Source organism: Streptococcus sp. AS14 (genome assembly GCF_000286495.1).
GTDB classification, from domain to species: Bacteria; Bacillota; Bacilli; order Lactobacillales; family Streptococcaceae; genus Streptococcus; species Streptococcus sanguinis_P.
On sequence record NZ_ALKI01000018.1, the window covers coordinates 288,358 to 345,396 of the forward strand.

At 43.6% G+C, this 57,039-nt stretch carries 60 protein-coding genes and 2 pseudogenes (2 of these 62 cut by a window edge); 5 read left to right on the forward strand and 57 right to left on the reverse strand.

Translation table 11 applies throughout. The features are described 5' to 3' along the window. The 3 genes and pseudogenes from HMPREF1150_RS00710 to HMPREF1150_RS00705 all read right to left on the reverse strand — a co-directional run. On the reverse strand, positions 1-314 hold the 5' portion of the coding sequence (locus HMPREF1150_RS00710) for a Type 1 glutamine amidotransferase-like domain-containing protein (protein ID WP_009660418.1). 313 nt of this gene lie to the left of the window's left edge; only the first 314 of its 627 coding nucleotides appear in the window; it begins with the start codon at positions 312-314; the stop codon falls past the left edge of the window. Positions 315-325: 11 nt separating this feature from the next. Then, positions 326-594: pseudogene (locus tag HMPREF1150_RS0111350) on the reverse strand (methyltransferase domain-containing protein); the annotation flags it as partial. A gap of 46 nt (positions 595-640) precedes the next feature. Then, positions 641-1,222 (reverse strand): GrpB family protein, encoded by a 582-nt coding sequence (locus tag HMPREF1150_RS00705; RefSeq protein ID WP_009660463.1) that lies wholly within the window; start codon positions 1,220-1,222, stop codon positions 641-643. Between the two features lie 193 nt (positions 1,223-1,415). On the opposite strand from HMPREF1150_RS00705, the gene HMPREF1150_RS00700 reads away from it, so the two are divergent. Further along, entirely contained in the window at positions 1,416-2,177 is a 762-nt protein-coding gene (locus tag HMPREF1150_RS00700; protein WP_009660280.1) for a DNA/RNA non-specific endonuclease, read from the forward strand. A 76-nt stretch (positions 2,178-2,253) separates the two neighbouring features. On the opposite strand, the gene HMPREF1150_RS00695 is transcribed toward HMPREF1150_RS00700, so the two are convergent. The 19 genes and pseudogenes from HMPREF1150_RS00695 to udk all read right to left on the reverse strand — a co-directional run bounded on the left by HMPREF1150_RS00695 (position 2,254) and on the right by udk (position 17,860). Then, on the reverse strand, positions 2,254-2,991 hold the full coding sequence (locus HMPREF1150_RS00695; protein ID WP_009660265.1) for a DUF3307 domain-containing protein: 738 nt from the start codon (positions 2,989-2,991) through the stop codon (positions 2,254-2,256). Beyond that, on the reverse strand, positions 2,988-3,653 hold the full coding sequence (locus HMPREF1150_RS00690; protein WP_009660354.1) for a SatD family protein: 666 nt from the start codon (positions 3,651-3,653) through the stop codon (positions 2,988-2,990). Before HMPREF1150_RS00690 ends, HMPREF1150_RS00695 begins: the two co-directional genes overlap by 4 nt. Positions 3,654-3,744: 91 nt before the next feature. Beyond that, positions 3,745-4,062, reverse strand: a complete 318-nt coding sequence (locus HMPREF1150_RS00685) for a TfoX/Sxy family protein (RefSeq protein ID WP_009660369.1) — start codon at positions 4,060-4,062, stop codon at positions 3,745-3,747. A gap of 150 nt (positions 4,063-4,212) precedes the next feature. After that, positions 4,213-5,733, reverse strand: coding sequence for an ABC transporter permease/substrate-binding protein (locus HMPREF1150_RS00680; RefSeq protein ID WP_009660469.1), 1,521 nt, complete (start codon positions 5,731-5,733; stop codon positions 4,213-4,215). Beyond that, positions 5,726-6,454 (reverse strand): ABC transporter ATP-binding protein, encoded by a 729-nt coding sequence (locus HMPREF1150_RS00675; protein ID WP_009660271.1) that lies wholly within the window; start codon positions 6,452-6,454, stop codon positions 5,726-5,728. Before HMPREF1150_RS00675 ends, HMPREF1150_RS00680 begins: the two co-directional genes overlap by 8 nt. 14 nt (positions 6,455-6,468) lie before the next feature. Next, a pseudogene (locus HMPREF1150_RS12090) lies at positions 6,469-6,549 on the reverse strand (polyketide cyclase); the annotation flags it as partial. 152 nt (positions 6,550-6,701) lie between these two features. Next, a complete protein-coding gene (locus HMPREF1150_RS00670; protein WP_009660353.1) occupies positions 6,702-7,481 on the reverse strand; it encodes an L-threonylcarbamoyladenylate synthase in 780 nt (259 codons plus the stop codon). Between the two features lie 99 nt (positions 7,482-7,580). Next, positions 7,581-8,171 (reverse strand): 3-isopropylmalate dehydratase small subunit, encoded by a 591-nt coding sequence (gene leuD / locus HMPREF1150_RS00665; protein WP_002895722.1) that lies wholly within the window; start codon positions 8,169-8,171, stop codon positions 7,581-7,583. 9 nt (positions 8,172-8,180) lie between these two features. Then, entirely contained in the window at positions 8,181-9,563 is a 1,383-nt protein-coding gene (gene leuC, locus HMPREF1150_RS00660) for a 3-isopropylmalate dehydratase large subunit (protein WP_009660306.1), read from the reverse strand. A 1-nt stretch (position 9,564) separates the two neighbouring features. After that, entirely contained in the window at positions 9,565-9,831 is a 267-nt protein-coding gene (locus HMPREF1150_RS00655; protein WP_002913655.1) for a DUF1294 domain-containing protein, read from the reverse strand. Then, on the reverse strand, positions 9,828-10,865 hold the full coding sequence (gene leuB, locus HMPREF1150_RS00650) for a 3-isopropylmalate dehydrogenase (RefSeq protein WP_009660482.1): 1,038 nt from the start codon (positions 10,863-10,865) through the stop codon (positions 9,828-9,830). Before leuB ends, HMPREF1150_RS00655 begins: the two co-directional genes overlap by 4 nt. Before the next feature lie 12 nt (positions 10,866-10,877). After that, positions 10,878-12,446, reverse strand: a complete 1,569-nt coding sequence (locus HMPREF1150_RS00645) for a 2-isopropylmalate synthase (RefSeq protein ID WP_032905798.1) — start codon at positions 12,444-12,446, stop codon at positions 10,878-10,880. Positions 12,447-12,965: 519 nt separating this feature from the next. Next, positions 12,966-13,277: a hypothetical protein gene (locus HMPREF1150_RS00640; protein WP_009660319.1), complete on the reverse strand. Its 312-nt coding sequence runs from the start codon at positions 13,275-13,277 to the stop codon at positions 12,966-12,968. A gap of 11 nt (positions 13,278-13,288) precedes the next feature. Beyond that, positions 13,289-13,603 (reverse strand): hypothetical protein, encoded by a 315-nt coding sequence (locus tag HMPREF1150_RS00635; RefSeq protein ID WP_009660286.1) that lies wholly within the window; start codon positions 13,601-13,603, stop codon positions 13,289-13,291. Beyond that, on the reverse strand, positions 13,584-15,299 hold the full coding sequence (locus tag HMPREF1150_RS00630; RefSeq protein ID WP_032905769.1) for a cutinase family protein: 1,716 nt from the start codon (positions 15,297-15,299) through the stop codon (positions 13,584-13,586). Before HMPREF1150_RS00630 ends, HMPREF1150_RS00635 begins: the two co-directional genes overlap by 20 nt. Further along, positions 15,292-15,726 (reverse strand): hypothetical protein, encoded by a 435-nt coding sequence (locus tag HMPREF1150_RS00625; RefSeq protein WP_002909948.1) that lies wholly within the window; start codon positions 15,724-15,726, stop codon positions 15,292-15,294. The genes HMPREF1150_RS00630 and HMPREF1150_RS00625 overlap by 8 nt, the downstream gene beginning before the upstream one ends. A 139-nt stretch (positions 15,727-15,865) precedes the next feature. Then, a complete protein-coding gene (locus HMPREF1150_RS00620; protein ID WP_009660452.1) occupies positions 15,866-16,306 on the reverse strand; it encodes a hypothetical protein in 441 nt (146 codons plus the stop codon). A gap of 85 nt (positions 16,307-16,391) precedes the next feature. Next, positions 16,392-17,060: a YoaK family protein gene (locus HMPREF1150_RS00615; RefSeq protein ID WP_009660317.1), complete on the reverse strand. Its 669-nt coding sequence runs from the start codon at positions 17,058-17,060 to the stop codon at positions 16,392-16,394. Between the two features lie 164 nt (positions 17,061-17,224). Next, positions 17,225-17,860 (reverse strand): uridine kinase, encoded by a 636-nt coding sequence (gene udk, locus HMPREF1150_RS00610; RefSeq protein ID WP_009660533.1) that lies wholly within the window; start codon positions 17,858-17,860, stop codon positions 17,225-17,227. Positions 17,861-17,969: 109 nt separating this feature from the next. Between udk and HMPREF1150_RS00605 the strand changes: the two genes are divergently transcribed. Further along, complete coding sequence (locus HMPREF1150_RS00605) at positions 17,970-18,950, forward strand: Gfo/Idh/MocA family protein (RefSeq protein ID WP_009660402.1); 981 nt, start codon at positions 17,970-17,972, stop codon at positions 18,948-18,950. Next, the gene (locus HMPREF1150_RS00600) at positions 18,940-20,031 is read left to right on the forward strand and encodes a DEAD/DEAH box helicase (RefSeq protein ID WP_032905771.1); all 1,092 of its coding nucleotides are present in this window, start codon (positions 18,940-18,942) and stop codon (positions 20,029-20,031) included. Before HMPREF1150_RS00605 ends, HMPREF1150_RS00600 begins: the two co-directional genes overlap by 11 nt. A gap of 92 nt (positions 20,032-20,123) precedes the next feature. Here the strand turns inward: HMPREF1150_RS00600 and HMPREF1150_RS00595 are convergent, their stop codons facing one another. The 33 genes from HMPREF1150_RS00595 to HMPREF1150_RS00450 all read right to left on the reverse strand — a co-directional run bounded on the left by HMPREF1150_RS00595 (position 20,124) and on the right by HMPREF1150_RS00450 (position 54,075). Next, positions 20,124-21,521 carry a polysaccharide deacetylase family protein gene (locus tag HMPREF1150_RS00595; RefSeq protein WP_009660425.1) on the reverse strand — a complete coding sequence of 466 codons (1,398 nt, stop codon included), beginning with the start codon at positions 21,519-21,521 and terminating at the stop codon, positions 20,124-20,126. A 61-nt stretch (positions 21,522-21,582) separates the two neighbouring features. Then, a complete protein-coding gene (locus tag HMPREF1150_RS00590; protein ID WP_002895748.1) occupies positions 21,583-21,969 on the reverse strand; it encodes a VOC family protein in 387 nt (128 codons plus the stop codon). Positions 21,970-22,129: 160 nt separating this feature from the next. Then, positions 22,130-23,521, reverse strand: coding sequence for a cell wall metabolism sensor histidine kinase WalK (locus HMPREF1150_RS00585; protein WP_002904314.1), 1,392 nt, complete (start codon positions 23,519-23,521; stop codon positions 22,130-22,132). After that, positions 23,511-24,185, reverse strand: a complete 675-nt coding sequence (locus HMPREF1150_RS00580) for a response regulator transcription factor (protein WP_002897753.1) — start codon at positions 24,183-24,185, stop codon at positions 23,511-23,513. Before HMPREF1150_RS00580 ends, HMPREF1150_RS00585 begins: the two co-directional genes overlap by 11 nt. Positions 24,186-24,289: 104 nt before the next feature. Then, the gene (locus HMPREF1150_RS00575; RefSeq protein WP_002909956.1) at positions 24,290-24,772 is read right to left on the reverse strand and encodes a hypothetical protein; all 483 of its coding nucleotides are present in this window, start codon (positions 24,770-24,772) and stop codon (positions 24,290-24,292) included. 180 nt (positions 24,773-24,952) lie between these two features. Continuing rightward, on the reverse strand, positions 24,953-25,768 hold the full coding sequence (locus HMPREF1150_RS00570; protein ID WP_032905773.1) for an SDR family oxidoreductase: 816 nt from the start codon (positions 25,766-25,768) through the stop codon (positions 24,953-24,955). Between the two features lie 3 nt (positions 25,769-25,771). After that, entirely contained in the window at positions 25,772-26,098 is a 327-nt protein-coding gene (locus tag HMPREF1150_RS0111355) for a multidrug efflux SMR transporter (protein WP_002904310.1), read from the reverse strand. Positions 26,099-26,153: 55 nt separating this feature from the next. Next, a complete protein-coding gene (locus HMPREF1150_RS00565; RefSeq protein WP_002904309.1) occupies positions 26,154-26,438 on the reverse strand; it encodes a helix-turn-helix domain-containing protein in 285 nt (94 codons plus the stop codon). Between the two features lie 267 nt (positions 26,439-26,705). Then, complete coding sequence (locus tag HMPREF1150_RS00560) at positions 26,706-30,908, reverse strand: GbpC/Spa domain-containing protein (RefSeq protein WP_032905775.1); 4,203 nt, start codon at positions 30,906-30,908, stop codon at positions 26,706-26,708. Between the two features lie 151 nt (positions 30,909-31,059). Continuing rightward, complete coding sequence (locus tag HMPREF1150_RS00555) at positions 31,060-33,600, reverse strand: M1 family metallopeptidase (RefSeq protein ID WP_009660451.1); 2,541 nt, start codon at positions 33,598-33,600, stop codon at positions 31,060-31,062. 152 nt (positions 33,601-33,752) lie between these two features. Next, positions 33,753-34,406, reverse strand: a complete 654-nt coding sequence (phoU, locus tag HMPREF1150_RS00550) for a phosphate signaling complex protein PhoU (protein WP_009660310.1) — start codon at positions 34,404-34,406, stop codon at positions 33,753-33,755. Between the two features lie 14 nt (positions 34,407-34,420). Next, positions 34,421-35,179, reverse strand: coding sequence for a phosphate ABC transporter ATP-binding protein PstB (pstB, locus tag HMPREF1150_RS00545; protein WP_009660526.1), 759 nt, complete (start codon positions 35,177-35,179; stop codon positions 34,421-34,423). A 75-nt stretch (positions 35,180-35,254) separates the two neighbouring features. Continuing rightward, on the reverse strand, positions 35,255-36,058 hold the full coding sequence (gene pstB, locus HMPREF1150_RS00540) for a phosphate ABC transporter ATP-binding protein PstB (RefSeq protein WP_002900574.1): 804 nt from the start codon (positions 36,056-36,058) through the stop codon (positions 35,255-35,257). 10 nt (positions 36,059-36,068) lie between these two features. Continuing rightward, the gene (gene pstA / locus HMPREF1150_RS00535; protein ID WP_002895770.1) at positions 36,069-36,953 is read right to left on the reverse strand and encodes a phosphate ABC transporter permease PstA; all 885 of its coding nucleotides are present in this window, start codon (positions 36,951-36,953) and stop codon (positions 36,069-36,071) included. Beyond that, positions 36,943-37,860 carry a phosphate ABC transporter permease subunit PstC gene (gene pstC / locus HMPREF1150_RS00530; RefSeq protein ID WP_002895771.1) on the reverse strand — a complete coding sequence of 306 codons (918 nt, stop codon included), beginning with the start codon at positions 37,858-37,860 and terminating at the stop codon, positions 36,943-36,945. Before pstC ends, pstA begins: the two co-directional genes overlap by 11 nt. Continuing rightward, complete coding sequence (locus HMPREF1150_RS00525; RefSeq protein ID WP_009660503.1) at positions 37,857-38,738, reverse strand: phosphate ABC transporter substrate-binding protein PstS family protein; 882 nt, start codon at positions 38,736-38,738, stop codon at positions 37,857-37,859. Before HMPREF1150_RS00525 ends, pstC begins: the two co-directional genes overlap by 4 nt. 131 nt (positions 38,739-38,869) lie before the next feature. Then, the gene (locus HMPREF1150_RS00520) at positions 38,870-40,174 is read right to left on the reverse strand and encodes an RsmF rRNA methyltransferase first C-terminal domain-containing protein (RefSeq protein ID WP_009660456.1); all 1,305 of its coding nucleotides are present in this window, start codon (positions 40,172-40,174) and stop codon (positions 38,870-38,872) included. After that, positions 40,175-40,945 carry an inositol monophosphatase family protein gene (locus HMPREF1150_RS00515; protein ID WP_009660381.1) on the reverse strand — a complete coding sequence of 257 codons (771 nt, stop codon included), beginning with the start codon at positions 40,943-40,945 and terminating at the stop codon, positions 40,175-40,177. Next, entirely contained in the window at positions 40,935-41,213 is a 279-nt protein-coding gene (locus tag HMPREF1150_RS0111360; protein WP_032905777.1) for a UPF0223 family protein, read from the reverse strand. Before HMPREF1150_RS0111360 ends, HMPREF1150_RS00515 begins: the two co-directional genes overlap by 11 nt. A gap of 2 nt (positions 41,214-41,215) precedes the next feature. After that, positions 41,216-41,617 carry a Spx/MgsR family RNA polymerase-binding regulatory protein gene (locus HMPREF1150_RS0111365; RefSeq protein WP_002906786.1) on the reverse strand — a complete coding sequence of 134 codons (402 nt, stop codon included), beginning with the start codon at positions 41,615-41,617 and terminating at the stop codon, positions 41,216-41,218. A gap of 111 nt (positions 41,618-41,728) precedes the next feature. Further along, entirely contained in the window at positions 41,729-42,658 is a 930-nt protein-coding gene (locus HMPREF1150_RS00510) for a bifunctional riboflavin kinase/FAD synthetase (RefSeq protein WP_312022642.1), read from the reverse strand. Between the two features lie 247 nt (positions 42,659-42,905). Further along, positions 42,906-43,784, reverse strand: a complete 879-nt coding sequence (gene truB, locus HMPREF1150_RS00505) for a tRNA pseudouridine(55) synthase TruB (RefSeq protein WP_009660484.1) — start codon at positions 43,782-43,784, stop codon at positions 42,906-42,908. A 3-nt stretch (positions 43,785-43,787) separates the two neighbouring features. Further along, the gene (locus HMPREF1150_RS00500; RefSeq protein WP_009660363.1) at positions 43,788-44,591 is read right to left on the reverse strand and encodes an alpha/beta fold hydrolase; all 804 of its coding nucleotides are present in this window, start codon (positions 44,589-44,591) and stop codon (positions 43,788-43,790) included. A 30-nt stretch (positions 44,592-44,621) separates the two neighbouring features. Continuing rightward, positions 44,622-45,065, reverse strand: a complete 444-nt coding sequence (locus tag HMPREF1150_RS00495) for a GNAT family N-acetyltransferase (RefSeq protein ID WP_009660288.1) — start codon at positions 45,063-45,065, stop codon at positions 44,622-44,624. 9 nt (positions 45,066-45,074) lie between these two features. After that, a complete protein-coding gene (locus HMPREF1150_RS00490) occupies positions 45,075-46,346 on the reverse strand; it encodes a DUF2130 domain-containing protein (protein WP_009660478.1) in 1,272 nt (423 codons plus the stop codon). A gap of 30 nt (positions 46,347-46,376) precedes the next feature. Further along, positions 46,377-46,799 carry a hypothetical protein gene (locus tag HMPREF1150_RS00485; RefSeq protein ID WP_009660401.1) on the reverse strand — a complete coding sequence of 141 codons (423 nt, stop codon included), beginning with the start codon at positions 46,797-46,799 and terminating at the stop codon, positions 46,377-46,379. Between the two features lie 96 nt (positions 46,800-46,895). Next, the gene (locus HMPREF1150_RS00480; protein WP_009660481.1) at positions 46,896-48,641 is read right to left on the reverse strand and encodes an ABC transporter ATP-binding protein; all 1,746 of its coding nucleotides are present in this window, start codon (positions 48,639-48,641) and stop codon (positions 46,896-46,898) included. After that, positions 48,634-50,400: an ABC transporter ATP-binding protein gene (locus tag HMPREF1150_RS00475; protein WP_009660279.1), complete on the reverse strand. Its 1,767-nt coding sequence runs from the start codon at positions 50,398-50,400 to the stop codon at positions 48,634-48,636. The genes HMPREF1150_RS00480 and HMPREF1150_RS00475 overlap by 8 nt, the downstream gene beginning before the upstream one ends. Before the next feature lie 18 nt (positions 50,401-50,418). Further along, the gene (locus tag HMPREF1150_RS00470) at positions 50,419-51,030 is read right to left on the reverse strand and encodes a TetR/AcrR family transcriptional regulator (RefSeq protein ID WP_009660516.1); all 612 of its coding nucleotides are present in this window, start codon (positions 51,028-51,030) and stop codon (positions 50,419-50,421) included. Positions 51,031-51,205: 175 nt separating this feature from the next. Beyond that, positions 51,206-51,622, reverse strand: a complete 417-nt coding sequence (locus HMPREF1150_RS00465) for a GNAT family N-acetyltransferase (protein ID WP_009660374.1) — start codon at positions 51,620-51,622, stop codon at positions 51,206-51,208. A gap of 49 nt (positions 51,623-51,671) precedes the next feature. Continuing rightward, positions 51,672-52,337, reverse strand: a complete 666-nt coding sequence (locus HMPREF1150_RS00460; RefSeq protein WP_009660407.1) for an ABC transporter ATP-binding protein — start codon at positions 52,335-52,337, stop codon at positions 51,672-51,674. Then, positions 52,338-53,399, reverse strand: coding sequence for an ABC transporter permease (locus HMPREF1150_RS00455; RefSeq protein ID WP_009660509.1), 1,062 nt, complete (start codon positions 53,397-53,399; stop codon positions 52,338-52,340). A 67-nt stretch (positions 53,400-53,466) separates the two neighbouring features. Next, positions 53,467-54,075: a TetR/AcrR family transcriptional regulator gene (locus HMPREF1150_RS00450; RefSeq protein WP_009660291.1), complete on the reverse strand. Its 609-nt coding sequence runs from the start codon at positions 54,073-54,075 to the stop codon at positions 53,467-53,469. 109 nt (positions 54,076-54,184) lie between these two features. On the opposite strand from HMPREF1150_RS00450, the gene HMPREF1150_RS00445 reads away from it, so the two are divergent. Further along, entirely contained in the window at positions 54,185-54,907 is a 723-nt protein-coding gene (locus tag HMPREF1150_RS00445; RefSeq protein WP_009660267.1) for a hypothetical protein, read from the forward strand. A gap of 95 nt (positions 54,908-55,002) precedes the next feature. Here HMPREF1150_RS00445 and HMPREF1150_RS00440 read toward each other — a convergent pair whose 3' ends face one another. After that, positions 55,003-56,040 carry an alcohol dehydrogenase catalytic domain-containing protein gene (locus HMPREF1150_RS00440; RefSeq protein WP_009660344.1) on the reverse strand — a complete coding sequence of 346 codons (1,038 nt, stop codon included), beginning with the start codon at positions 56,038-56,040 and terminating at the stop codon, positions 55,003-55,005. A 180-nt stretch (positions 56,041-56,220) separates the two neighbouring features. Beyond that, positions 56,221-56,691: an SP_0198 family lipoprotein gene (locus HMPREF1150_RS00435; RefSeq protein ID WP_009660292.1), complete on the reverse strand. Its 471-nt coding sequence runs from the start codon at positions 56,689-56,691 to the stop codon at positions 56,221-56,223. A gap of 234 nt (positions 56,692-56,925) precedes the next feature. Between HMPREF1150_RS00435 and HMPREF1150_RS00430 the strand changes: the two genes are divergently transcribed. After that, positions 56,926-57,039 carry the 5' portion of a GNAT family N-acetyltransferase gene (locus HMPREF1150_RS00430; protein ID WP_009660372.1) on the forward strand. Its footprint extends 354 nt past the window's final position, so the window shows 114 of its 468 coding nt (coding positions 1-114); it begins with the start codon at positions 56,926-56,928; the stop codon falls past the right edge of the window.

Here is a 57,039-nt window from a genome sequence, read left to right on the forward strand (position 1 = left end):
AAGGATAGAAGCTGCTTTTTCTTAAGTTCTTGCAGAAGGTAAAAAGTATTGCCACCAGAGACATGGAGAAGCTTGCTTTGGAAAATTTTGGCCTGAGCTGTCTCTCTGTCACAAGCTGAAATATCCAAGACCTCTACTTGAAATCCCAAATCTGCAAAGGTCTGCAGGGCTTCGTCAATATAACCCCTGTACTCTTCTACATTTCCAGCCGTCGGGATAAAAAGCACATGTTTGCCCAATTGCTTTTCGGACGCATATTGTCTGAACAAGTCCTTGACTCCTGCAAAATATGAACATAAAAATAATTGTTTCATAGGATACCTCCTTATTTTTTCATGATTTTATAAAGAATCCATTGGCCCTTTTTTGACTATCAATGAGATATAAATCCAAGTCTGTCAAATAGTTTTCAACTTTTTCTTGCTTTCTAAAGTCTGGTTGCTAATAAGCTAATTTGCTCCATTCACATGCCAGTAAGATGATTCCATCTGGCTTAAGTATCCGCTTAAGTTCTAGGAACGCCTGAGTTAGGTTTGACCAATGAAAATGGATCTGAAATGCTGTAATCAAATCAAATTCTTTGATTGGTATATTAGGTAAAGAAATGCCAGAATAACCAGAAAGCCAATAATTGGATAAATCATCTGTCTCCCCTCTCGTATCTTCCGCCATAAATCTCTTTAGCTTCCTCTGTATAGTTCTTGATAAAATCCGTTTTCGCCTCTGTATAGGCATCACGGTTGTGCTCATATTGCTTCCACAAGGACAGCTTGAGCCTCTCATAGTCTTTAGCTACAGCAGGGTGCTCCTGTAAATAGTCTCTAAAGTAAAGTTCATCATGATCGCCTTCATAGCGCAAATGCAGATGGAAAACCCGCTCAGCAAAACCACTCGGTGTGTAGCCTTTATTAAATGACATCCGCCCTTGACTTTCTGACATAAGCAGATAACCATTTTGCAGCAGCAAGTCTCTCATTACTACCATATCTGCCGCTTTAGGAATTTCCAATAAGATATCCACTATAGGCTTGGCCCAGATGGTCTCTACCGATGTTGAGCCAATATGGCTAAGACGAACGATCTGATGTTCTGGCAAAAAACTCAAGAGCTGAAGCCGCTCCTCATCATACCAGTCTTTCCACTCATCCTGATGCTCTCTTAAAAAAATCGGAAAAAGCTGCCACAGCTTCTCTAGTGACATTTCCTCTAAAGATGGACTCATAAGCACCTCCTTAGGTAATTTATACAAGCGTCTTCTCTAGTTATGATTATAGGAAAAATACACATCCTAGTCAAACCTCGCACTTATTGAACAAATATTTATTTTTGTAATATTTTTGAAAAGTTTTAGTTGTCAAACAATCTATTTTTTAGTAGAATGATGTCGGAGATATATTATTTAAAAGGAGTTCTTTATGAAAAAGTTTAGGTTTGGCACTTGGCTTGTCCTGTCAGCCGGCTCTTTGTTGTTACTTTCACAGGCTCTTCCTGCAGAGAATGTCGCTGCGAATCAGAAGAACCAGATTAAGGTCCAGCTGCTCAACCATAGCGATGAAACAGCTATCGGCACTCTGGAGTTGAATGGGGAGTATCAGCTAAAGCTTGGGAAAAAGGACAAATACGGTCGGGCTACTGCTGCTCATGTCCAAATGCAGGAGCAACACAAAGCCAAAAAGAAAAAGGAGACCAAGGTCACTTACAATCCCATCGGTTGGCACAATTACAAATTCTACTACGGAAATGGAGATGATCGGGCTTGGCTCATGAATCGCGCTCATCTGATTGGCTTCACTTTCAGCGGCCTCAATAACGAAGGGAAAAACCTCGTTCCAATGACCGCTTGGCTCAACTCTGGCAGTTTCCAAGGACTGGACGACAATAACCCAGATAGCATGCTCTATTATGAACATCGCTTGGAGCGCTGGTTAGAGGAAAATCCAGATTATTGGCTGGATTACAAGGTTACTCCGATTTACACGGACAATGAGCTTCTTCCTCGCAAGATTGATCTCCAGTATGTCGGGCTTGACTCAGAAGGCAACGTTGTCAGCATCCAGCTAGGGGGCAAGGAAACCATAGATGAAGACGGAATGTCTCATGTCCTCTTGGACAATGTTTCTCCAAATGCAGAGATTGACTACCAAACAGGCACTGCTGTCAATACCATGATTGAGTAGAATTACAGATAAAAACACAAAAACAGACCATCATTTGTGCTTAGCATAATAATGATGATCTGTTTTTTATTTATTTTTACCAATACAGACAGCCATAAACCAGCAGGACTGCAATCATACTGAAAAGCGAACCAATCAGGTAGTATTCAGCAAAGGACTGGCTTTCTGAAATCTTATTATAGCGGGCGATAGACTTAGCAGTAAAGACTAGCCCAATTGCAGTAAACTGCCCGAAAATAAGAGAAAGTCCCATAATCAAGCGCTCCAAAATCCCAATCATAGCACCAGCCCCAGCAATAGTCTCTCCGCTGTCTTCCCCCGCCTGATACTTGCTGAAGAAGAGTTTAAAGAGGATATTAACCGGCTTACCAGTAAGTGCGAAGAAAAAGAGAGCCTGCAGCATGAGGTAGCGCTCAGACAGCCAATTAGGTGCTGAAATTTGCTGCTGTCCTAAGAGAAAATAAAGAGCAAAAATGCTAATCAAATGCAAGATCTGATCCAGTAAAAAGGCTGACTTTTGAGCATGATGCCGGACAATCGATGAATTCAGCCTATTCTTCAAGAAGTCAATAAGCGCATGACTGAACCAGACCAAGGCGAAATATAGCAGATAATTAGGTAAGATAAGCCCCAAGAGCAACAAGGGCAGCAGAACAATTCCCAAATGGAGAATTAAGAAATTCATCCTCCGGCTTTTAAGGTCGGCCAATTTCTGACTTTGAAGCTGAAAATCAGCTAGTACATGAGCCAGCAAAGTCAAAACAAGAATCGGATTCTGCATGAAAAATTCTGAAAATCCCATAAAATTTGTCATTCTTCAGCCTCCTTTGCTGCCTGTAAAATCATTCTCATAGCTAAACGGCGATTTCTCAGATAGATCTTCAGTCCAGACGACTTGAGCCGCTTACTAAGCGCACTGGGACTAATCTGTAACAGCTCTGCTATTTCTCCATGAGAAAAATTCTCGTCATAGATATATTCCATAAGCATCCGCTCCAGAACCTCTCTCTGACTGGTGTTCCACTTGCTCTGGATAAATGAAGTAGCTGCCAGCACCGTATTGACCGCCTGACTGATCTCTTCATCTCCCAAGGATACAGCTATACGGCTGCTGCCGTAGTCGTTCTTCTCATGAATAACATCAATGGCCGCGCGTGCCCTCCAGTAAGCCGGACCGTCCGCACCAATACTCTGCTCCCGATTGATGTCCGTCACAATCTCCCCCAGACCAAGTCCAAAGCGAATTGGGTGAGGAAAGCCCAAGGCAATCTGATCAAGAAGCTGCATAATCTCCGGATTAGGCCGCAACAAAGCCTGAAACTCATCTCCAGTCGTCACCGTGAAAGGTGACACCAGATAATCCCGATAATCCTGATTTAGCACCGCCATCATGTCCTGCAGGTCCTTCTGTGCCTGCTTGCGATTTTTCAGCTGTTTGGATTCTATTAAATCTCCAATAAGAGCAATATAAAGCATACCAAACCTCCTTTAAGTCCATTATAAAGAAAAATTTTAAAAATGTCTATTTGAATGGCAACTTTTTAGAATATCCATTGAAAAGGAAAAACTATTTTTTCTTTTTTGGTGCTGGTAAGGCAGGATAGGCAGCTTCAATCAGATTACAGAGAAAGGCAGCATCTTCTACTTCTTTTATATGAAGCATTGGCTTTGCGCCTGGATAAGGAGACTCATAAACTGGATTTTCAAAAAAGTCCAGGGCTGGCTGGACTGACTTAAGCAACAAACGATTGTCATAAATCCCGCCAAATAAGCGCCCCCGATAATAAAGCAAATACTCTCCCATCATCTTGCGAAAGCTAATTTCTTGGCCTAAGCCCTGCAGCTGCTTCAGGATAAAATCCAAATATTCTTGACTAGATGCCATCGGAACACCTCCATGAATTGATACTTTATTATACCAAAAATGGATGAAGATTTCCTGACTAAGAGATAAACTCATCTCCTTCAATTCGTAGTCTGTCTATCCTCAAGTAAGTAAAAAAGCTAGACCTTACAAGTCTAACTCTTTTACTTTTTATTTTTTTAGAAGTCCTTCCTTGACCAGATAATCACGCGCAACAGCTTCCGCTTTTTTGCCTTCAATGCCAACTTGATAATTCATCTGGCTCATCTGACTTTCCGTAATTTTACCAGCCAGCTTATTGAGAATACCTTCCAAGTCAGGGTGTTTTTCTAACAATTCAGCCTTCAGGAGAGGTGCCCCTTGATAAGGAGGGAAAAGATGTTTATCGTCTTCTAAAACTTGTAAATCATAACGCGCAAGTTCTGCGTCAGTCGAATAGGCATCCGTGATTTGAATATCACCCGACTGGATAGCTTGGTAGCGAAGGGCTGGTTCCATGGTTGACACATTGAGATTCAGTCCATAGACAGATTGAAGTCCCTTGTTCCCATCTTCACGGTCGTTAAATTCCAAGGTGAACCCTGCCTTGAGCTTATCTTGGACTGCTTTAAGATCAGAGATGGTTTTAAGATTGTATTCTTTAGCAACACTCTTAGGTACTGCGATGGCATATGTATTTTGATAAGCCATGTGATTTAGCAAGACTAGATTGTCCTGTTTTTTGATTCCATCACGTGCTGCTTCAAAAACTTCTTCAGCATCATTGCTGACCTTTGGAGCAGGCTGCAAGAGAGTTCCAGTAATCGTACCGGTAAACTCAGGATAGATATCAATATCGCCTTTCTTTAAAGCTTGATAAAGGAAGTCTGTCTTCCCAAAATTAGGCTTGACTGTCACAGTCATATCCGTATTTTCCTCGATGAGGAGTTTATACATATTCATAAGAATTTCTGGCTCTGGACCCAATTTCCCAGCTATAACCATATGATCCTTCTCCTGCTTGGGAAGCAGACTCGGTGTATAAGAAGCGCCTAGTCCGAGTATTAAGACAGCAAAAGCTGTAAATACCGTCCGAAGCTTAGCCTTTTCCATCCATTTAAGAAGACTGTTAAAAAGGATAGCCAAAACTGCAGATGAAATAGCTCCAATCAAGATTAGACTGGCATTGCGACGGTCAATTCCTAGAAGGATAAAGGAACCTAGTCCACCAGCTCCGACAAGGGCTGCCAGAGTTGCTGTCCCGATAATCATAACCGTTGCCGTCCGAACTCCTGACACGATGACGGGCATAGCTAGAGGCAGTTCAAACTTTTTGAGCCGCTCCCACTTGGTCATCCCAAAGGCGATTCCAGCTTCCTCTAAACTAGGATCAATCCCATTCAAAGCAGTAACAGTATTTTCTAAAATCGGGAAAATAGCGTAAATCACCAGAGCAGTCAGTGCCGGCAGTGTGCCAATCCCCATGAAGGGGATAAAGAGTCCCAGCAAGGCCATTGAAGGAATGGTTTGAAAGATTCCTGCAATTTGCAGCACCCAGTTGGCTGCCTTTTTGTGACTATGAAGATAGATAGCGAGCGGAATGGTCAGGAAGATGGCCACTAGTAAGGTCAGAAGAGACAGTTGGAGATGTTGCCCTAAGGCTGACAACCATTCGCCAAAGCGCTCCTGAAAGGTAGAAAACAAATTAGCCATGTTGAACACCTCCAAACAAATCTGCTACGAAGCTGGTTGCAGGTGCAGATAAAATTTCCTCAGGTGTCGCCACTTGACGAATCTCTCCTTCCTGCAGAACAGCAATCCGATTCCCCAATTTCAAGGCCTCGTCCGTATCATGAGTCACAAAGATTGTCGTCATCCCAAACTGGTCATGGATACTCTTGGTCAAGCTCTGCAATTGCTTTCGCGAGATAGCATCAAGAGCAGAAAAAGGCTCGTCCATCAGCAGGATTTTGGGTTGGGCGATAATGGCACGGACAATACCCACCCGCTGCTGCTCACCACCAGACAGCTCACTCGGCATACGCTGAGCATAGTCTTCCGCCGGTAAACCTACTAGCTCCAGCAATTCATCTGTCTTCTGCTGAATCTCTGCCTCGCTCCAACCTTTCATCTCAGGAATGAGAGCAATATTTTCAGCCACCGTTAGGTTTGGAAAGAGGGCAATCGCTTGTAAGACGTAGCCTGTAGAAAGGCGCAGCTCTCGCTCATCATAGTCTTTGATGCGCTTGCCATCCATGTAAATATCGCCATCCGTAGGTTCTAAAAGGCGGTTAATCATCTTGAGCATGGTTGTCTTACCGGACCCAGAAGGACCCACTAAAACCATAAATTCCCCATCCTCAATCTGTAAGTTGACATCTCTCAAGACATCCTTCTCTGTATAGCCTAGCGCTACATTTTTATATTCAATCATTCTTTGTCCTCAATTTAAAACTTCCCTCGATTCGTCAAGTCTTCTACCTTAGGCATGACTTCTTTATTGTCCCAATGCTCTACAATCAATCCATTATCATCCAAAACGAACGGTTCCATTGTAACATTTGTGATTTCAACTATCAAGAATTTTGTTCTATTTCGAAATAATTTTAAACTTAAAGTTCCAAACTAAAAAGCCCAGTGTAAAGAGGAAATCCCTCTCTCGCACTGAGCTTCTTTTTATCTTAGTAATATTCACCCTGACGGTAATCCCATGAGTTGAAAGTATCGGACAGGTGCATCATGATTTTGTCGATGTCCAAGCCTTTGCGGATAACCACTGGTGCTGGTGAGATGGAACGTTGGCCACCTTGTTCTGGAATCAGTTTTCCATCCTTGTCCACCATGGAGACCATAACACCTTGCTCGTAGCGAGTTTCAATGGTCTTGTCTGGCTGGATAGAGGCTACATAGTCATCTGCTTCAATGACCAAATCAACAGCATTTTCGATGCGCTCGCCAATTCCTTCAACCTTGCCGCGGTTTCCTTTACCGGATGGGTTAGCTGAGGATGCATAGACCATCTTGCCTTCTTCCCAAAGCTTAGCTGCCAGCTGCTCGCCCGCCTTACCAAACTTAATAACAAAACAGCTAGTGCCACGAACATCTGTCATCAGCTCTTCCCGACCGTCGCCAAATGCCTTGAGCTTTTCAAAAGCTTCTGGCTTCCATGGTAGGATACAGCCCAAGAGAATGTCTTCATCCCAATGCTTTTGATAAAAAGCTTCAATTTCCGGATTTAGCTGAGCCAAAGCACGGAGCTCATCCATACTGCCACAGAGGACAACACCTGGCTTATTACGGTTACGAGCCTTAGCTTCGAACTTACGCTCCAAGCCAGCTTTATCGCTAGTCATGATGATGTAACCCACCTTGGTCGGGCAAACGATACAGCCGCCGTCGCCTTTCAAGATGTCATAACCTTCTTGTGAAAGCTGTCCGCTCCATTGAATGTGTTTTGTCATAAGTTTCTTCCTTTTCTATTAAATTAAGATTTATTTTACCATATATTTTTATCGGAGACAAGATTTTTTCAGAATTTTCTCAATATAGCAAAAATATGGTTACTGCCAATAAGATGGACGATTTTTTTCATATTCTGCAATCAAATCCTCATACTGCAGCGTAATGCCGATGTCATCCAGTCCGTTGAGGAGCTTGTGCTTCCATTCACCATCAATGTCAAAGGAGAATTCCCCCACCGGCGAAAAAATCTTCTGCTGCTCCAAATCCACCGTCACTTCATCCGTCGGCTTCAGATTAGCCAATGCTTGCCGGACTTCCAGTGGCTGGACGATAGGCAGCATACCGTTGTTAAGCTCGTTGTTGTAGTGAATATCTCCGAAAGATCCGGCAATGACTACCTTAAAGCCATAGTCAGCCAAGGCCCAGGCGGCATGCTCCCGAGAGGAACCGGCTCCGAAATTGTCACCTGTAATCAGAATAGTCGCCTTACGGTACTCCGGTCTATTAAAGACAAAATCAGGATCTTCCGTGTACTGGTTGTCCAGATATCGCCATGCGTACATGAGGTACTTGCCAAAACCTTTTTTATCAATCAACTTGAGAAACTGCTTGGGCAAAATTTGGTCTGTATCGATATTATCGTTCATGAGGGGAACCGTTGTCCCCGTATAGATTGTAAATTTTTCCATAAAACTTCCTTACTGGACCTCCGGTAGCTGGCGGACGTCTACGAAGTGCCCGGCAATGGCTGCCGCTGCTGCCATGGCAGGACTGCAAAGATGGGTTTTAGCGCCAAATCCCTGACGATCCTCAAAGTTCCGATTGCTGGTTGAGGCACAGTGAACTCCATCTGGCACCTTGTCTGGATTCATTCCCAGGCACATGGAACAACCCGGATCGCGCCACTCAAAGCCTGCATCCATGAAAATTTTATCCAGTCCCATCTTTTCAGCAGCCCGCTTGACCGGACGAGAGCCTGGCACGACGATAGCTGTTAGATTGGGAGCAATATGCTTGCCAGCGACAAACTTAGCTGCCAGCTGCAAGTCACTGAGTCTGGCATTGGTGCAAGAGCCGATAAAGATATAACCCAGCTCAATATCTTCTGCTTTCTTACCAGGGGAGAGGTCCATGTAATTGTAGGCCCGCTCATCGTTCATATCACGGATTTCAGGGAAAGCCGAGCCGAACTCTACTCCCATAGAAGGATTGGTTCCCCAAGTCACCATAGGTGCCAGCTCGGAGACATCAATCTCAATGACCTTATCATAGACGGCATCAGGATCACTGACTAGAGTCTTCCAATCAGCCACCGCCGCCTCAAAGTCCTTAGGAGCGCCCGGCCGCCCTTGAACATAATCATAAGTCTTCTGGTCGGGGTTCATAATGCCCATCTTAGAGCCAAACTCAATGGACATATTGCAGATGGTCATGCGCTCTTCCATGGTCAGATGGTCAATCGCATCACCAGCATACTCGACCACATGACCGACACCTGCAGCCACACCATATCGGGCAATCAGAGCGAGGATAAAGTCCTTGGAATAGACACCTTTAGGTGGCACTCCGGTAAATTTGACCAACATTTTCTTAGGCTTGACCTGCCAAATGGTCTGCGTGGCAAAAACGTGCTCCACCTCTGAAGTACCGATTCCAAAAGCAATGGCACCAAAAGCACCGTGAGTGGCCGTGTGACTGTCACCGCAGACGATAAATTTACCTGGCTGAGTCTTGCCCGTTTCCGGTCCAACCATGTGAACAATACCTTGCAACTCCGATCCGTGAGCCGCGTGTTCAATGCCAAAATCCTTGACATTCTCAGAAAGTTTATCAATCTGAGCCTTGGAAATCACATCCCGAATATCATAGATATTGACCGTAGGAACATTATGATCAAAGGTTCCAAAGGTTAAATCCGGCCGTCTAACTTTGCGCCCTGCATCTCGAAGACCTTGAAAAGCCTGAGGGCTGGTTACTTCATGAATATAATGCTGATCCACATACATAAGCTGGGGCTGGCCTTCTTCACCTGTTATCAGATGCCTTTCCCACAGCTTATCAAAAATCGATTTTCCAGCCATACTAGCTTCTCCATATGTAATATAAAATTCCGATTTCCACTATTATTCCGCAAATCCAAGCCAGCCAGAAATACCATTTTCTGGTCTTGTGGTGAAAGAGTCGACCGCCTAATAAAGCGCCCAAACCTCCGGCTGCCAATGCTGACAAGAGCAAAGTCTTCTCTGGAATGCGGTAGTGATTTTTCTTAGCCTTACGCTTATCCCAGCCATAAAGCAGGAAAACGATAAGGTTCCAAAGTAGGCAAATACCTGTTAATATCCATTTCATAAATTATTAATAATTGACTCCGTCATTTGAGCTGTCCCTGACTGACCACCCAAATCTCGGGTTAAGATACCCTGAGCCAAAGTCTTCTCCACCGCTGCTTCAATCGCTTCTGCAGCTTCAACCTCTGCAAAACTATCCCGCAGCATCATGGATACAGAAAGTATCATGCTGATAGGGTTGGCAATGCCCTGCCCCGCAATATCTGGAGCCGAACCATGGATGGGCTCGTAAAGACTTGGTCCAGATGCCGAATGACTGGCCGATGGCATAACTCCCAGCGTCCCTGACAAGACACTGGACTCGTCGGATAGAATATCTCCAAAAAGATTTTCCGTTACCACAACATCAAACTTAGCAGGATTGGTAATCATGAGCATCGCAGCGCTGTCCACCAGCTGGTGCTCCAAGGTCACATCTGGATAATCCTTGGCCACCTCATCTGCTACTCTGCGCCAGAGTTTGGATGTTGCTAGTACATTTTGCTTGTCAATACTGGTCACGCGCTTTCTGCGACCACGCGCAATGTCAAAAGCCTTACGGACAATTCGCTCCACCTCTTCGTAGCTGTAGTCATTGATATCACGCGCAGATCTGTCCTCCAAAATATGCTCGCCAAAGTAAATCCCACCAGTCAGCTCACGCACGACCACGAAATCCACACCAGCAATTCTTTCAGCTTTCAAAGGCGACAAATGCTTAAGAGCATCGAAAATCTTAACTGGACGGATATTGGCATAGAGTTCAAGCTCCTTCCGCAGAGCAAGCAATCCTTGCTCCGGTCGAACTGGGGCATTATCATACTGGGGACTGCCGATAGCTGCTAGGAGAATAGCATCCGCCTCCTTGGCCGCTTCTAGAGTTGACTGAGGGAGAGGATGACCTTCCGCATCAATACCAGCACCCCCAAAAGCTTTCTCCGTGATATGATAAGCAAAACCGAACTTGTCCGCAACAGCAGCCAGTACTTGGAGACCAGCTTCCATGATTTCTGGACCGATACCGTCACCCGCCAGAGCTACAATTTCTTTTGTCATAGTCGCTTCCTTCTAATTACTTGCAGGCAGATCGCGGTAGGATACCTGGTGGCCGATTTCACCCGCATTTTCCTTTTGCACAAAGGTGTTGGCATGGATATAGGCAATGGCGCTGGCCTTAAGAACATCAAAGTCAATACCAGAGGAGTTGAAAATTGTATCTGTATCCGTATTTTCAACAGCTACCAAGACGCGAGCCTGAGAGTCAATACCATCCGTCACCGCCTCGATGTTATAAGATAAAAGCTGAACAGACTGGTTAAAGAATTGGTCAATGGCATTAAAGATAGCTTCAACGCTTCCTTTACCTTCTGCCACACAGCTAACCGTCTCGCCGTCACCATTAACCAGCTGCACATCCGCTGTGATGGTATGGTCGTCATTGGTCGTCAACTGCAGATCATCAAAGTGGAAGCCTTCAGGATTTTCGACAGTCGTTCCGGCAATCAGAGCCCGAATGTCAGCGTCTGTGACTTCATTTTTCTTATCAGCCAAGACCTTAAACTTAGCAAAGAGATCATTAATTTCAGATTCTGCAAAGTCCAGAGCCAATTCTTTGAGTTTTTCGACAAAGGCATGGCGGCCAGACAGCTTGCCAAGCGGTAGTGAATTGCTCTTGACTCCAACCAGCTCAGGTGTGATGATTTCATAGGTCAGTGGATTCTTAAGAACGCCATCCTGATGGATACCGGACTCATGAGAGAAGGCATTGCCACCAACGACTGCCTTGTTCTTAGGCACTGGAATACCTGAGAAGCGGGATACCAGCTCAGAAGTGTTAATAGTTTCATTAAGGACGACATCCGACTCAACCTGATAGTAGTCCTGACGAATTTCTAAGGCAACTGCTACTTCTTCCAATGCTACATTTCCAGCCCGCTCACCGATTCCATTGATAGTTCCCTGAACACGACCAGCACCGTGCTTGATAGCCGTCAAAGTATTGGCTGTTGCCATACCAAGGTCATCATGACAATGAACACCAAATACCACCTTATGATCAGAAGTCACATTTGCCACTAGGTAGTCGAAAATATTTGCAAACTCTTCCGGAGTAGTAAAGCCGACTGTATCTGGAATATTGATATAAGTCGCACCTGCATCAACCGCTGTTTGTACCACCTGAAAAAGGAAATCTAGCTCTGTTCTTGTTGCATCCTCTGGTGAAAACTCGACTATATCGAACTTGGAGCGCGCGTAGGAGACATGCTCTTTCACAGCTTCTAAAATCTCTTCCTTGGACTTTTTCAGCTTGAACTCTCTGTGAATAGGACTGGTCGCAATGAAGACATGAATCTGTGGATGCTTGGCATCCTTGAGCGCCTCGTAGCAGGCATCAATGTCAGATTTAACCGAACGCGCCAGACCAGTGACGGAAGCTTTAGTGATGACTTTAGCAATCTCCTGCACCGCCGCAAAAGAATCTGGACTCGCAGCAGGGAAACCGGCTTCAATGACTGAAATCCCCCACTTCTCTAACTGCTTGGCAATAGCCACCTTTTCCTTGATAGAGAAATTCACTCCTGGTGTCTGCTCGCCATCCCGGAGGCTGGTATCAAAAAACTCAACTTTGCGTGTCATAGACAACTCCTTTTCTAAGATACATAGACCATTTAGGAAAAACTCTTCCCCAACTTCTAGGTCGTGTTCAATGACTGAGACGGTATGAGACAAATTGATTTCAGAAAAATCAAGATGCATTCCCACTCCCGTCGCTCCTTTAGAAACCATTTCTTCCTCATCAGAGCTTGAGGTAAGATAGGTGAAATAAAAAACATCTCACTTGAGGAACAAGCGAGATGTTGATTTACTCCCGCTTGGTAAGCCAAACAGGACTAATGCTTTTGCACTAGCCCGAGTAACGCAACAACAAAGCAAAGTTTGAAGATTGGGTTGACTTCATGTTTGACTAACTCCTTTTTGAGATGGTTTCTTATTGTTTAGTATTTTAACACAGTATCATAAACCTGTCAAGAAAAAGTCGATATTTTCTGAAAATTTTTAATATGCTGGATTATTTTTGAGGAGATTAGCAAAAATAAGAGAAAGAAAAAGAAGCAGGGTAAGTCTCACTTCTTCCAATTTTCTTAGTATTTTGATTCATTTACTCACTTCATCCAGCTTATTCTGAAAGCGTCTGTTCTCCTGATAGCGAGCTTCTAGAACATCGTCTATGCGCCTTTTGTATTGCTGATGGTATTGATCCAGATTATCCTCTATTTGAAAAATATAAGGTTGAACCGCTGTCAAAGGAACCTCTCTACATGCATAAGAAATCGCATCTAAGAGTTTGTTCGTCTCTCTGTCAAACTTATAGTAGTATGTATCTAAGTCTGTCTCTGCTCGATCAAACTCACGCATTTTTAGAGCATGTTCATCTTCCAGTTCCTGAAGCTTCTTTTTATTCAGCATTGCCTCACCTCCTAACCCTTAATCGGGCTATCCAAAGAAGGCATCTGCATCGTCTGAGTTAGATGAGTTTCAGCAGCTTGCGCTGCCTTACCTTCAAATCCACCCTGAATGTTTTTAACATAGTTAGTAGAAGCATAATTTTTCATATCCAAAGCCGCCGCCTGTAGCTGAGTTGCTAACTCCGCTCCTTTAGCAAGAATAAGCTGCTCTTTGGCTGCTATCAAAGCCTTGATAGCTTGCCGCTCCTGCTCTTTCATCTTTTCTTTAAACTGTTTTGCCAACTCCGCTTTAGTTATGAGGGCATCATCATTTACTATCAGAACCATTCTTACCCCTCCATGTTCCTTTTACATCTGCCAAGAGATTATTGAAATCCTCAGCTTGCTGAGTATCGACTGCTGCAAAATCTCCACTAGCTCTAACCAAAGTCATTCCCAACTGTTCAATCTCTGTCATAAAGCCTTTTGCAGATGTCTCTGTGTTGCTTTCAATCGTATCATCCCAAAAACGAGAAACATTAAAATCAGCCAATAAACTCGCTACCTCTGTACCACTCAGATAGGTCACCATTCCCATCGCCTCTGTACTCGTATCCTTTACTGTATTTTGGACAAATTCTTTGGCATCCGACAATAAGGTTTGGACATGCTTAACTTTATCTTCCATTTCAAAGATAGCCAGCTGTGCTGCAGTCTGAAGGAGACGAGCACGAACCAAAATTCTATCTTCTCCTGTAAGATTGCCATTTCCCAACTGTTCCTGATAGCGAGTAATAGCTTCACGATCCCAAGCCATAGATTCCAAGCGAGCAACCCTAATAATTTCCTTGTATTCTGTCTCAAATTGATGATAGAAGGCATACCCCAAAACAGCCCTATCAGGAAGATCTCCTTTCATTAGAGAATTGAATATATTTGAAGCGGTTTCTTCATCAACTCCCAGTTTTCGAAGAGCATCCAGAGTTTTAGCAATTAGACGAGCTAGCTTTTCACCCGCTCTCAGCAGTTCTGGATGATAATCAGCAGAAGCGGTCAAAAAAGAACCTTTACCGTCTCCCTGAAAAACACCAAAATCATGGGCACTCTCAGAATCGAAACTCTGGGTATAGTATAAGGGAACCACAATATTAACTTTACCAACAGGTCCACCTTCACCTCTTACATGATATTGCTCACCGTCCTCAGGTAAATGAGCAATTGTATATTCTCTATTAAGCATACTCACCATGTCAAAGGGATTGACATAATATTCAATTTTTTTACCTATGGCTTTGATTTGATCGGGAGTTAATCCCATTTTTAAAAGGCTTTTGGTAGTATCCGGACCATCAAAGAGGACCACTCTTCCAATCTTATCTAAATCATTACTGCTCAATCCAGCTATTCCTTGAACCGTCACCATGGTCCCTAGCGAATGTGCTGAAAGATCCATTGTTGCATTAGGCGCTTTCTCTCTCATTTCTTGGATACGAGTTTTCATGGCCTCGGTTGCCAAAGGAGCTTGTGGAATATGGATGTGATTAAACGCAAACTGAGCGTCATTATCTATCCAATCATTCAAATTTAGTGCTTTGATGCCCCGCTCAAGTATCTTATCTAAGTTAAAACCATCGCTACCTCGAATAGCCATATAAGTTTTCTTGGTATCTTTTCCCAACGTCGGCGTATCCGTTAAAAAATAAGAATTAAAGCCCGCTTTTTCGTCAGTCATTAACCCCTTTTGATAGCTGTCTACAATACGTGGCTCACGTCTCATACCGTTCGTATCAGGTACTGGTACGGTGGTAATTTTATTGACATCGTGCAAATCAGAATCAGGTTGTAAATAGACCCTGCCATCATAAGGAAGATTCTTACCTCCAGGGGTGATTTCTTCATCATAAATTACTTCTTTTGAGAAATCAAATACTTTTACTTTGGTTGAGTTATTTTTAGGTGGAAAATTATTAGGACGACCAGTATAAGCCGACTGCGCTAAATCTCCATAAAAATTATCAAAAGTTTTTAAATTACTATTACTCATAAATATCCCATACATTGCCTTTCAAGACTCTTATCGGTTGCATTTCAGAAATTCTCTTAATATCAGGAATACTGTTTCTATTATGTTCTAGCGGGAAACCCAGAGTAAATTCAGAATCTTCAATATTATTAATTCTTCCGCTTAAAGTTAGTATATTCCCCCCACCTTGAGGAGTTCCGTTACCTATATCCTCAATTGTCAAACTACCCCAGTCAAACTGAACACTTTTAACTTTAGGATTTCTGGATTTAACAAATTCAGCCATTTCTTCTTCATGCTTTTTTAAATAAGCTAGCTGTTTCTCTTTTGGACTTCTCAAATCGAAAGTCTCATCTGTGAATAAACTTTTGTTTTGAACTGTCATAATCGTCCCTCCTATGACTAGAGTGGTTGCTATCGCAAGAATAGCTAATCTATTTTTTTTCATTATTTATCCTCCAAAGTAAAGAGAAGTTACTATTATTATATCATGAATGCATTAAAAAATAATTTTGAAAAGTATTCCGTAAAATATGAAATTTACAAACTGCGCTAAATTTGCGTAGAAATTATGAAAGTTTTTTAAATTACTCTTCGCCAAATCCTCTTCCTCCTACACGAAGCGGACTCCCACTTCCAATTCCTTCAATAAAATCTTCTTTATTGTTCTTTCCATCTTTTATGTAAACCAAAACACTCCAACTTGAATCTTTGATATGATTAAAACCACCAAAAACTCGAATAACATTACCTTCACCCTGCGGTGTTCCATTTCCTATTTCTTCCCAACGTGTTTCTTCCCAAGCAATTTGAACAGACTCCACTTTAGGATTTAAAGACTTCACAAAATCTTCTATTTCTTTTTTATGCTCCTTCAAATAAGCTAGTTGTTTCTCTCTTGGACTTCTTAAATCGAAAATTCCATCTGTGAATAAACTTTTGTTTTGAACTGTCAGAATCGTCCCTCCTACGACCATAGAAGTGGTTAGCGCTACGATTGATAGAGTAGCCATTTTACTTTTTTTCATCATTTTTTCTTATATTCTACTACTTTCTATGAATTTCACAGTATCACTTCTTAAGTCACTTCGTTTCTAAGAAGAATATACACCCTCATCTCCTCATATATTGAATGCCTCGGAAAAGGAGAAAGGCTGTTAGAATCAGGGAAACAAGCCAGATGGTCTTCAGGAGGTAAAATTGAATCAGATAGGTAGAGATGATGGCTCCAACTACAAAGCTTGCTAATAGGGCTACAAAGAAAAGGCCTTCTTTCAAATCTTTCCCTTTCTTGTTTCGAGCATAGTTGCCAAAAGCTACCATGGTTTTCTTGATATTCCCCGTCATAAAGGAGTTGTTGTAGACAATGCCATCCACCTCGCCAAAAGCGGTCGCAACTAGTCCCATGCAAAAAGCCAGTGGCGGCACGATATAGAGATGAGGCACATTTGCAGGCAAAAATCCAGCAACAGCTGTCGTCAATATCAAAGGAAAAACGCTGGACAGCCTGCGCCAAGAATGTTCAAAATGATGCTGAAAAACAGTCATCAGAAAAATCCCCAGCATAAAGGCCAACATAGTTGCCAATTTCACTTCGATTCCTCTTGTCTCCTGATTGATAAGCTCAACCGAAAGGAAAACGACGTTTCCTGTCTGACCTGCCACCAAGGTCCCTCCCCGCTCAATGAAGGTATAGGCGTCGATAAATCCTGCACAAAAGGTCAAGAGACAGGCAAAAAATTTTGAACGAGAGTGAAACTCTCTTTTTACAAATTGTTTCATAAACCACCTACAAAATAAGGGAGTGACCAGACTACGAAAATCATAGATTTCAGTCCGTCCACTTCCCCTTGCTAGATTATATTTCAAAAATCTTGTAGCTACTGCGATTCACCAGATTCACAAACTTTTGTTTCCTCAAATGACCGAGCAGAAAGCTACGTGTGCTAGCCCTCTCTGGCTTCCTTAAGGATTTTTTCAATCTTGGTCGTAATCAGGTCAATAGCCACCTTGTTTGAAGCTCCCTCTGGAATGATGACATCCGCATAGCGCTTGGTCGGCTCGATGAACTGATGGTACATAGGCTTAACGACACCCAAATACTGTTCGATAACGCTATCCAAACTGCGGCCGCGCTCTTCCATGTCCCGCTTAATACGACGAATAATCCGAACGTCATCATCTGTGTCCACAAAGATCTTAATATCCATCAAATCTCTCAGGCGCTGGTCCTCTAAGACCAAAATCCCCTCAACGATGAACACATCCTGAGGCTCCTGACGATAGGTCTTTTTGCTGCGGGTATGCTCCGTATAGTCGTAAGTAGGAATATCTACTGGTCGACCAGCCAAGAGCTCCTTAATCTGCTCAATCATCAGGTCCGTATCAAAGGCAAAAGGATGGTCATAGTTGGTCTTAACCCGCTCCTCAAAAGTCAGATGCGTCTGATCCTTATAGTAGGAGTCATGCTCAATCATGGCAATTTTTTCGTTTGGAAAATTAGCCAAAATTGCTCGAGAAACGCTGGTCTTTCCGCCTCCGGAACCACCAGTCACACCAATAATAATAGGTCTATTTTGCATTATAAGCTCCATCTCTTGTTATCTTATCTATTTTACCGCAATTCATGTTATAATGAAAGAGCTAAAATAAAAAAAGTACATTCTTAAAAATAGAAAAAAGGAGGTTTTTATGTTCAAACTTGGAATTATCGGAACAGGTTCTATTTCTCATGAGTTCATCAAGGCCGCTCACTCAACAGGCGACTATCAGCTGGCAGCTGTCTACTCTCGGACTCTGGCTTCTGCTGAGCGCTTTGTGCAAAACTATGAAAATACAGCCGTCTATACTGAAATGCTGGACTTTCTGTCGTCTGATCTTGATGTTGTTTATATCGCTAGTCCCAACAGTCTGCATTTCAAGCATGCCAAGGTAGCTATTCTGGCTCGTAAACATGTTATTGTTGAAAAGCCAGCGGTTTCTCGTCCCAAAGAATGGCGGGAATTGGTCAAGCTGGCTAACGAGCATCAAGTCTATCTCTTTGAAGCTGCTCGCAACTATCATGAGCAGACCTTTGATACGATTAGTGATTTCCTTAAGGACAAGACTGTCTTAGGAGCTAACTTTACCTACGCCAAGTATTCTTCAAAAATGCAAGCTCTGCTAGCGGGAGAGCAGCCCAATGTTTTCTCAGCTAAGTTTTCCGGCGGCGCTTTGATGGACTTGGGAGTCTATCCTGTCTATGTAGCTATCAGACTTTTCGGCCATCCGCGCTTCGCTCGCTACAGCGCCCAGCAGCTAGCTAATACGATTGATTTAAATGGATCCGGCTGTCTTATCTATCCAAATTTTCAAGTTCAGATTCAGGCCGGTAAAAATATAAACAGCAATCTGCCTGCGGAAATTTACACGGATCAAGGAACTCTGACTTTAGACGGAATTGAATTTATCAGCTCTGCTATTTTCCAAAGTCTGGACGGTCAAGAGGAGGTACTGCCTATCAAGCGTGCCTCCCATACCATGCTGGAGGAAGCTCAGGCTTTCGCGCGAGTGCTCAAGGGCGGACAGGATGCGGTTTATGAGAAATGGTTGAATGCGGCTACGGCTGTTCACGAAAGCTTATTTGCCATGCGCAAGGACGCTGGCATTAGATTTGAGGTTGATGATGATTAAGGAACAATTTCCCCCGAGCTGGCAAAATCAGCTGGCTCAGCTAGGCTTTGAAGATTTGACGGCTATTCAAGAGAAGATGTTTGATTCTGTTTCTGCAGGCGATACGGTGCTGGGAATCAGTCCGACTGGTACTGGTAAAACTCTGGCCTATCTCTTTCCCAGTCTGCTCAAACTGACACCTAAAAAAGCCCAACAACTCTTGATTTTAGCTCCTAATACTGAGCTGGCTGGACAAATCTTTGAGGTCTGCAAGACTTGGGCGGAGCCTTTAGGGCTGACAGCCCAGCTCCTGCTCTCCGGTTCCAGTCAGAAGCGACAAATCGAGCGCCTTAAGAAAGGTCCAGAAATTATCATCGGAACGCCTGGACGGATTTTTGAGTTGGCCAAGCTCAAGAAAATCAAGATGATGAATGTCGAAACCATTATTTTGGATGAATTTGACCAGCTGCTCAGCGATTCTCAGTATCACTTTGTTGATAAAATCACCCACTATGCGCCTCGTGACCACCAGCTGGTATATATGAGCGCCACCGCTAAGTTCGACCACGACAAGATTGCTGAAAATACTCTAGAAATCAGCATTGCCGACCAAGTTTTGGATAACATCCAGCATTTTTACATGCAAGTCGAAAAACGTGATAAAGTGGAGTTGCTGCGTAAGTTATCCAATGTTGAAGATTTCCGCGGACTGGTCTTTTTCAACGCTCTGTCAGACCTAGGCAGTGCTGAGGAAAAACTCCAATATCATGAAGCCAATGCCGTTTCTCTTGCCAGCGATGTCAACGTTAAGTTCCGCAAGGTGATTTTGGATAAGTTCAAAGAGCATCAGATTACTCTCCTGCTAGCCACTGACCTAGTTGCTCGCGGCATTGATATTGACTCCCTAGAATGCGTCGTCAATTATGAGCTTCCGCGCGATTTAGAAACCTATACCCACCGCTCTGGACGAACCGGCCGCATGGGCAAGGAAGGCTACGTGATTACCTTCATCAGCCATACAGAAGAGCTGAAAACATTGAAAAAATACGCCACCGTCCGAGAAATTGTATTAAAAAATCAAGAGCTTTATGTAACGAGTTAAGCTAAAAAAGCTTTGGAAATCTCATGTTTCCAAAGCTTTTTGCTTTTACTCATTGCCAACAAGAATTTCAAAAAACTAACCCCAAGACCGTCTTAGTCTCTGCCGTAATAAATACGATGCGGCTCTAGCTGGCCTTCCAGCAGCTCATCGACCGTTACCAAAGTATAGCCGTTACTCTTCAGATACTCGAGAACACTTGGCAGAGCGTCAATACTGGTCTGGTGAATATCATGCATGAGGATAATCGAGCCTGGCTGGGTTTTGGCAATCTCTTGCATAATGGCTTTAGTATTGCGTGTCTTCCAGTCTAGACTGTCTACATTCCACATGATAAAGGACTGGTCAACCGAATTTTGAATTGTAGCATTAATAGCTCCATAAGGAGGCCGCGTAATCGTTGGCTTGATGCCTATGACATTGTTAATAGCGGTCTGGGTATCAAGGATTTCTTTTTGGGCTGACTCCAGAGGTAGTTTGGTTAAGACTGGATGGTCCCATGTATGAATCCCAATCTGATGACCTTCATTGTGCACGCGCTTGACAATCGCTTCATTACCAGCAATGTTTTGCCCAACCATAAAGAAGGTCGCCTTGGCACCGTATTTCTTTAGGATATCCAGAGCCTGCGGTGTTGTCTTAGGATCTGGACCGTCATCAAAGGTCAGAGCAACCATTTTCACATGCTTCTTAGCCTCGAAACTCTGATAAGCTGCCAAGTCATCTCCAGTCAGATAGTCCGCATTGATCTGGTCATAGAAGCTAGACAAAGGAACGTCAATGCTAGTTAAGCCTTGCACTTCCTTACTCAGCTTAATAGAAAAATGGCTGTACTCATAACGGAAGGACAACTGACCCAACTCCGTTCCATTGAGGGTGTTGAGAATTTCCGTCTGCACCGCCTCATCGGCCTGTCTAAAGGTCAGCTGGCTGGATATTTCGTTGATGAAGATTTCCTTAGCTGCATCAGGATCCTGAAAGAGCTTATCCAGAGTGAAAGGGCTGCCGTCTGCACCAAGGTAGCTGTCAGCAACTTCCCGCTCTTCTCCTTTACTGATTTTCATCTCTTTGACATGATAGTCCTTGCGATGCACCAGTACTTCTTTGACATCCTTCAGGCTCGTTTCTTTTTCCTCAGCATAGTAGAAGGTCAATTCCTCAATCTTATCGCCCTTCTTCTGATTATCCTTAATCGTCTGGCTATCTGCGTCCATCTGCTCCTTGACGCTTGCCATAACCTGACCATCTAGCAGAGGATAAAAGGCCTCTACATAGTGGCTGCCAATCATCTTGCTCTGCTTTTCAGTATTTTCAGCGTGGAAGGTCTCTTCTTGGGCAATCAGCACACTAACTTTCTCTTGCAGTTCCTTTTCTTGGAAAATAGCATAAATCTTTACAGCACCCAGAAATAAAGCAGCAATAAAAGCTAAACCTAGCAAGCTGAGAACAATGAGTGTTTTCTTACCGTGTTTCTTGTTATTTTGTCTTTTCATACACCTGTCCTAAATGAATAAAATTCATCATTTATCTTGCAAAATTAACTGCAGCTAGATGTTAGAGACTCTTCTCACGAATGACTTCCACCTTGTAGCCATCAGGATCTTTTACAAAATAATAATTAGGCGGGTTGCCAGGAAGACCTTTTGGATCTGTCACTTCATAGCCTTTGGCCTTGTGCTCAGCGTGCAGACCTTCCAAGTCTGGCGTGCTAAGTGCCACATGAGCAAAACCGTCCCCAATCACATAAGGACCATGGTCATAGTTATAGGTCAGTTCAAGCTCATAATCATCACCTTCCAAACCTAGATAAACGATAGTAAACTGATAATCTGGAAAATCCTTGCGACGAAGCTCCTTAAAACCAAAAGCCTCTGCATAAAAAGCAATAGACGCTTCCAAATTCTCCACACGCAAACAAGTATGTAACATTTTTGATGCCATAATTTCACCTCATTCTTTCTTGTTTATTATTATACCCTATTTTAGGCAAAACTTATATTAAATTTTTAAAAAAGTAAATAGGTACCAGATAAAAAGCAAGCCAATAAGGCCTGCTAAGAATTGTTTTTCAAAAAATTTATCAATGAAAATCACTCTCCTGCTATTTAACAGAACGCTTTTTCGTTTCCTTCAATAGCAGTTTAACTTCAAAGACCGTACCTTTTGGTTTGTTGTCCTTGACATAAATAGAGCCCTTGAAAGCATCGACAATCTGCTTGGCCAGAGAAAGCCCCAGACCAAAGCCACCTTTCTGACGGGTCCGAGCCTTGTCCACCCGATAAAAGCGATCAAAAATCTTCTTCTTATCTTCATCGCTGATACCAGGACCATTGTCCGCCACTCGGAAAATAAGGTAACGATCTGTCGAAGTAGCCATGACACTGATTACACCATCATCATCTGTATACTTGATAGCATTATCAAATAGAATAGTCATCAGTTGTTTGAGAAAAATTTGATCGGTCACAATAGGGTGCTTGATCATATTTTCTGAATGAAAGGCTTTTTTATTCTCCCTTGCGATAATACAGTAATTAGCAAAGGTCGTATCAAAAAATTCTGGTTCAACTTCACCATATTGAGGCTTGATGCCATCATCGCGACGGGCCAGGTTGAGCAGATTGGTTGTCAGCAAGCGCATATTCCGTACTTCATCCAAGCTAGAAGCAATATTTTCACTGCTCTGCATAATTGTAGCTTCAGGCTTACGAAAGAGCGTCTCTAAGCGGCTCTGCAATACTGCCAGAGGAGTCCGTAGTTCGTGACTGGCATTTTCCACGAAAGCCTTCTGCTTCTGGATACTTTCCAGCAGAGGCTTGACACTCATCCGAGCCAGATAAATACTGGCAATCAGGGAAATTCCCCAAAAGCTGACCATGACCATGGCAATCAACTGCTCATGCTTGCTGCTGGTCTGCTCAAGCTGGCTGATACTAGTCATGACCACAGCATACTTGATATCAGGATACTCATTTTTAGGATCAATATCAAAGAGATAAGCCCGATAGCTTTCTGTCTGACCAAAGCTATTACCAATCACAATTTCCTTGATTTGATTTAGATAGGACTTGTTAAACTCTAATGAATTAAAGTCCAGAAAACCATCGCTCTTGCTGGTGGAAATATTTTTATAATCATCATCCAAAAGCAGGGCAAAAGTATTAGAGCTGACATTTGGCGTAGTTAGATTGTTAGGCTTAGGCTCTTCATCTGAATCACCATCTGGCTCTTTACTGCTTTTAGGACTTTTAGAATTGACCTTATTACTCGGATCAGACTGCTGACCTGTCGTCCGATAGGCCAAATCAGCTACTGAACTAGGATCATTACTCAGGTTTTTCAGATTTTCATCAACTGACGTATAAAGGCTGGAGCGCATAACCTGAATAATAATCAAGGTCATGGCTGAGAAGATTAATGTAAACAACCCAAAATAGCGAATGAAATAAGAGAAATCATCCGCATAAAAGGTCTTCTTGATTTTATTCAGCATCTTTTAAAATGTAGCCGACACTACGAAGAGTATGTAGGTTTTTCGCAAATGCCGTTCCTTTCAGTTTTTTACGAATCTTTGAAACGTACACTTCGACAACGGAAACAGTGGTATCACTGTCAAAGCCCCACAGACGGTCAAAAATTTGAGTCTTAGGCAAGATTACATTTTGATTTTGCAGGAAATAAACCAAGAGGTCGAACTCTTTACCAAGCAACTCTACGTCTTTACCAGCCTTCGTGGTTGAATTTGTAGATAGGTTGACAGTTACATCACCATAAGAAAGAGTATTCTCGTTGAATTTACCAGCGCGTTTCAAGAGCGCTTGGATCCGCATTTTCAGTTCTTCCAAATAGAAAGGTTTTGTCAGATAGTCGTCAGCTCCGAGCTCAAAGCCATGTCCTTTGTCATCCAAGCTTTCCTTAGCAGTCATGATGAGGACAGGGGTTGTGACTCCTTTTGCTCGGAGATCTTTCAGCACTTGGAAACCATCCTTTTCAGGTAACATGAGATCCAGCAAGATGAGGTCATAAACACCGCTTTCTGCTTCATATAGACCTTCTTCGCCATCAAAAACCTGCATTACATCTGCAAAATCATCCAAAAAATCAAAAACTGAGTTTGACAGTCCAAGGTCATCTTCTACCAATAGAATTTTAATCATTTTTCTTTCCTCCAATAAAACTTTCCAAGATTATGTCTTTTGGTTTTTGTTTTATTTGCTATTCTTATTATATCATGACTTGGGTCAAAATCAGTAAGTTTTTTCTACGACTGCGACGTTTTATTTTCTTTTGTCGACTTATTATTGTTCTTGTCCGATTGTTCATTTGTGTTCGTTGAAGACTTTTTCTTGTTTTTCTTCCCGTTGTCATTTTGCTGAGCAGAAGAATTCTTGCTCTTGTCATTGTCAGACTGCTGGCCGTCTTGAGGCGGCATGCCTTGGTCTTGACCGCTTTGTCCTGGTCCACCATCCTGCGGCGGCATTCCATTACCTGGTCCACCATTTTGACCATTCTGACCAACTTGTGGCGGCATTCCATTTCCTGCATCCTGGCCATTCTGACCCTGCTCCGGTGCTCCAGGCATAGTAGCTGGCTGTTGAATAGCTGATTGCTGATTGTTTGTACCGTGAATAGCTGTCGCAAGACCATAACCGCCCAGAAGTCCGACTGCTAGAGCACCACCCGTCGCAACCGTCAGCCACCATTTAGTGCTTTTTTCTACAACAATCATTTTTTCCATATCCATTTAATATGTTCCTTCTTTCTTTTGTAAATTTTTCTATCTGTTTCTATCAAACAAGAAGCTAATGCAGCTTACAAGTCATCCCATACACATCCTTTCACTTGAATAGCATTATCATATAAATTTTTACTTAAACAGGACTGAATTTTTTCTTAAAAAAGGCTGAAAGATAAGGAAAATGGTTTATGAAAAGTGCTTTTTCAATATACAGCTATATTTATCTAATAAAAGAAAATCAGCTAATCTTGAAGACAGAAGATTGAGTTTAGCAAATAAAGATGCCCCCCGCCCCATCAGGATGACTCTTTGATGAGACTTAATACCTTTTAGCAAAGCTAGGCAAACCTCGTCTGTAGTTGAAATCTTAATCCCCATCTCTTTCCAAACAGGATGGTAAGGCTTTTCTGAGGGTGTATCCGCAGCATTGGGACAAAAATAGGTTAAATACACCTTTTTCCGCTCCTGTTTTAATTCGCGATTCATTGATTCAATAAAAGAAAAAATCCCTGCGCGACTAGCCACATCTACGCTATAGTAAGGGAAAGCGAGCCGCCCATCTGCAAAACCGCCAGAATGCACAATTGTAGCACCTTTTTCATTTGCTAATAAGGGCAGAAAAATCTTGCTAATCAGAATGGCGCCAGATAAATTGATTAACAGTGTCTGCTCTATGTCCTCAAAGGAATGCGCTGACAAAGACTTTCTTACATCAAAACCAGTTGCATTGATAACAATATCTATACATTCCGACCACTCTTGTATCTCTGATACTACATTTTTTAGAGACTCTTCACTTGTAATATCCACTGAGCTTATTGGAATAAAAGACGAAAATTCTTGCACAAACATCGTTAACTTATCTATATCTCTTCCTAAGAGAAATAACCTAGCACCCGCTTGATGAAAAGCCCGTGTATAGACTCTTCCCAAACTACCACTTGCACCAATAATTACAACCTTTTTATTTTTAAAATAATTATCAAACATATAATTCTCCATTCTCTAGTGAGTCTTTTGTGATAAGTTCAATAAAACAAGTCCGACAATAACTAGACTTATCCCTAAAAGGCTTACAGCTGTTACTTTTTCGTGCCAAAGCAGAATAGATAATATCGTTGTCCCTACTAGACCTATTCCAGACCAAATGGCGTAAGCTAGATTTAACTGAATGCCCTTTAAAGATAGAGATAAAAAGAAAAAGCACAAGCCATAAAACATCAAAGCAAGGCAACCGAAAAATAGTTTCGAAAAACCTTGAGATAGTTTTAAAAGACTTGTGGCGGCAATTTCAAATAGAATTGCGAGAGATAAATAAAAATAGTAAAACATTGTTTTCCTCCTAATATTCTAAATAACTAAAAAGTTAGCAGGAAAATCAATAGAACTATCCGAGAGATGAAACAAAGCAAGTCCAAAGTGTACAGGCATTTGTCAAAATCATTGATTTTATGCTCGAATCTTTGGAGATAGATAAAGCTTTTCGACCACATAGCTCATCTAATGAAATCTGGTAAAAATCGGCTAGACGAATAAGACTTGCACTATCTAGAATCGTCTTATTATTTTCCCAGTTCGAGATGGTCTGCCGAGTCGTTCCTAGTGATTCTGCAATCTGAGCTTGACTATAGCCTTTTTGCTCCCGTATAAACTTCAATTGTTTTCCTAACATTATCTTTTCCTCCTCATCATACTTATTTTTTAGTTGTTTGGCTAGATGAAATTCTTTAACATTACTGATTATTGTAGGTAAAAATTCTTTGACATGCCTATTATAACACGATTTACATTCATCTTAAAATACTTGCCTATCTAAAACACTTGATACATCTATCAAACATTTGCCCCAAAAATTCTCAGTAAAAAAGACTGCGACAAAATTGTCTCAGTCTAAATTTATCATGTTCAAAAGCGCTGGATGCAGGAGCTGCTTATTTTTTTATGAGTGTTTCTTAGAAAGACGGAAGCCGGCTGAAGCTAGCAAGGCCGCAAAGCCAAAATAAGTGAGAAGAGAGCTCGAACTGCTTCCAGTTTTAGGCAATTGACCTTGACTGGTTTGGTAGCTGACAGATAGCTGCATGTTGCTTGGTTGCTTGCTTTCAGATCTTGGATGCTGCCAAGTCTGGTTTGAAAGAGGCTCAAATTTTTGCGCTGTTTGAACAGTAATCTCTGCAGGAGGTGTCGAAACACTAACCTGATTGGATTCTATCCAGTATTGATTATTAATCAGCAAGCTGAAATGATTGGTATAGGTTCTGCCTGGATACAAGAGTCGACCGACTGCTGCTGGAGCTAGCGTCTCGGTCGCAGTATTCAAGTCAGCATTGTAGCCTTCAAGCAGACCTGATGCAGCAACAAAAGTCAAGACTCTGGTGCTCGGGTCATAAGAAACTTCATAACCAGGACTTTTCGCTCTAGTCGCTTCTAGATCCAATTCAAAACCTTCTGGCAGACGATCTTCCAATACGAAAGAGTGAATTGGCAAGCGATAAGCAGGCAAAGCATCCGTTACCAGATTAAGGACAGCAAAACTTCCCTGACTAACCTCTTGTTGATGAATATTCTTCTTGGACTCATCCTCCAACTCTTCTCTGACTTTTAACTGGATAAAGAGCTGGTTATAGTGATAAGTTTGAGTCGGCGCTTGCGGACGGCTTGGCAAAGCTTGATAGCTAGGTTCAGCCGGCTTTTGGGGAAGCTCCTTATAGTTTGGTTTGTCAGGCTCCTCTATCAGAGGCAGGTCACTTTCTCTGACAGGTGCCTGGGGTTCAGGCTGAAGAACTGGTTCTTGAGGAAGCTGTGGTTCCTGCAGATAGCTTGGCTCCTGAGGCAGCTCCTCTAAAGCAATTTCTTCTTCATAAACAGGCGGTTTCGGAGCCTCACCCGTGCTTACTTCAGGATCTTTTTGAGGTTTTTCTGGTTCCTTCAAATAAGTTGGGAGCTGAGGTGCCTGTGGCAGTGGATCTTCGACCGGTGCTTGCGGAAGACTCAGCAAGGGCTGCTCCTTCTCATAGGTTGGCTCTTCAACTGTAGTCGGCTCTGTCAATAGAGAAGGGGAGCTAGGTTCTTCTGGCACTTCCTGATAAACTGGCTTTTGAGGTTGAAGCGGCTCAGGCAGATAAATTGGCTCTTGCGGCAGACTTTCCAAATCTCTTTCCGGTAGGACTGCTGGCTCCTCAGGCCGATTTGGAAGAGGAAGAGGTTGAGTTTCTGTCGGCTGTTTAGGAAGTTCTTGATAGGTCGGCTGAACTGGCTCTTCTGGCAAAGGTTGATAGACTGGCTGACTCGGAAGAGGCTGCAAGGCCTTGACTTCCTCATAAGCCGGTTCCTGAGGTTGAGCAACTTCTGTCGGAGCAACAGGCTTGATTGGAACACCTTTGGCTTTAATATCTGAGTTAAATACAAACCAAGCAGAACCCCGATTTCGTGAACCAATATCAAAGGAAATGACATCTCCCTGTGCCTTACCTACGATAGCGCCATACCAGTTATAAGGACTGTTCGGCGAGTCCCATTTGTTATACTCAAAGCGAGAGCCTTCCCGCTCAAAGTTAATAGAAATATCAGCGTGAACACTAGTATCTGGGTGAACATTAATGGCAGAGCCTGTAATAGGAATATATTCACCATTAAAATTCTTAATGTACTCAATTGCAACTTTGTTCGTATTTAAAGATGAGAAGCTGACAAGCGAGCCTGTCATATCAAGCCTTTCTCCTGCCTCATCGAAAAACTCAGCTTGAACATTGACCCGAGAATGGCCATAAAAATCCAAGGTCCAGACAGTCAAGGTCGGATCCTTAACTAAGAAAACTGGAAGCTTATCCTGACTCTTAGATGATTCTTTCAGAGTATAAGTGTAGACAACTTTAGCAATTTTCTTACCTTGAATACTGGAATTTTTGATATTGGTATAAGTAGCTACCAGAGGCACATCTTTTTGTAAAATGACTTTAGTCTGATGTTCTTTCCCTTTTAAAACACTGGTCAAAGCAGTTATTCCTGATTGATCCATTCTCCAAGAACGAACCTCATCAGTCAGCTCATCATTGGTATAGGTTCTAATAGAGGGATCAAGCGTCAAGACAGCCTGGGGCTCAGATTTGAAAACAAAAGGCTGGCTTTCAACCTTACTAAGATAGCCTTCTTCATTTTTCTTCGCTTCAGCTTCCTGCAACTCTCTCTCAAAAGTTACAAGAGCTGCATCATACTTAGTTTTGGCTGTATCATAGGCAGCTTTTGCCTTCTTATATTCTTCCAATAGCTTATCATAGTCAGCTTTCAAGCGGGTATTTTTTCCCTTAATGCTTGCATTTTCCTGCTCAATCACCGCGTTCTGTGCTGCAATAGAAGCAAGGTTTGCCTCATAATCTTCTTTTAGTCTTTGATTTTCTGCTTCAATCCTTGCAAGATTTGCTTGGTAAGTCGCTAAGTCCGCCTGATAAGCAGCTAGTTTATTCTTGTTTTCCGTCTCAATCCGAACAGTCGACTCCTGGTAGGTAAGCAAGGCTTTCTCATATGCTTCCCGACTTTTCTGGTTGCTTTCAGTGATTCGAGCCACATCCTGCTCATATTGGGCTAATTGCCTTTTATAAAGCTCTTGTTTTTCCTGATTTTGCTGACGAATCTGGGCTTTTTCAGCTTCAATGGCAGCATTACGGGCTGTTACTTCTGCTTTTTCTGTCTCATAGGCAGTTTGGCGCTTCTTATTTTCAGCTTGGACACGCTCAAGTTCAGCTTGATAGGCAGTCAAAGCTGCTTGATGATCTCTCGCTTTGGCATCATTGGCCGCCTCGATTTCAGAGCGATTCTTTTGATAAGCAGCTAATTTGCTCTCATAGTCTTTCTCTGTCGCTTGATTTTTTTGACGAATCTCAGCCAATCGCTCTTGATAAGCTGCTAAATCAGCCTGATACTGCTCCTTTAAGGCTGCATTTTTCTTCTGAACAGCTAGATTTTGGGCCTCAATCTCTTTGTTCTGCTCTTGGATTTTAGCCAAGGTTGTCTCATAAGATTGTTTTGCTGCTTGATTGGCTCTTTGAATGCGTTCTACTTCCTGTTGGTAAGCCCTTAAATCTGACTGATACTGTTGCTCTAGCTCAGCATTGTCTTTCTGAACCCGAGCCAATTCTTTCTCATAGTCAGCCATGGCTGCTTGATAAACAGCTTCTTTTTCTGCCTTAACCTGAGCCAGTCTGGAAACTTCAGCTTCATACTGCTTGACTGCTTCCTGATAGGCTTTTTCAGCTGCCTGATTTCGTTCTGCAATGGCTGCATTTTCAGCTTGGGCAGCTTTATTTTGAGCTGAGACCTGAGCAAGCCTTTCTTCATAGCGACGCTTTGCTTCAGCATTCTTCTCTCGAGTAACTTTCAGCTCTGTAGCATAGCTCTCCATAGCAGTTTGGTAGGCAGCTTTCGCGTGAGCATTTTCCTGTAAAATCCGTGAACGCTCCTCTTGATAAGCTGCTAAAGCTGCTTGATAGGAGGCTTCTTTCTCTTGATTGATTTTTACTATACGGCTCAATTCTGCCTGATAAGCCGTCCGTTTCTGCTCATAGTCTGCCTCTAGCTGAGTATTTTCAGCCTGAATGCGACTGGACTCTTGTTCATAGGAAGCCAGAGCCTTGTCATATTGGTCTTTCAGGGCTTGATTGGCAGACTCTTTCTGACTGAGCTCTTTCTCATAGGTCTTCAACTGTTCTTGATAAGCTGCTGTGTTTTCACGTATTTCCTTGATTTGAGTCGCATAATCCGCTAGCGCTGTCTCCCGTTTACTCGCAGCTTCTTCTGGATTTCTAGCTGTTCCTAAATCAACAGTCGGCTCCTGCTTTATCTGAATTCCTGCTTTCTCGGCCTCAGCCAAAGCCTGATCCATTTCCGAATGGGAAACCTCCAAAGGGAGCTTGTCTTGCCCTACTGGCTCTGACTGAGCAGGGGCAGCAGTTGGCTGGGGTGCTTCGGTTGGCGAAAGAGCTGCTTCAGAAAGGGCAGACTGGTCTGCTGCTGAAGATACCTTCTCCTCTGCTTGAACTGATCCGGCCGCTACCATCAAAGCCGCACCCAAAACAGCTCCGCACAAGCCCTTAGAAAGGGGGCTCTTGCGGAAGCCATAGACTATTTTCTTTTCCATTATAAACTCCATTTCTCCTTTAAACAGTTGCCTGTTTATTTTACATACTTTTCTATTTTATCAAAGCAAAGGCATATAAGCAATGTTTAAATACTCAAAATGATAAAGAAAAAGCCTGAAATAGATAATATCTCAGGCTTTCTAGTCATTTTAATCAAATCTATCAGATTGCAGCTCGAATTGCTTTTTCCACTGCTTCTTTCTCACGCTTCACCAATTCAACACGCGCAGCGATTTCTTTGATTCCCATGCTGATGTTTCGGCTAATCGCCATATCGTCCAACTGCGGTTCAAAGAAGTCTTTGTACTCTGCTAATCTCTTCTCTGTCTTGAAGACCACTGCCGGGCTAATGACAAAGCTATCAAAGCTCATGTCGCCACCTAACGCTGCCTTGATCCAGTCCCAATTCTCACGCGCCCAAGTCCACACTGCTTCTTGAGTAAAATCACGGCTGAGGAATCGAGCATACCAAGCTGACAAATCCTGCGGTTTCACAGTAAATTTGTCCTTCCAAGTCGCTAAAAGTTCATCCAAGGTTTCCTGGTTCTTCGTATAAGAAAGGGCTGTAGAAAGAGCATTTTTGAAGCTTCCGTCATTTGAAGCGACATATAGGTCCAGATAAAGCTTAGTCAGCTCCTTGCTTTCATGATGCTTGATTTGGTTGACCAATACCTGCAAGCGAATAGCGGCAGGGAGTTTTTCCAAATTATCACGATAGCGTTCAAAAATCTGGCTAGCTTGAGCTCTAGCTGTCTCATCGTCCGCCTTAATCATATTACCCACAATGAGCTGACGAACCATCTCATCCTCATCGCTTTCACCTTCCTGTTTTTCAAAACCAAGACGGTCGAAATTGCTTTGACTAAGTACTTTCAGCAGGGCTTTGTAATCTTCTTCAGTCTGACTGCCTTCATCCACAAAGCGATTCAAGCCTTCCAGCACTTGGGAAACAGCTGAAACTACCATATAAGAAGTTTCGTTTGCCAGCTTGCTGATGACTGGCAGCAGGTCCGCATAGGAAATCATACCTGACTCTGCCAGAAGTCGACGCTCCTGCACGATTTGCAGTTTACTGATATTGTCCAAAGAACTGAGATTATTCAGAAGAGCATCCAGCAACTCACCTTGATAATCGGTGATATAGTGGGCAGTATTTTCTGTATTAAGACGCAGGGCTCCTTCATTTTGCGCTGCCAAGGCTGCATAATTAGGAATTTCCAGTCTTTCTGTCGTCAGAGTATCAGGAAGTCCTTGCCAGTTGCTATTGAGCGGTACTGGCCAGAGACGGCCCTTGTCTTCGTGCTCTCCAATGAAGAACTGCTTCTGGGTCAAAATCAAGCAGTCATTTTCAACCTTAGTAGTGACAACTGGATAACCCGGTTGTTCCAACCAAGCATCCATAAAGGAAGCTACATCACGGCCAGAAGCTTGAGAAAGAGCATCCCAGAGGTCACGACCGATGGTATTGCCATACTGATGCTTCTCAAAGTAAGCGCCTAGCCCCTTACGAAAGGCATCGTCTCCCAGCCAACGGCGCAGCATGTGCATAAGACGGCTCCCCTTGGCATAGACAATCGCTCCATCAAAAAGAGTATTGATTTCATCAGGATGCTTGACCTCTACATGGACCGACTGAACGCCATCTGTCGCGTCACGCTTGAGGGCATAAGGAGCTCCACTGGTCTGAAAATCTTCAAAAATCTTCCAGCTAGGCTCAATCGCATCAACTGAGACATACTCCATCATATTGGCAAAGCTTTCATTGAGCCAAAGGTCATCCCACCACTTCATGGTCACTAGATTTCCGAACCATTGGTGAGCTAGTTCATGTGCAACAACCAAGGCAACTGTCTGGCGGCTTAAGGCTGTTGAATTTTCATCCACCAGCAGATAAATTTCCCGATAGGTCACCAAGCCCCAGTTTTCCATAGCCCCCGCAGAAAAGTCTGGCAGGGCCACATGAAGTGACTGAGGAATAGGATACTTGACTCCGTAGTATTCTTCGTAAAATTCAATACAGCGAACCGCAATGTCCAAAGCAAACTCTAGATTGCTGGCTGGGTGGGCCTTGGTCGCATAGACTCCTACCAAGGTTCCATTCTTGGTTTTAGCAGTAATTCCTTGCATATCACCAGCAGCAAAAGCCAAGAGATAGGAAGACATACGTGGAGTCGTTTCAAACTTCCAAACGCCAGTTGTTTTGCGGTTTTCAACATCAATTTCCGGCATATTAGACAGGGCCAACTCACCCTCTGCTTGGTCAAATTTCAAAGCCAAATCAAAAGTTGCCTTAGCCTCTGGCTCATCCACACTCGGAAAGGCTTCGCGGGCAAAGTGACTCTCAAACTGCGTAGAGATAATCTCTTTTTTCACACCATCAACCGTGTAGTAAGATGGGTAAATCCCCGTCATATTGTCCGTAATCTGACCAGTATAAGTTATTGTCACCACTACAGCCCCAGCTGCTTCCAGCTCGATATAAAGAGCTTCATTGTCCTTATCAAGAGTGAAAGGACGAGCTTGGCCAGCCACCTCTACAGCTTCAACTGTTAAATCTTTTTGATGTAGGGAAATCTTACTCGTCTTAGCTTCCCCAGTAATGGTCACCTTGCCTGAAAAAGTCTTGTCGGCACGATTCAGTTCCAAAAAGAGATCATAGTGCTCAGGAACAAATGTTTCAATAAAATGTTTAACTGCTTGCATCAGCTTCTCCTCATCTAGCAAACAACGAAGCAAGATTACTCTGCTATCCTTATCCGCTTATAATCTGTTATTATTGTATCATATTTATAAGATTTCGTTGCAGAATAAATGCAAATGAAAAAGACAGGGGAATAACCTGTCTTCTTTTATCATCACAACTCAATAATTTTACCTGTTTCAAAGTAAACAACCCATTCACAGATATTCTTGGCATAGTCGCCGATTCGTTCCAAGTAAGAGATAACTTGGAAGTAGTCGCGGCCAGTCACAATCAGATCTGGATTTTGTTTGATTTCCTCAGTAGCTAGATCGCGAATATCATCAAAGTATTGATTGATTTTCTCATCTAGAGCTGCAACTGCATAGGCTTGGTCTACATTTCCATTGAGGTAGACGTTCAGAGTTTCTTCGACGAAATTCTTAACATCGCGCCCCATCTTGCTGATGGCATCTTCTACGGACTCAATGCGAACTTCTCCCTTCATCCGAACAGTAGCTTTGGCGATAGATACGGCGTGGTCACCCATGCGTTCCAAATCACTGCTGGCTTTCAACACGGTAATAACGGTCCGCAAATCCTGAGACACAGGCTGCTGCAGGGCTATGATTTCTAGAGATTTCTTCTCCAGTTTCACCTCGTATTCATTGACTTCAGCATCGTCTTCAATGACCTGACGAGCCAGTTCACGGTCATGCGTGACAAAGGCACGAACCGTTCGGTTAATCTGCGATAGTACTTCGTTTCCCATCGCGTAGAATTGATTATGAAGTTTTTCTAAATCTTCTTCAAATTGTACTCTAAGCATAAGATTCCTTTCTGTTATCCGAATTTACCAGTAATGTAGTCTTCGGTCTCTTTGTGGGCTGGATTAAGGAACATCTTCTTGGTTTCATTAAATTCAATCAAGTCTCCACCAAGGAAGAAGCCGGTCTTTTCAGAAATCCGAGATGCCTGCTGCATGGAGCGAGTGACCAAAAGCATGGTATATTTGTCTTTCAGACTGTAGAGAGTTTCCTCGATTTTCCCAGCTGAGATTGGATCCAAGGCTGATGTCGGCTCGTCCAAGAGAATGATCTTAGGACTAGTAGCTAGCACGCGAGCCACACAAACCCGTTGCTGCTGACCACCGGAAAGACCGATAGCGGAATCATGCAGACGGTCCTTGACCTCGTCCCAGATAGAAGCACCAATAAGGGAGCGCTCTACTGCTTCGTCCAAAACTGCCTTGTCCTTGACACCATTAATCCGAAGTCCATAGACCACATTTTCATAGATGGTCATAGGGAAAGGATTGGGCTGCTGGAAAACCATGCCGATTTCCTTGCGAAGCTCTACCGTATCTGTCCTCGGACCATAGATATTGTGACTGTTATAAATGACCGTTCCTGTAGTCGTTACTTCTGGATTCAGATCGCCCATTCGGTTGATAGCCTTGAGCAAGGTTGACTTACCTGAGCCTGACGGTCCAATCAAAGCCGTAATCTCATTTGGCATGAAATCAAGTGAAACGCTATTAAGGGCTTTCTTTTTATTATAATAAACCGACAAGTCCTTGACTTGCAAAATAGGTTCTGTCATACGTTTTTCCTTCATTTTATTTTACATTCAACCAAAGACCAAGCTTGTTGAATCGTGATGAATACGGATAGCTGCTTAACCAAAGTGACCTGAAACATAGTCATTAGTGGACTGAAGTTTGGCATTTTGGAAAATATTGGCCGTCTTATCGTACTCAATCAAGTCGCCCAGATAGAAGAATCCAGTGTAATCACTAGCACGGGCAGCCTGCTGCATATTGTGGGTCACAATGATGATGGTATAGTTATTCTTAAGTTCGAACATGGTTTCTTCCAGCTGCATGGTCGCAATCGGATCCAAGGCTGACGCTGGCTCATCCATGAGCAAGATGTTTGGCTTGACCGAGATAGCACGGGCAATGCAGAGCCGCTGCTGCTGACCACCAGAGAGTGTCAGGGCTGACTTGTGCAAATCATCTTTGACCTGTTCCCAAAGAGCTGCTTGCTTAAGTGAGGTCTCCACAATCTCATCCAAAACCTTTCTATCTCTGACACCAGCCCGTTCATGAGCAAAGGTAATATTTCGATAGATGGACTTGGCAAAAGGATTTGGTCGTTGGAAAACCATGCCGATATGCTTACGCATTTCATAAACATTGATTTCAGGGCGGTTGACATCAATCCCCTCATAGAGAATCTCTCCAGTCACATTGGCAATATCAATGGTATCGTTCATGCGGTTGAGGCTGCGAAGATAGGTTGATTTACCTGATCCAGAGGGGCCAATCAAAGCAGTGATTTTGTTTTTTTCAAACTGCATATCAATGCCCTTGATGGATTCCTTTTTACCGTAGTAAACATGCAAATCCTTGGTCGACAGGGCTACCTTTTCTTCAGGAAAAGTAATGATATGTTTTTCATTCCAATTATATTCTGTCATTTCTTCTCCTTTAAGCAGAGGTTAATTTCTTATGCAGATAGCTGCCCAGTTTGCGGGCTCCCAGATTAAAAATCAAAATGAAGATTAGGAGAACCGCTGCTGAACCTGCAGAAACAGCCGTTCCATCAGGAATTGTTCCCTCGCTGTTGACCTTCCAGATATGGACGGCCAAGGTCTCAGCCTGACGGAAGATAGAGATAGGGCTGGTGACGCTGAAAATATTCCAGTTGGACCAGTCAAGAGCCGGCGCTGACTGACCTGCTGTATAAATCAAGGCCGCTGCTTCACCAAAGATACGACCGGAAGCCAGTACAATCCCTGTCACAATACTAGGCAAAGCTTCTGGGATGACCACATGCAGGACCGTTTCCCAGCGGGAAATTCCCAAGGCCAAACCAGCTTCACGTTGGGTGTGGTGGACATGGCGAAGGCTATCTTCGACGTTCCGCGTCATCTGTGGCAGATTGAAGACAGTCAGGGCCAAGGCACCAGAAATGATTGAGAAACCATACTCAAACTGGACAACAAAAATCAAATAACCAAAGAGCCCAACTACTACCGAAGGCAGTGAAGACAGAATTTCAATACAGGTACGGACAAAGTTGGTCACTGGACCTTTCTTAGCATACTCTGACAGATAAACCCCAGCCCCCATAGAAAGAGGCACAGAGATAATCAAAGTAATCACCAGCAGGAAGAAGGAATTGTATAGCTGAATCCCAATACCACCGCCAGCTTGGTAAGAAGAGGATTTCCCTGTCAAGAAAGACCAGGAAACATGCGGCAATCCTCTAACTAAGATATAGAGGATGAGAGAGGCAAGGATGGCAACAATGATACTCGCTATTGTGTAGAGAACACCAGTCGCCAATTTATCTAATTTCTTAGCGTGCATAGTTTTTCTTACCTCTTTCTTTTGTAATTAGTTTAATCACACTATTAAAGGCTAAGCTCATCATCAAGAGCACCAGAGCCAGAGACCAGAGAACGTTATTATCCACTGTTCCCATAACGGTATTTCCGATTCCCATGGTCAAGACAGAGGTCAGTGTAGCTGCTGGTGTTGTCAAAGAGGTTGGAATCACCGCAGAGTTACCAACGACCATCTGGATAGCTAGGGCTTCACCGAAGGCACGCGCCATTCCAAAGACCACAGCTGTAAAAATACCTGAGCGAGCAGCCTTGAGTGTTACCCGCCAAATAGTCTGCCAGCGCGTTGCGCCCATAGCCAGACTTGCTTCACGGTAGTGGCGTGGCACAGCACGCAGACTGTCCGTCGTCATAAAGGTTACTGTTGGCAAAATCATGACAAAGAGCACAAAAATACCAGACAAAATCCCAAAACCCGTACCGCCAAAGACTGTACGGACAAAAGGTACTACGATTTGCAGACCGATAAATCCATAAACAACAGATGGAATACCAACTAAAAGTTCAATAGCCGGTTGCAGTATCTTTGCTCCTTTTGGAGAAACTTCTGTCATAAAGACAGCTGCACCAATCGCAAAGGGAGTTGCTATCAGGGCTGACAAAATGGTAACGATAAAGGAGCCTAAAATCATTGGCAGGGCACCGAATTCCTTACCAGAAGGATTCCAGACGCCACCAAAAAGAAAATCAAAAACATTAACGCCGTTGACAAAGAAAGTAGATAGACCTTTCTGAGCAACGAAAATTAGAATCATAGCCACAATCACCACAATCAGTGACAGACAGGCAAAAGTCAGATAGCGGCCAAACTTCTCCAAGCGAGAATTTTTAGAAGGCGATAACAACTTTTTGGTTAATTCCTCATTTTTCATTTTGAATCTCCTTCTATTGCTGTGACATTCCCATCAGCATCCTTGCTGACTTTCATATCGTTGATTGAGATATAGCCCATGCTGGTAACTACCCCTTTTTGAACATCGTCTGACAGCATGTATTCAAGAAACTCAGCAGCCAGACCAGTCGGCTTGCCCAGTGTATACATATGCTCATAAGACCAGAGCGACCAATTATTGGTAGCAACATTTTCTGCTGTTGGCTCATAGTTATTGAGTTTCAAGGTTTTTACAGACTCGTCAACATAGGCAAAGGCTAGGTAAGAAATCGCACCAGGAGTTTGCGAAACGATATTTTTGACCATACCGTTGGAATCCTGTTCCTGACTCTGCACAGCTGATTTCCCATCCATGATGACACTGTCAAAGGTTGCGCGGGACCCAGAGCTAGCCGCACGATTGATAATTGAAATCTCCAAGTCCTTACCGCCCAGCTCTTTCCAGTTGGTGATTTCACCAGTGAAAATTTTCTGCAGCTGCTCGGACGTTAGATTATCCACATCAACTTCTTTATTGACAATCACAGCAATACCGGCCACAGCGACCTTATGGTCCACCAAGTCAGACGCTTTGATTCCTTCCTTCTCTTCAGCGAAAACATCAGAGTTCCCGATTTCAACAGCTCCTGACTGCACTTGAGACAGACCTGTACCAGATCCCCCCCCTTGTACATTAACCGTTTTACCGATATTGTTAGAGCCAAAGTCATCAGCTGCCGCTTCAACTAAAGGCTGCAAAGCAGTTGACCCTACTGCTGTCATAGATTCACCACGGTCAATCCATGATGAACAAGCTGATAAGGTGAGTCCTAAGCCCAGAACTGTCAGCGCTAAAGCAAATTTTTTCAATTTGTTCAAAAGATTTCTCCTTTAATAAAATCAAGAGGATGGGAAGTATCTTTAGTATTTCTTACTTAGCAGAAAGAAGCTTTTTTTCAATACATTCACATCTTCAACTATATCATATAATACCAGCTTTTCCCAATATTTTATCTAAATCTCAGGCCTTTTGGAAAATAATTTTTCAGGGTTTTTCCAGTAACTTTTGCAAAGCCCAGACCGTTCCCGCCAAGGACCAGCTGGTACCAGCCGTTCGGCTGCGGTTCTGCCAGTTCAATCGTCTCTCCTGCTGCATATTTCGTGAAGTCCTGTTCATTGATTTCAACCTGCTTCAAAACCTCGCTTGGCTTCATAGCCAAGCCTAGGGCAAAGCTAGGCTCAAAGCGATTCTTCTTAAACGTTCCTAGATGCAGGCCGTTACGAGCAATCTTTAGCTTGGATAAGTCTGGCAGTCCAGCAGGCAACAAATAAAGATTGTCCCCAAAGGTCTGCAGTTCTCCAGTCAAGACCGTTTTTAGATGCTTGCTCTCAAAGTCCTGCCATAGCTTTCTTTGCTCACTCGTCAAGCGATTCTTAGCTGATTTAATCTTCTTACTATTATTCTCACCAGTAAAACGAAAGTGGGCTGCAAACTGACCTTCACCTTTGAAGCGATGCGGATACATCCGAGCCGTCTCAGGAAAGCCAATTCCTTCAGTCATCCCGTTTATCTTAGGAATATCAATCAGTTCAAGAGGGAATTCTTCCAGTAACCAAGCAACGATGTCTTCATTTTCTTCAGGAGCCCACGTACAGGTCGAATAAACTAAGCGACCGTCCTTGGCAAGCATGCTCATAGCAGCTGTTAAAATCTCTCTCTGGAGCTGGGCGCATTGGGCAGGATAATCCGGAGTCCAATACTGAGTAGCATCCGGCTGCTTGCGAAACATACCCTCGCCCGAACAAGGGGCATCCAGCACAATCAAATCAAAATATCCTTCGAAAACCTGAGCCAACCGCTCAGCAGATTCATTGGTAACAAGCACATTTCTAGCACCAAAGCGCTCAATGTTCTCCACTAAGATTTTAGAGCGTTTACTATTGATTTCATTGGAGACAAGCAGGCCCGTATTATCTAAAAAAGATAAAAGATGAGTTGACTTGCCACCTGGTGCTGCCGCCAAATCTAAGACTTTCATCTCCTTAGATGGCGCTGCTATCTGAGCCACCATCTGAGCTGCTGGCTCCTGCGAATAAACCAGACCAGTCACATGCTCAGCAGACTTTCCAGACACCTTGCCATAAAAGCCCCAGTTTGTCTGAGGAATGGCATCTGAGAAATTCTGCTGGCCTTCTTTTAAAGGATTGCTGCGAAAGGCCGAAATCGGCTCCTCGTCAAAAGTCGCAAAAAAGTCCGCCGCTTCTGCACCTAAAATCTGCTCATATTTTTCTTTAAAACCTTTAGGAAAGTCCATCTACTGCTTCCCCTTTTCTAAATAAGGCTTCAGAGCCGATAGTTTGCACTTAGGCACCATCATGACAGGCTGCCGAGTCTGGAAATTTAGCTGACTGCCATCCAAGGTCTGCACGATAAAGCCTAGCTTCTCCGCCATAATCGAAGCCGCCGCATAATCCCAAGGCCAGTTGTAGGAAAAATAAGCCAAGAGACCGCCAGACAGCACCTTGCTAAAGCTAATCCCAGCACTGCCATAAACCCGAACCCCTAAACACTCCCGAGCCAAGTCTGCCAAGCCCCAATCATTGGCTTGCAGCATACCGGCATTAGAAGCCATGAGAAAATCTTGAAAAGGTCGATCCTCAAAAGCAGGAAGTTTCCGGTCATTACAATAGACGTCAAAGTCACCGCCACCATGATAGAGCTGATCTCTGGTCACGTCATAAATCAGGCCAAAACGGCCAATGCCCTCTTCAAAATAGGCAATCATAACGGCAAAATCAGCCTTCTGAGTGATAAAGTTGGTGGTTCCGTCAATCGGATCAATCACCCAGACATTACCATCAGTAATATTATGTCGGAGTCCATTTTCCTCCGCTAAAATAGCATCCTGCGGATAGCGGGCTAGAATCTTCGCCACCAAATCATCCTGAACCTTCCGGTCCATCTGGGTGACCAAGTCAGTGGCACTGGTCTTTTGACTCACATCCAAATCATCATAGAGATGTTCTCTCAAAAAAGCACCAGCTTGGTAGATGATTTCTTTAGCAAAATGAAATTTATTTTCCAAGAGAAATGCTTCCTTTACCTTTACTTTTTGCCTCTTGAACAGCACGATAAAGCGAATAACCGCTGACGTTTTCAAACTCACGGCCGATTCGCTTCTCTTGGCCCTTGCTAGGAACAACTTGCTTGAAAGCCGCATAGGACTTCAAGAGCTTTTCCGCTTGGAGTTTCTGCTCATAAGCTGCTTCTACATCATTAAAAAAAGAGAGCACCGAAGCAAGCTCTTCAGTGCTCCACGATAAATCTAGTGGGTAACTATAATTTTTGTTCATCTTTACTGAATATCTGCCCGCATGGTTGCGGATCTTAACTCTTCCTTACGATAACTACGAGGCAGGAAAGCACGAATTTCATCCTCGTTAAAGCCGATTTGCATCCGTTTGCCGTCTAAAATAATTGGGCGTCGCAAAAGACTGGGATTTTCCTCAATCAACTGAATCAAGGTTGAAATGGACAAATCCTCCACATCCAAATCTAATTTCTGAAAAATTTTTGAGCGAGTTGAAATAATGTCGTCTGTACCGTTCTCTGTCAGAGAAAGAATGTGTTGCAATTCGGGAGCTGACAGAGGGCTCGTCATGATATTATGTTCCTGAAATGGCACTTCATGATTTAGCAGCCAAGCACGCGCCTTACGGCAAGAAGTACAACTCGGCGATAAAAATAATGTAATCATGCGTTTCTCTTCTAATTCTGTATAATAACTACCTCTATTATACTAAATTTTATTTGGCTTGACTATATTTTTTTGAAAATTACTGCCGAATGTCATGAAAATATAAATTTTTCAACTATTTCGATAACCAGTCCAACTTCTAGCGATCCGTTCATCACTCTGCAGCTGAGCAATCAAGCTATCAATACCATCAAACTTAACCATCTCGCGAATTTTATCCAGCCAGAAAATCCGAATGGTATCACCATAGATATCCTGAGAAAAATCAAAGATATTAACCTCAAAACGGAGTTCATCCCCGTCAAAAGTTACATTTTTCCCAACACTAGCCATACCACGATAGCGCTGACCATTGTGCTCAACGTCCGCGACATAGACGCCATCTCCTGGGAGCAGGACTCGATCCAAGGGAGCTAGATTGGCTGTTGGATAACCAATCGTCCGTCCTCTGGCATTTCCATGAACCACAATGCCACGCGTAGATAGAGGATAGCCTAGCAATTCTTGAGTTTTCAGCATATCTCCGACAGCAATCGTCTCCCGAATCCGAGTGGAAGAAATCTTCTGATTATCCAGATTAACCGAGGGAACGATAACAATCTTGCCATTAAAATAATCTCTCAGCTCATGTGACTCTTTGCGGTCTGAGCCAAAATGATAGTCAAAGCCAGCCACCACAGCCTTGGCACGCAGACGAGATACGTACTTCTCAAAAAAGTCCCGAGCTGTATTGCCCGCAAACTGGCTAGTAAAATCAATCAGGTAAAGATAGTCAACACCTAGACTTTCCAGCTGCGCCATCCGGTCTTCAGGACTAGCTAGATGCAGCATGAGTTCAGGCTGATAGCGGACAAAGGCCAGCTTAGGAGACTCTGGGAAGGTCATCACTGCAATCTTGAGACCTTGCTTATCGGCAATCTCTCTAGCTTTCTCAAAGAGTGCCTGATGCCCCTTATGCAGCCCATCAAAATAGCCTAGAACAAGGACTGTATCTTCTGTCTGATCAATCCCTTTTTCATCTATAATTCTCTTGGTTATCATCATTCCTCTATTTTACTACGCATTTGCTATTTTTACAATATCCGTTCCGTGCTAAACTGCAAAATATTCAAAAAGATTTGACTGCTCTAGTCAGGGCGTTTGTCAAAATCGAAAAAAAGCAAAACAAAAGGACAGCAGTTGTGCAGTTGCTGTCCTTTTGTGAGGTTTAATGAAATTATTATAACATGCAAGCGCACATTTCATATTACAAAAGAGTAACAATCTTTTGACAATTCTACTGCGGATATTAAAGGAAGACCTTGCGGGGCTTGTAGGCTGCTTCCCGCTTTTCCAAAATGGCTACTAACTTCTCCTTATAAAAGCCAGCTAGCTCCGCTTCTTCTGACATCAAGTTGATAAAACGGCCATTTCTCACATCCTCAACCTGCTCGTCAGAGAGCTCAACTTTCACTAAATCTCCGATTCCTAACTCGAGTGGTTGGAGAAAGGAGAAATCATCTACTGCTACTCGCTCTGCTATTTCATCCAGGGTCAAGGCATCATCTAAGCTCATACCTGCTGAGGAAGTCCGTGTCAGCTGGGACATGTGACTGGAAAAGCCAAGCTTGGCTCCCAAATCAACAGACAGGGTTCGGACATAGGTCCCCTTGCTGCACTTGACTCGAAAACGAAAGCGGGCTTGCTCATCTTCGTAGGAAATCGGACTGGTGCGCTCGAAACTATAGATGGTCACCTGCCGCTCTGGCCGCTCCACTTCTTGACCCGCTCTTGCATACTCATAAAGCTTGCGGCCATTGACCTTGACTGCTGAATACATGGGTGGAATCTGGCGAATCTCACCAGTCATGGACTCCATCGCTTCATCGATAAAGGCTTCTTCTAAAAGCTCTGTCACTGGTGTCCGATCAAGGATGTCTCCACTGGCATCCTCTGTGGTTGTTGAGCAGCCTAGCGTAATCTCCCCCTCGTAGACCTTGCCTTCCTCCTGCATAAACTCTACCAAGCGCGTCGCCTTGCCCACAGCAATCGGAAGCACCCCTACTACATCTGGATCCAAGGTTCCCCCATGACCGATTTTCTTGTTTTTTAAAATTTTGCGCAGCTTAAATACCGCATCATGCGAGGTCATGCCCGCTTCTTTTCTTAGGTTGATAATTCCGTTCATTGGTTAACTTTCTAAAAATAGTAAAACTCTCTTTTGGAAATTCTTATGCTCTTCATAGAGTGCGTGGCCACAGTCTGGCAAAATAGTGAGCTGGCTATCTTTGATATGGTGATGCAATTCGAGCGAAGCTCCCACACCTAGAACATCATCTTCTTTTGCTCCAATGATCAGCGTAGGACAGTTGATCTTTTCCAGAACTGCCAGACTATCATGTCTTAAGCAAGATATGGCCTGAATAGCAATCCGCTGCTTATCTTTAATGCGACCAAAGATTCCCATTATCCGATAAAGGTATTTAAACTTTCCAAAGGATTTTGGCGTATAAGAGTGACTTGCAATATCCAACATCAGTTCCTTATAGGCTCCCGTCTGACTCAACTCAAGCCAGCGAGTAATCCGCTCCCTACCAAGATTATTCAATTTCGCAGTTGTAACTGTCAAAATCAATTTTTCAACTCTTTCCGGGAAATCTGCTGCCAACCACTGAGCAAGCATACCGCCTTGGGAAATTCCTAGAACAGCTACCGTTTTCAGACCTAAAACCTCCATAGCTTCAGCAATATCAGTCGCCATATCTCGTGTTGTATAATTTTCTGGCAACTCATTGATTCTGCTAAAAACATACACTTGGTAAGCTGTTGCGAAGCTCCTATAAGATAGGGCAAACATTTGCGCCATTCCCTTGACAGTCGCCAAACCATCCCCTAGACCTGGAATGATGAGGAGAGGTTTCTTACCATTTCCAAAGGTCACATAGTCCATGCTCTTATCGTTAAAATATAAGGTCTTCCCTTTTGCTGTAGACATTACTTCGTTTCCCCTACTATTTTATCATGTTTATTCATATTGACTTTTTAAATGCAGAGCAAAGCCGGCAGTCACTTTTTCAAATCCAACCGCCTGATAAAACTGATGTGCAGCATTTCGTTCAGCAGTTAATCCACTATTTAGAGCCAGTGCCTTAACTCCTTCTTTTACCGCTTGTTTTTTCAATTCATCGATTAGCCTACTAGCAATTCCTTGTCGTCTTGTTTCTTTTGCAACTGACAAAGCTAAAATGCGATAGTAAGATCCATCTGCTTCAAAAAAGAAGAGCTTTGCATAACCTAAGAAACCTAAAATTTCTCCGTTTCTTTCAGCTAAAAGACAGCCATAATGCGGCTGAGAAAGAATCGTTTCTAAACGTCGAGCCAGCTTAGAAGCGGTCGTTGGATAGCCCAAGTCTTCGTATAAAGACAGTAAGGCTTCAGCATCTTTCATGGTTGCTTTTCGTATCTGCATAGAATCCTCCTAGTCACCCTTCAAAGCTTCAAACTTTGCTTTCATGGTAGGATTTTTGCGCGTCAATTTTTTGACAGAGACATCGTCCAGTTTGTTGTTTGCTAAGCGCAGCTGGTTTTCAGAGGTTGTCAGGAATTTCTTGATTTCTTCCATACGGCGGATGGCCTTGTCAATCTCCTCGATAGCCTTGCCAAAGTTGGTCGAAGCAGACTGATAGTTCTTGGCGAAAGCTACTTTAAAGGCATCCAAATCTTCCTCAAAATGCGTAATATCAATGTTTTGCTCCCGCACCAAGGCCAGTTCCTGCTTGTACTGGAGCGAGTTGAGCGCAGCATTACGCAGGAGGGTAATCATGGGTAGGAAGAACTGAGGCCGGATAACATACATCTTCTCATAGGCATAGGACACATCGACAATACCCGAATTGTAGAGCTCGCTGTCAGACTCCAGAAGCGTCACCAGAATAGCATACTCGCAGCCTTTCTCCCGCCGATCCTTATCCAACTCTTTGAAGAAATGCTCGTTTTTCTTCTTGGTCGCTGTCTCATCGCCTTCATTTTTCATCTCAAACATGATGGAGAGGATTTCTACACCATTTTCATCCACCTCACGGTAAATGTAGTCGCCCTTGCTGCCTGTTCTGGCATCATTGTCCTTGCCAAACTCCGCTCGCGGAAACATGGCCATACGGTTCTTGTTAAACTCGTACTCACAGTGCTGTTCCAAACTCTCGCCAATCATCTTAGTGGACTGCTTGGCTTTAAAATCCTTGTAGAACTCTATGGTCTCATCTTTCTGCCGCAGCTCTACCTCATAGCGCTCTTTGAGCGAGGTCTGAGCCAGCGCTGCTTCCTTTTCTTGCAAGACTAGCTGGTTCTTAACCTCGTCTCGCTCTTTTTCCAGCGCAGACAAGGTCTTTTGAAGTTGATTTTCATGCTCCAAGCGCAGAGTTGTCAGCTGACTTTCCAATTGCTGAACTTCCTTATCCTTCTCCTGCAATTGAAGACTAGCTGCCTGCTCCGCCTCTTTCTTTGCCAATTCCTGCTGGGTCTCAAACTGAGCAATCTGACTTTGAAGCTTGCTAATTTCCTGCTCTTTCTGCGATAGCAGAGCTTGTTGGGCATTCTGGGATTTTTGCTCTGCTAAAGCCAGTTCCTGCTCAATCCGAGCATGAATTTCCTTGTCAAACTCTGCTGTCCGAACCTGCGACAAAAGCTCACTGTACTGGCTCTCATTGACAGTAAAAACCTCCCCGCAGTTGGGGCATTTGATTTCATTCATGGGGTACCTCTTTCTCTGTAGTTAAACTCTTTATTCTTTTTCTTTTCCGATCCGACAGTTCATGCAGCCTTCATACATTATTTGGAGCTGACAAGGAAAAATCTTATTTCCTATTGATAATTCTCCCTGCCAAAGACACTTTTTATCACTGTAATATTCGTGAATAATTGTAATAATAAATTGCGGATATTCTTTTAGAAAATGTTCTAATGGATAGTAAACACCAGTGAATGCCCGATTTTCTTGACTGTCCAAAATGTAGATTTGACAATAATCAAGCTCAACATTTTCAAAGCAAATGCCAGCTTCATAATACTTTTCGCCCTCCTGACTATAATCAATCATATAATCAAACTGAACATGCAAATGATTGCTTTCCAGCCAAATCTTCCGAGTGCTCAAATCATGCAAACTAAAGGCCCGGCCAGGAGGCTGTTTCTCTGCTCTTTCCATCTTTCTCCTACTTCTGCTCGTTAATCTTTATGATTATTATACCATCCTTTCTCGAAATTAAAAACAGCAAGCCAAATAGCTTGCTGTATCATTTTATCACTCACCCATCTCAATCCGCCAACTGGCGGCTGTTTTTCTTTCTTGGATAAACTTACTGTAAATGCCTTGTTTGGCTAGTAAGTCTTGGTGTTTGCCTTGCTCGACAATACGACCTTGATCCAGCACCAAAATCTGGTCAGCATGCTCAACCGTCTTGAGTCGGTGGGCAATCATGATAATGGTTTTATCGCGAGTCAGAGCCTGAATAGCCTGCATGAGGGCTTCTTCGTTTTCGGGGTCAACATTAGCTGTTGCTTCATCAAGAATGATAATAGGTGCATCCTTGATAATAGCTCGAGCGATGGAAATGCGCTGGCGCTCACCTCCAGAAAGACTGGCACCTCCTTCACCTATCTTGGTATCATAGCCATCAGGCAGCGAGAGAATAAAGTCATGACAGGCCGCTTTCTTGGCAGCCTCTATTACTTCTTCCTGACTGGCCTCTGGCTTGCCAAAACGAATGTTATTAGCAATGGTATCCTCAAAGAGATAGACGCTTTGAAAGACAAAGCTGAAATTACGAATCAGGCTGTCATAGCTGTATTCCCTAACATCATGCCCGTCTAAACTAATACTCCCCTGATCCACATCCCAGAAGCGGGCGATGAGGTTGCAGAGCGTTGTTTTGCCTGATCCAGAAGGTCCGACCAAAGCAGTCGTCGTTTTTTCTGGAATGGTGAGGGAAACCCGGTCAATAATTTTCTTATTTCCATAAGAGAAGCTAACATCTCTCAGCTCAATACGACTGCTCTTAGGCTCAATATCCTGACCGCTGATGTCCATCGGCTGGATAGCCAAGACTTGATTGACCATATCAACCGACAGATCAACAATGCGCAGGAGAGAAGAGAAAGAGCCAACGCCGTCTAGATTTTCATAAATCATAAAACCACTGACAATCATCATAATGGTTACCAGCAGCTCCATACTGCCATTGAGATAAAAATAGATAGAGAAAAGACCCATAAAGAGACCGGTCAGCTTGGTCACCATGCCCTGGAGGGCAATGTAAGGTGAGGTCACGAGTGTCATTTTAGTATCTAGCTGACTCTTGCCTTCAATAGCCTTGGACAGCTTCTTGGCAGAACGGTTGACCAGATTGTAGTTCTTAACTTCAGCAATACCTTGGCTGTACTCCAAAACAACGGCTACTAGGTCCATATCCGCCTGATACTTGTCATCAGAAACCTTGCCAACTTGCCAACGCATGAGGGTATTGGGCAGGAGAAAGAGGACGAGACCCACCAAGAGAACCAGTCCAATTCGCCAGTCATAGAGAAAGACCAAAATAGTGATGAGACCAGTCGTCAGAAAGCCCTGCACGGTCATCATAACTACCCGAGTAGCGACATCAGACAGCCCTTCCAGCGTATTAGTCGTAACACTGGTAATCTTGCCCAAGCTATTTTGATTAAAGTAACCCATGGGCAAATAGCGCATGTGCTCAGCAATTTCAATCCGCTTCTGAGCACAGGTATGATAGCCCGCTTCCGTCTGCAGCATGGTTATTTTCAGGGTAATCCAGACGTTTAGCACAGTGGATACCAACATGATGCCCAGAGCCAGCCAGAAGGTCCGCATAGAGAGATTCTTCTCAATCAGTCCCATAACGACTAGGCCGATTGCTGGGATACGCAGAGCGATGATAAAGGACTTGATGATGCCCAGATAAATAGATTGATAAAATTTCCTACGATCCTCTGCCGTACAGAAATCAAAGAATTTCTTCAGTATATTAAGCATGAGTCAGCCCTCCTTCCATCTCACCACTATCCCTGGTAGCAATATGGGCCTGCCACATGGAAGCATAAAGCGGACTGGCTGCCAGCAATTCTTCATGCCGGCCCCTAGCTTCAATCCGACCATCATTGACCAGAACTATTTGGTCTGCACTCATAATCGTAGACAGCCTGTGGGCAATGACAATCAAGGTTCGTCCCTCAATCAGACTAGCTAGACTGGACTGAATCCGTGCTTCATTTTCCGGATCTGTATAAGCAGTTGCTTCATCCAAGATAAGAATCGGCGCATCCTTAAGCATGGCACGGGCGATGGCAATCCGCTGACGCTCCCCACCAGATAGATGACCGCCGCCAGAGCCTACCTGAGTCTCAAAACCTTCTTCCAAGTTCATGATAAAGTCATAACAGCCACAACGACGGGCAATTTCGATGACCTCTTCATCAGAAGCTGCTGGATTTCCCATTCGGATATTTTCCATAATGGTCTCATCAAAGAGATAGTTATCTTGGGTCACGTAAGCAATCTGCCGACTGTAATAGTCTAGCGGAAGCTGGCGAATATCCAAGCCCCCATAGGTAATCTGACCAGAAGTGACATCCCAGAAAGAAGCTAGAAGCTTGGCAATTGTAGACTTACCTGAGCCTGATGGCCCAACTAAAGCATTGATGCTGCCAGCCTTAATATCTAGCGAAATTCCATGCAGCACCTCCTCTTCATCTGTATAGCCAAAGCTGACATCCGTCATGACTAGATCCCTTCCTCTTGGAAGTTCTTTCAGCTCCTGAGGCCTTTTCAAATCAGGCTTTTCCAAAATATCAATGACTTGGCCAAAAATAGTGCTGATTTTCCGTAAATCGTCCATATAACTAGCAACTAAAATCAGAGGAGTCAGAAGACTGAGCGATAGAATAATCATCAGAATGAAATTGCCAGCAGTCAGGCTGCCTTGCAGATAGAAATAACAGCCAGCCGGCAGCAGAAAGAGCAAGCCTGATGGCAGAAATGCAGTCACAATGCCCATCTCCAGATTGAACTTGCGCATCCACTCAATAAAGCAGTCTGCTCCTTCTCTAGCAGCCGTCACAAACTTATCGTAAGAAAATTTTTCTTTGCCAAAAACCTTGATAACCTCAATCCCATTGATATATTCCACTGCTGTATCATTGAGTTTTTTGGTCTTGACCAGAGTATTTTGATAGTCTGCTTCGCTATTGACAGCCATCCGCATATAGGCCAGCACCACGATGGGAATAGTCAGGAGAGACAACAAGGTCAGCCGCCAATCGATGACTAGCATAGCAATGAGAACAATAATCGGACCAAAAATCCCAGCGGTAAACTCTGGAATCAGGTGAGCCAAGGTCGTTTCGGTCGCATCCACCCGCTCAACGATAATGTTTTTATAGCTGCCTGATGACTGACTAAGCACTGTACCTAAAGGCAGCCTAGCTAGCTTATCTGTCAGGCGGTGCCGCATTTCCGCTAGAATCTTAAAAGTAGCCGTATGCGACAGCATGGTAGAAATACCGTGGAATCCCCAGTAGCCAATCCAGGCCAGACCCACCCAGGCTGATTGCTGCAGGTAGAAATCCCAGTTTTTATTGCCAGCCAAGATCTGATTAATCATACCGCCAATAAAGAAATAAGGCAGAAATCCTGAAATCACAGAGGCAAAGGCAAAGATCAGACTGAGCACAAAATATATCTTATGAAGGGAGACAAAGTCCCAAATCCAAGCAAGGACAGATTTTTTCTTCATAGAATTTCCTTCTTTCTATCAAAAACCTAGCAAACCTCCCCAGTCAAACAAGTCCATGATGGAATGGCAAAATTCCAGCGCCTGCTCTTGGGGCCAGTCTTGAGCCAAGGGCTCAAATACAGCTGTGTAATAAGATGTCATGCACGATCGCAGAAACTCATGTTTGACCAAACGATTGATCTTTCCCTCTTTGTAAGCCAGCTCCAAATAGCGATAAGTCTCGTCTGCAGCCAAATGAGGCAGACTCATCCTGAAGTCCGCTTGCGAAGATCCCTGAGATTTAAAGAGCAAGAGCTGCATAATATCCTTATGCTCATAGAGAATCCGCATCAGGGACTGGAGATCCTCTAAGCGATGTGCCCACATGTCAGACAGGTGTCCCTCTTCTAGGAAATCATAGTCACGTCGCTTCTGCTCTTGTCCATACTGGTCTAAGGCTGTCAGAGTAGGCTCAAGCAGGGCAGTAAAGAGACTGTCCTTACTCTCATAGCGCTTATAAAGTGCCCCAGTCGTCAAGCCAGCAGCGCGACAAATTCTCCGCAGTGAAGCATCCTGATAGCCATAAGCTAAGAACTCACTCCTTGCGCTTTCCAAGATTTTTTCATTTAACTCATCTGTTTCTTTTTTCATGATTTAAATTCGATAACACCGTTATCACCTTTCTTCTTTTATTATAAATTCTGACAATTTAACTGTCAAGAAAAAACAAAAAAAGGCCGAAAAATATTTTCATCGGTCTAGTTCTATTCCCTTTTTCTCTTCTAAACATAACAAAAGGAGCTTATTAACAAGCTCCTCTAGAATTTTACTTTTTATCAGGTGCATAAATCATGCCAGTACAATCAAAATCTCTCTGTCGGCGAAAGCCGAGCTCTCGATAAAAAGCTAGATTTTTATCTGACTGCTCCGTCGCCAGCTGGATTTGGTAAATATCCTTAAATCTTTCCAATGTTTTCTGAAGAAGGCTCCGTCCAATCCCCTGACGCTGGTAGTGTGGATACACCAGCAAATCCTGAATGAAGACAATGGTAAGTCCATCCCCGACTGCTCGAATCAAACCAACCAACTTATCTTCGTCATAGGCCGCCATCACAAATAAGGACTGATGGAAGGCTTGCTCTAACTGCTGAGGTCGATTAGTGTAATTGCTCCAACTAACCGAATCATAGAGGTCTAGCACTGCCGTAAAATCCAGCTGAGGATTTATTTTATAATGTATCATAGTCCTCTCCTTTTTTTCTCTATTTGATTGCATAAACCATTCTAAAACTTTATCGAACTTGAGTCAGCACTCCGTCTTGCATCTCATAGACCTTATCGACTTCGTCCAGCAGGCGGGTATCATGGGTAATCATGACTACGCTCTTATGGAATTTCTGGGTCACCTCTTTGAGCAGATGGACCACGCGCTTGGCCCGCTCTGTATCCAGACTAGCTGTCGGCTCATCAGCCAAGATAATATCAGGGCTATTGTAAAGCGCTCTAGCGATAGCAGCTCTCTGCCGTTCTCCGCCGGACAATTCTTTCGGATATTGCTTGAGTGTTCCTTTAAGATCCAGCAACTCAATCAGACTGTCTAGATCTGTTCTCTCCTTTTTAGATAAGCGGTCAATCAGCTGAAACTGGTCTTCGATTTTCAGAAAAGGAATGAGATTGGAAGCCTGCAAAATAAAGCCGAAATCATTGAAACGCAGAGCAGCCCGTTCCTTTTCCTTGAGCTGGGAAGTATCTTTCCCATGCAGAAGAATCTGCCCTTTTGAAGGCTTTTGTAAATGCCCCAGCAAGGTCAGAAGGGTTGTTTTACCCGAGCCTGACGGCCCAATAATAGCTACAAACTGCCCTGCTTCCAATCGGAAATCAGTTGGTTTTAGAGCTTGAACCAGCGTATGTCCCTGGCCGTATTCTTTTGTAACCCCTTTTAGTTCTATGATTGACATTTACTCACCTCCAATCGCTGTGATAGGGTCAATTTTCAGAACCCGATGAATGGACAAGAGTCCGCCAGCCAGTGACATGAAAATAATCAGGACAATCAATCCAGCATAAGCTCGCCAGTCACTGTAAAAAGGCATAGAAGCCGGCAAGACTAGCTGGGTTCCCAAGAGAGCCAAGACAGCTAAGCTGATTCCCAGAGTGGACAGGATAAAAATCTGCCAAAAAATAGAAGCAATAATCTTCCCACTGGCAATTCCTTGGGCGCGCATAATACCGTAAAGATGGGTCTTTTGGATAGTAATGATGTACATGAAAATTCCCAATACCAAAAATGTAATCAGAACCATGGCACCAATCATAAAGGAAAAAGTCAGTACCTGAGGCTGATAACCAGGGATATTTTCTATAAAATCACTCATAGAGAGTTGACTAAGTCCTGCTTCTTCAACCTTCTGACCATCCTTGACCACAAGTGCGCTGATATTCTTAACCTGACTAGAGCCGTACTTTAATTCCCTGAAATCATCTAGATCCATAAAAATTACAGGTTGCGTAAAGAAGCTATTATCCTCTGTGAAACCAACAACCTGATAGAGGCGCTCACTGCCATTAAGCTGGAGTTGGTCGCCTAATTTTACACCTTTTTGCTGCAGGCGCTTATCCGCAATAACTTCATAAGCATTCTCAGCAGGACGTCCCTCAATAATGCCAGGCGCTAGAAAACTATCCCAAGAGAGACCAAAAACCTGAGCATTGAGTTTATCAGTCCCATCTTCATAATTGGCCACTGCTGACGTTTGTCCCAAAGCAGCGATTGAGTCCCCTTGAAGCAGGCGGCTGTATTCCTCTTCCTTGAGAGTCGAAGCTATTAGATTCTTATTTGCGTACTCCGACAAAACGATCGACTCAGCCTGCCATTGGTCCAAAGCCAAGCGATTGAGCCTAGCCAAACCGACGGAAAGACTGGATAAAAAGAAAACCATATAGGTAATGAGAAAGACCACAGCAACCACCAAACGATAGCGTCCGCGACTATAGACAATCTCTTTAAAAGCTAAAAACAAAGCTGTCCTCCTTTGAGATATTCGAGACTATTATACCATAAAGAAGCAAACTGGAAAAACTATCCTGTCAATCCCCCTGCATATGCTCTCTGACAAAACCTGCCAGACCGACAGCGGTCACCCTAGCATGAAAATCACTCATTTGCTGAGCCTTATAGCGAGGATGAGCCAGCCAGTAAGTCAGGGTTCCCATAAAGGACGCGACCTGATGATTCAGCAGCAAATCCGCTTCTACCTCCTCTAAATTTGGATTCCCCAAGGAAATACTCTGCCAGAAAATCTCCCTCAAAGCTTCCTGCAACCGCCGCGAACTAGTTGGACTGCCATTCGGCCCTAAAAGAATGGCTAAGTCTTCCAAGTGAGGCTCAAAAAAATGAAAAAGATTTTGTTTCTCATGGATATAGTCTTCCACTTTAAAATCCTTTTCTAACTTGAACAAGCAAGCAGAACCTAGAGCCTCTTGATAATAGGCCTGCAAATCACCTAGCAAGCGGTCTTCTATCTTCTCCAGCAGATTATATTTATCCAGATAATGCCGATAAAAGGTACTGCGATTCACCTCTGCCAAGTCAATCAGCTGACGAATACTGATAGTCTCAAAAGTCTGCTCTTTCATCAGCTGCAGTAAGCTAGTCTCTATCCGCTTTTCTGTCTTTCTTCTTTTTTTCTCATACATGCCATTCACCTCAAAATGCAACAGTCTCTCTAAAATTGATGCTTGTATGTCATCCAGCTCCCACTATATAATAAATATAAGCAGAAGGCAAGAATAGGAGGATTAAAAGATGAAGATTATGATCAATCAAAAGGAAGTCAGTCAAGAAAGAATTGAGCAATGGCGGAAGCAGAGAATCCTTAAAGCAGCTAAGATACTTAATTTGCAGCTGCCGAATACTGACAACACGGAGATTTTAGACCAGGCCCTACTAGAAGCAAAAATGAAGCTGACATACGAGGAGCTAATCCAGAAAATAGGAACTAAACTCAAATGGAGCCAATATTTAATGAAATGGGCGGCCAAATGGTCCAAGAAACCACGAAAAAGAGCTGTTGTAACGATTTTTGCAAGTGGATTGACTGCCGCTTCTTTCAGTAAAAAGCTAGAAAAGTTGATGCTAGAAAAAACACATGCTCATAAAAGCATCAATCTTGGTGCCTGTCCAGACCATTATGCCTTGCAGCCGCACGGAGACAAACTTGAAGTCATTGAGACTGCAGGAAACAGCCTACTGCCAACACAGTTTTTTCTTGACCTTGGTGCTGAAGATGAGATAGAGGAGCCTCGTGATGCGTCTTCTCCCTTCCAAACTGTCGGTGCCGCCAGTCTAGCGGATGGTAGCAATATCGGTGGTATTCGCCATCAGTTTCGCGACACAGAAAAAGGCCTAGAAGCCCGATTCTGCGTCGAATTCCCCAGCCTTTGTCCAGACAGCCTTATCAAAGAACACCAGCTCCATCTGGCCGCCGAATGGTCAAGATGGATAGCTTGGTGCAGAGAACAAAAATAATGAATTTCCTTTCCTAAAAAATACCTACCAAGCCATGCAAAAACAGCCTACTACCATCTTAAAGAGACCGCAGCAAGGCTGTTTTTCTTCTACACCTAATCAAAGACAATCATGGACTTAATGGTCTTGCGTTCATCCATATCCTTATAAGCTTGGTCAATCTCATCCAGCCTGTACTCACTAGTAAAGACCTTGCCCGGATTAATATCACCATCAAGAACTGCCTTGAGCAAGATTTGCTTGTCGTAAGTCGTGACAGAGGCCGCTCCGCCTGCCACTGTAATATTTTGAGCAAAGGTAGAACCAAGAGCTCGGTTATTATAGTGAGGTACACCGACAAAGCCTAAGCGGCCGCCGTTGTGCAGGACTCCTAGAGCTTGATCAACAGCTGCTTCTGTTCCGACACATTCCAGAGCTGCATCTGCCCCGCCACCTAGAATCTCACGGACCTTGGCAATTCCTTCTTCGCCACGTTCTGCAACAACAGCTGTCGCTCCTGACTCCAAAGCCATCTTTTGTCGATCTTCGTGACGGCTCATAAGAACGATTTGGGAAGCACCACGCATTTTAGCAGCAATCACAGCGCATTGTCCAACAGCTCCGTCACCAATCACGACCACCTTATCACCAGGCTTGACGTCTGCCACACGCGCGGCATGGTAACCCGTCGGCATGACATCTGCCAGTGTCAAGAGTGATTTGAGCATTCCTTCTGTATAATCAGAAGGCTGGCCCGGAATTTTGATAAGAGCCCAGTTAGCAAATTCGAAGCGCATATATTCTGCCTGCACCCCATTTGACCAGTTATTCCCAATATGAGAATCACAGGTACCGTCAAATCCTGCTCGGCAGGCATCACATTGCCCGCATCCATGAGTGAAAGGTGCGATAACGAAGTCACCAGGTTTAACAGTCGTTACTGCATCTCCGATTTCTTCGACAATTCCAATCGCTTCATGCCCGCTATTTTGATGGCCTGCTTCAATATCTGGACTGCGGTAGCGCCATAGGTCAGAGCCACAGACACAGGTCCGAACAATCCGAATAATGGCATCATCTGCCTCAATTATTTGCGGACGATCAATGTCAGCGAGCCCAACTTGGCCTGCTTTTGTATAAACTGCTGATTTCATCGTTTCTTCTCCTTTGATATCTTTATAGTAACTATTATACAACTTAGGGAACCCCATAAGTCAAATTTTTGACATCATTTAAGATAAAAATCTTATAAAAAAGGAAACTCCTTTCTCAGAGTTTCCTAGTTTGATTCCCTCACTGCTCCTCCTGTTGTCCTGAGCAGAATGAGAAGCGCTTTACTGCTTGGTAAAGGTCAGAGTGTCTGGATCATCATCCAATTCGTCCACAATCAGCTGATTGCCATTTTGGCGATAGCTTTTAGCATCATCACCAACTATCAGTCTTTGGTTAGAGGCATCTACTTGTACCTGCTTGATTTCCTTACTGCCATCAACCTCGATCTCAGTCCAAGTACCAGTCGTACCATTGATTTCTAGGACGTGCTGGTCACCATCATGGTCGGTTGCTTGATAGCGCCCGTCTAGATTAGTAGCCTGCCCTGCATTTGATGATGATGAAGGCTGATTAGAGGATGATGCAGCTGATGACTGCGAAGTCTGATTTTGTGCAGATTGTGATGTCTGGTCTTGCGTATTCTGTGATGAACTAGTATCCCCTCCTTGGTTAGTATTGCCTGAGCAGGCAGCCAATAGAACTGCTGCTGTCAGAGATAGAATTCCGATAAAGGCTTTTTTTGTAATAGTCATATCGTTTTCTCCTTTTTCTACATTTGTAGTTTATACTTATATTCTACACTTGTCTGTTTCTTTTGTCAAGAAAAAGCAGTTTTTATTATAAGGAAAATACATCTAAAGGAAATGAGTCACTCTGATTGACATTTGCAATTCAGACGCTACTTGTTCTGTTAGTCTTTCCGAGCTCGCTTGACAAAATGACCTTCGCTCGTATAATGATTCTATAAAAGATAAAAGGAGAAAATCATGTCAATCAGAAAAGCCCAAGTCAGTGATATTCCAGCACTCCAAGGACTCCTTCAGCAAGTCCTGCTTGTCCACCATCAAGCTCGGCCGGACATTTTCAAGGCCAAGGGCAGC

Coding starts and splice junctions, on each gene's coding strand:
- HMPREF1150_RS00700 (WP_009660280.1), top strand. CDS start 1,416: ATGAAAAAGTTTAGGTTTGGCACTTGGCTTGTCCTGTCAGCCGGCTCT.
- HMPREF1150_RS00580 (WP_002897753.1), bottom strand. CDS start 24,185: ATGATTAAAATTCTATTGGTAGAAGATGACCTTGGACTGTCAAACTCA.
- HMPREF1150_RS00475 (WP_009660279.1), bottom strand. CDS start 50,400: ATGAAGAAAAAATCTGTCCTTGCTTGGATTTGGGACTTTGTCTCCCTT.
- HMPREF1150_RS00605 (WP_009660402.1), top strand. CDS start 17,970: ATGTTCAAACTTGGAATTATCGGAACAGGTTCTATTTCTCATGAGTTC.
- HMPREF1150_RS00620 (WP_009660452.1), bottom strand. CDS start 16,306: ATGAAAAAAAGTAAAATGGCTACTCTATCAATCGTAGCGCTAACCACT.
- leuC (WP_009660306.1), bottom strand. CDS start 9,563: ATGGCTGGAAAATCGATTTTTGATAAGCTGTGGGAAAGGCATCTGATA.
- HMPREF1150_RS00565 (WP_002904309.1), bottom strand. CDS start 26,438: ATGTTAGGAAAACAATTGAAGTTTATACGGGAGCAAAAAGGCTATAGT.
- HMPREF1150_RS0111360 (WP_032905777.1), bottom strand. CDS start 41,213: ATGAACAAAAATTATAGTTACCCACTAGATTTATCGTGGAGCACTGAA.
- HMPREF1150_RS00670 (WP_009660353.1), bottom strand. CDS start 7,481: ATGACAAAACACATTCAATGGAGCGGACAGCTTTCACAAGAAGGTTAT.
- HMPREF1150_RS0111365 (WP_002906786.1), bottom strand. CDS start 41,617: ATGATTACATTATTTTTATCGCCGAGTTGTACTTCTTGCCGTAAGGCG.
- leuB (WP_009660482.1), bottom strand. CDS start 10,865: ATGACAAAAGAAATTGTAGCTCTGGCGGGTGACGGTATCGGTCCAGAA.
- HMPREF1150_RS00695 (WP_009660265.1), bottom strand. CDS start 2,991: ATGACAAATTTTATGGGATTTTCAGAATTTTTCATGCAGAATCCGATT.
- HMPREF1150_RS00520 (WP_009660456.1), bottom strand. CDS start 40,174: ATGGACTTTCCTAAAGGTTTTAAAGAAAAATATGAGCAGATTTTAGGT.
- HMPREF1150_RS00555 (WP_009660451.1), bottom strand. CDS start 33,600: ATGCAAGCAGTTAAACATTTTATTGAAACATTTGTTCCTGAGCACTAT.
- pstA (WP_002895770.1), bottom strand. CDS start 36,953: ATGCACGCTAAGAAATTAGATAAATTGGCGACTGGTGTTCTCTACACA.
- HMPREF1150_RS00705 (WP_009660463.1), bottom strand. CDS start 1,222: ATGAGTCCATCTTTAGAGGAAATGTCACTAGAGAAGCTGTGGCAGCTT.
- HMPREF1150_RS00480 (WP_009660481.1), bottom strand. CDS start 48,641: ATGCTTAATATACTGAAGAAATTCTTTGATTTCTGTACGGCAGAGGAT.
- pstB (WP_009660526.1), bottom strand. CDS start 35,179: ATGACAGAACCTATTTTGCAAGTCAAGGACTTGTCGGTTTATTATAAT.
- HMPREF1150_RS00615 (WP_009660317.1), bottom strand. CDS start 17,060: ATGAAACAATTTGTAAAAAGAGAGTTTCACTCTCGTTCAAAATTTTTT.
- phoU (WP_009660310.1), bottom strand. CDS start 34,406: ATGCTTAGAGTACAATTTGAAGAAGATTTAGAAAAACTTCATAATCAA.
- HMPREF1150_RS00635 (WP_009660286.1), bottom strand. CDS start 13,603: ATGGTTCTGATAGTAAATGATGATGCCCTCATAACTAAAGCGGAGTTG.
- udk (WP_009660533.1), bottom strand. CDS start 17,860: ATGCAAAATAGACCTATTATTATTGGTGTGACTGGTGGTTCCGGAGGC.
- leuD (WP_002895722.1), bottom strand. CDS start 8,171: ATGGAAAAATTTACAATCTATACGGGGACAACGGTTCCCCTCATGAAC.
- HMPREF1150_RS00445 (WP_009660267.1), top strand. CDS start 54,185: ATGAAGATTATGATCAATCAAAAGGAAGTCAGTCAAGAAAGAATTGAG.
- HMPREF1150_RS00640 (WP_009660319.1), bottom strand. CDS start 13,277: ATGCTGAATAAAAAGAAGCTTCAGGAACTGGAAGATGAACATGCTCTA.
- truB (WP_009660484.1), bottom strand. CDS start 43,784: ATGAACGGAATTATCAACCTAAGAAAAGAAGCGGGCATGACCTCGCAT.
- HMPREF1150_RS00585 (WP_002904314.1), bottom strand. CDS start 23,521: ATGCTGAATAAAATCAAGAAGACCTTTTATGCGGATGATTTCTCTTAT.
- HMPREF1150_RS00500 (WP_009660363.1), bottom strand. CDS start 44,591: ATGTCTACAGCAAAAGGGAAGACCTTATATTTTAACGATAAGAGCATG.
- HMPREF1150_RS00680 (WP_009660469.1), bottom strand. CDS start 5,733: ATGGCTAATTTGTTTTCTACCTTTCAGGAGCGCTTTGGCGAATGGTTG.
- HMPREF1150_RS00465 (WP_009660374.1), bottom strand. CDS start 51,622: ATGATACATTATAAAATAAATCCTCAGCTGGATTTTACGGCAGTGCTA.
- HMPREF1150_RS00600 (WP_032905771.1), top strand. CDS start 18,940: ATGATGATTAAGGAACAATTTCCCCCGAGCTGGCAAAATCAGCTGGCT.
- HMPREF1150_RS00625 (WP_002909948.1), bottom strand. CDS start 15,726: ATGAAAAAAAATAGATTAGCTATTCTTGCGATAGCAACCACTCTAGTC.
- HMPREF1150_RS00630 (WP_032905769.1), bottom strand. CDS start 15,299: ATGAGTAATAGTAATTTAAAAACTTTTGATAATTTTTATGGAGATTTA.
- HMPREF1150_RS00470 (WP_009660516.1), bottom strand. CDS start 51,030: ATGAAAAAAGAAACAGATGAGTTAAATGAAAAAATCTTGGAAAGCGCA.
- HMPREF1150_RS00485 (WP_009660401.1), bottom strand. CDS start 46,799: ATGGAAAGAGCAGAGAAACAGCCTCCTGGCCGGGCCTTTAGTTTGCAT.
- HMPREF1150_RS00655 (WP_002913655.1), bottom strand. CDS start 9,831: ATGAAATGGATATTAACAGGTATTTGCCTACTTTGGAACCTTATCGTT.
- HMPREF1150_RS00450 (WP_009660291.1), bottom strand. CDS start 54,075: ATGTATGAGAAAAAAAGAAGAAAGACAGAAAAGCGGATAGAGACTAGC.
- HMPREF1150_RS00440 (WP_009660344.1), bottom strand. CDS start 56,040: ATGAAATCAGCAGTTTATACAAAAGCAGGCCAAGTTGGGCTCGCTGAC.
- HMPREF1150_RS00595 (WP_009660425.1), bottom strand. CDS start 21,521: ATGAAAAGACAAAATAACAAGAAACACGGTAAGAAAACACTCATTGTT.
- pstC (WP_002895771.1), bottom strand. CDS start 37,860: ATGAAAAATGAGGAATTAACCAAAAAGTTGTTATCGCCTTCTAAAAAT.
- HMPREF1150_RS00435 (WP_009660292.1), bottom strand. CDS start 56,691: ATGACTATTACAAAAAAAGCCTTTATCGGAATTCTATCTCTGACAGCA.
- HMPREF1150_RS00495 (WP_009660288.1), bottom strand. CDS start 45,065: ATGCAGATACGAAAAGCAACCATGAAAGATGCTGAAGCCTTACTGTCT.
- HMPREF1150_RS00510 (WP_312022642.1), bottom strand. CDS start 42,658: ATGATAACCAAGAGAATTATAGATGAAAAAGGGATTGATCAGACAGAA.
- HMPREF1150_RS00575 (WP_002909956.1), bottom strand. CDS start 24,772: ATGGATATGGAAAAAATGATTGTTGTAGAAAAAAGCACTAAATGGTGG.
- pstB (WP_002900574.1), bottom strand. CDS start 36,058: ATGACAGAATATAATTGGAATGAAAAACATATCATTACTTTTCCTGAA.
- HMPREF1150_RS00645 (WP_032905798.1), bottom strand. CDS start 12,446: ATGACACGCAAAGTTGAGTTTTTTGATACCAGCCTCCGGGATGGCGAG.
- HMPREF1150_RS00590 (WP_002895748.1), bottom strand. CDS start 21,969: ATGGCATCAAAAATGTTACATACTTGTTTGCGTGTGGAGAATTTGGAA.
- HMPREF1150_RS00690 (WP_009660354.1), bottom strand. CDS start 3,653: ATGCTTTATATTGCTCTTATTGGAGATTTAATAGAATCCAAACAGCTG.
- HMPREF1150_RS00685 (WP_009660369.1), bottom strand. CDS start 4,062: ATGGCATCTAGTCAAGAATATTTGGATTTTATCCTGAAGCAGCTGCAG.
- HMPREF1150_RS0111355 (WP_002904310.1), bottom strand. CDS start 26,098: ATGTTTTACTATTTTTATTTATCTCTCGCAATTCTATTTGAAATTGCC.
- HMPREF1150_RS00490 (WP_009660478.1), bottom strand. CDS start 46,346: ATGAATGAAATCAAATGCCCCAACTGCGGGGAGGTTTTTACTGTCAAT.
- HMPREF1150_RS00460 (WP_009660407.1), bottom strand. CDS start 52,337: ATGTCAATCATAGAACTAAAAGGGGTTACAAAAGAATACGGCCAGGGA.
- HMPREF1150_RS00570 (WP_032905773.1), bottom strand. CDS start 25,768: ATGGAGAATTATATGTTTGATAATTATTTTAAAAATAAAAAGGTTGTA.
- HMPREF1150_RS00560 (WP_032905775.1), bottom strand. CDS start 30,908: ATGGAGTTTATAATGGAAAAGAAAATAGTCTATGGCTTCCGCAAGAGC.
- HMPREF1150_RS00675 (WP_009660271.1), bottom strand. CDS start 6,454: ATGATTGAATATAAAAATGTAGCGCTAGGCTATACAGAGAAGGATGTC.